This window comes from Stenotrophomonas sp. YJH_SMC_130 (assembly GCF_059369035.1).
The window spans coordinates 163,921-219,034 of the sequence record NZ_JCAFSH010000003.1; the positions used below are offsets into that span (position 1 = coordinate 163,921).

The following is a 55,114-nucleotide window of genomic DNA, read 5'->3' on the forward strand; positions in this document are numbered from 1 at the left end:
ACCGCCGCCGCAGCCAGCGTGCCGCGCGCGGGCTGCGCCAGGCGCTACCGATGCCGGCCAGCGATGCCGGCAACGCAGCGTGGCTGGTGGTGCATGCCAGCCAGAGCGGACTGGGCGAACAGCTGGCGTGGCGCGCGGCGGCACAGCTGCAGGCGGCCGGCCATGCGGTGCGGGTGCTGCCGCTGGCGCGCATCGATGCCGCGCTCCTGCTGCATGCATCGAGCGCGCTGTTCGTGCTGAGCACCTTCGGCGACGGCGAGCCGCCCGATGCCGCCCGGCGCGCAGCGCGGCAGTTGCTGGCACAAGCGCTGGACCTTTCGGGCCTGCAGTTCGGCCTGCTCGCGCTGGGTGACCGCCAGTACCCGCACTACTGCGGCTTCGGCCGCCGGGTCGATGGCTGGTTGATCGGAAACGGCGCGCGTGCACTGTTCGAGCGCGTCGACGTCGATGCCGCCTCGGTCCCGGCGCTGCGCCGGTGGCAGCAGGAGCTGGGTGCGCTCACCGGCATCGTCACCGATGACAGCGTGCTGCCTGCGGCTACGCAGATGCATGAGTGGCGCCTGCTCGGCCGCGACCGCCTCAACCCTGGCAGCGTCGGCGGAGCCATCTGGCGTATCCGTCTTGCCGCACCGGCCGACGTGCAGTGGCAGGCGGGTGACATCCTGCACATCGCGCCCCGCCACAATGCCCAGCACGCCGGTGCCGTGCTGAAGGCGCATGGGCTGGATCCGCTGCAGCCACTGCTGGTCGATGGCCATCCGCGCACGCTGCTGGCGCTGGCCAGTGAACGCGAGCTGCCCGAGGCCGATGCTGCGCTGGCGGTGCAGGATGCCTGCCTGTGGCTGGCCGGGCTGCCGCTGCTGCCCAGTCGCGAGTATTCGATCGCCTCCTGCACGGATGATGGCGTGGTGGAGCTGGTGGTGCGGCTGGTGCATGACGCCTCCGGTCGAGCCGGGTTGGGCTCGGGCTGGCTGTCGTTGCATGCGCCGATCGATGCCGGCATCGTCGCCCGCGTGCATCGCAATCCCGGTTTCCATCGCGTCATTGGCGCGCCGATGGTGCTGATCGGCAACGGCACCGGCATCGCCGGGCTGCGCAGCCTGTTGCGCGAAGCCGCCCGTGCAGGCGAACACGGGCACTGGCTGTTGTTCGGCGAACGCCAGCGTGCGCACGATTTCCTGTTCGCCGACGAGATCGAAGCGTGGCAGGCCGATGGCCATCTCGCCCGGTTGGACCTGGCGTTCTCGCGCGATGGCGACGGCGGTTATGTGCAGGATCGCCTGCAGGCGGCCACCGGAACGCTGCGCGACTGGATGCAGCGCGGTGCGGTGATCCATGTCTGCGGGTCGTTGCAGGGCATGGCCGAAGGCGTGGACCAGGTGCTGCGAACCGCGCTGGGAGATGAAGCGGTGGAAACGCTGCTGGAAAGCGGGCGCTACCGCCGCGACGTGTATTGATTCCTGCCGCCGAACGCTGGTGTGAGCCGAGCATGGGCTCGGCTCTACAGTGTTCCTGCAACCGATGTAGCGCCGAGCCTACGCTCGGCTGACCAGGCCGCCGCGGCGCGCGCCTGCGGCATCGACTGCAAACGGAATGCGCCCACCGCTTCGGCCAGGGCACGCACCTGGACCTGCATCTGCGCCGTGGAGGCACCGGCCTCTTCCACCAGGCTGGCGTTACGTTGGGTGCTGGCTTCCATCTGCACGATGGTCTGGTTCACCTGTGCGATGCCGGCATGCTGGTCGTGCGACGCACTGCGGATAGCCGCCAGCAGGTCGGCCAGCTGCTGCACGCTGCCGACGATTTCGCCCATCGTGGTGCCGGCCTGTTCGGCCTGCTGGTTGCCCTGTCCCACACGCGCCACCGAATCCTCGATCAGGCCCTTGATCTGCTTGGCCGCCTCTGCGCTGCGTTGTGCAAGCAGGCGCACTTCCGCGGCCACCACGGCGAAACTGCGGCCCTGCTCACCGGCACGCGCCGCTTCCACCGCCGCATTCAGCGCCAGGATGTTGGTCTGGAAGGCGATGCCGTCGATCAGCTGGGTAATGTCGCCGATCCGCCGCGATGCCTCGCTGATGCCCTGCATGGTCGCCACCACTTGGCCGACAGCCTCGCCGCCGCGCTGCGCCACCGCTGCCGCACCCTTGACCAGCGCGTCGGCACGGCCTGCGGCATCAGCATTGCGACCGACCGTATCGGTCAGTTCGTGCATGGAAGCGGCGGTCTCTTCCAGGTTGGCGGCCTGCTGCTCGGTGCGCTGTGACAGATCTTGATGACCGGCAACGATCTCGCCAACGCCGGTATCGAGACTGGAGGTGGCGTGCTGGATGCGGGTGACGATGCGGCCCAGCTGCGCGACCGTCGCGTTGGCATCATCGCGCATGCGCGCGAACACGCCCTGCAGCTCACCCTCCATGCGCACGCTGAGGTCACCACGAGCCAGCGCGGCCAACAATGCCTGCAGGTCGCCGAGGTTGGTTTCAAACGTCGCCAGCAGGCGGTTGATGCTGGTCGACAACGTGCGCACGAAGCCCTGCTTGCCCTCCAGCGCGATGCGACCGTGCAGGTCACCGTGTGCTGCAGCATCGACCAGCGCAGCGACCTCGGTTTCCAGCAGGGTCTCCAGCGCTCGACTGCGCCATTCCACCGCTACGCCGAGGAATTGCCCGTCATCGATGACGGGGTTGGCAATCAGCTGGTAACGCGTGCCGGCATGGCCGATCTCGCGCTCTTCGCGCTGGCGCACGCCGGCCAGGCTGGCCAACGCCGGATGCAGGCGTACCGCGTCGCTGCCCACCAGCGCCTCGTTCCGCAGGTCAAGCAGCTGCAGCAGTGCCGGGTTGGCGTAGGCGACCTGCCCTTCCGCATCGATCACCATCAAGCCGGTCTGCGCACTGTCCAATGCCTGGCGCACCCGGGTGTTGCCGCGCGCCACGGCACGCTCGGTCTCGATACGCGCGCGCAGGCGCTGCTGCATGTCGACCAGGCGCTGGGCCAGCTGGCCGATCTCGTCGTTGGCGTTGTAGACGCGCAGGGTGGTGTCCAGGCGGTCGTCGGCGATGTCGCTGGCGAAGTGCAGGGTGTCCTGGATCGGCTGGCGCACTGCACGCAGCACCAGCACGAGGCTGGTGATCAGCACACCGGCGACCAGCAGCACGGTCAATGCAAACAGCACGCTCATCGTGCGCGCACCAGCCTGCTGGCGGGCCTGGGCACGGGCCAGTGCCGCGGCCTGTGCCTGCTGGAATGCGGCCAGCGCAGGCGCTACGCCCGCAGCGGTATCCAGCAGCGACTGCGCTTCCACATCCAGGCCGACACGGGCAGCGGTATACCCCAGCAATGCGGCCTGATACGCCTCCATTCCGGTGCGCAGGGTGTCCTGCGCATCCGCGGGCAGGCCCGCCAGCGCGAGATCGAACGGCAGCTTTTCTTCGCTGGCGCGGTCGGCGTGGGTGGAATCACCGTCGAGCAGCAGCAGTGCCTCCTGCCGCCGCATCTTCTGCAGGGACAACGCCAGCGCATCCCGCTGCTGCGCATCCACCTGCCCCTGCAGCGTGTCTGCAGCCTGTTGCAGCTGCGCGGCGAGGCCGGCCTCACCACGGCCCATCTCGTCGACCCGTTCGAACAGGGCGGCCACACCCTGCGAGAACGCGCCTGCAGCTTCGGTCAACGCCTGCAGGGCCTTGCGCCGGCCTGCATCCATCGGCATCGTGCGCAGCGCCCGCAGATCGTCCTGCAGCGCCTTTTGCGTGGCCAGCAGCTGCGCGCGGTCGGCATCATCGAAACTGCGTGCATACTGGATCTGCAGGCGGCGCGCTTCGGCCACCCGCGTGGCCAGGCGCGCGGCGAGGTCACTGCCGCGCTGGTAGCTTGCCTGGCTGCGCGCAGCCTGCGTGCTGGCATGCCCGGTCCAGGCGTAGACGGCTGCGATTGCGACCAGTCCCAGGCCACAGACCCACAAGGTCGCCTTGAGCTTGTTGGCTACGCTCAGCCGATGCGGTTGCAGCCACAGCAGCAGGCCGGAGGACGCCGGGCGCAGCGCCGCAAGCCGCGTGCGCAGGGACCGGAGGTGGGAGACAACGGCCGACATGACAGACTCCAGGCAGAAGGACGCACCTGTATCGGCCGGATTCAAGGCAACTTTAGAACTTTCGTCGTCCTGGCCCAGCGGTGACGGGCGGACGCGGCCTTTGTACCGGGTGCAGGCGACGCTGGCGTGACACGACCAGCACCCTTGACCTCAACCCCGGTTGGGGGAGCACAGTGGACCTCCCCTCCCGCCCGGTGCCGCCATGACGACGCTCGATGTCCCTCGCTACCTGCAGCGCCTGCAGCTGGATGCGCCGCCACCGCGGACCCTGGCCGGCCTGACCCTGCTGCAGCAGCGCCACAACGCACTGCTGCCGTTCGAGACCCTCAGCTGCCTGCTGCGCGATGAGGTACCGATCGACCTGGACAGCGTGCAGCGCAAGCTGCTGGACGAGCGCCGTGGCGGCTACTGCTTCGAACTCAATGGCGGCCTGCTGGCGCTGCTGCAGGCGCTGGGCTTCGATGCGCAGCCATTGAGCGCGCGCGTGCTGCTGGCTGCCCATGACGGCGAACTGACCGCACGGACCCACCTGCTGCTGCGCGTGCAGGTGGACGGCGATGACTGGCTGGTGGATGCCGGTTTCGGCAGCCTGACCCCGACCGTGCCGCTGCGGCTGAATGATCCGCAGCCGCAGGCCACGCCTCACGAGCGGTACCTGCTGCAGCGCCTGCCCGGCGAGGGGGATTTCGTGCTGTACGCCGAATCCGGTGACGGCTGGCGGGCGATGTACCGTTTCGACCTGCACGTGCCCGCACCGATCGACAACGTGGTGGGCAACTGGTACGTGTGCACCCATCCCGACTCCAGCTTCCCCGGCCAGCTGCGCGCGTCGCTGACCGGGCCAGATTGGCGACGCACCATCGGCAGCGGCAACTACACCGAGTACCGCCCCGGCCAGGCACCGGACAAGCGTCCGCTGCACGATGTTGCCGACGTGCGCGACGTGCTGCAGCAACGCTTTGGCATGCAGTTGCCCGAAGACCCGCGGCTCGATCCGGCGATCAACGACTGGCTGCAGCGCTCACGCGCCGCGACCTTGTAGAGCCGAGCCCATGCCCGGCTGAGCTTGGGCGGCTGGGTCAACAGCAGCCGAGCATGGGCTCGGCTCTACGGAACCGCGCGCGCCTGCAACGCAATCCGGTTGCCTTCACTGTCGCAGATCCCGGCCACGTTCCAGGCTCACCTCCAAGTCCATGCCCACACCTGCGGCCTCGTCGGCAAACGGAAGGTAGGCCATCCTGCAGTCGTGCAGCATGACACCCCTTGCAGGGCAGTGCTGGCATGCTGGGTGCCCCTTTCCTCGCGGAGTCCTGCATGTCCCTGGCCGATCACCAAAGTGCGCTGGCACCGCAGGGCTTCCTGCGCGTGGCGATCAACCTGGGCAACCCGGTGCTGGCGCAGGGCGATGCGCACTCGCCGCGCGGACCGTCGGTGGAGCTGGCCGCGACATTGGCGCAGCGCCTGGGTGTGCAGGCACGCTTCACCTGTCACGATGCCGCAGCCTCGGTGGTCGCTGCGGCAGGCGAAGACGGCTGGGATCTGGCCTTCCTGGCCATCGATCCGGCACGCGCCGACCGCATCGCCTTCAGTGCTCCGTACGTGGAGATCGAAGGCACCTATCTGGTGCGCGAGGACAGTCCCGCGCAGCAGGTGACCGACCTCGACCGCGAGGGGCTGCGCATCGCGGTGGGCCGCGGTGCAGCCTACGATCTGTTTCTCAACCGCGAACTGCGCCACGCCACGATCGAACGGGCCGAGTCGTCGGCGGCTGCGATCACCCTGTTCGATCTGCAGCGCCTGGATGCCGCCGCCGGCGTGCGCCAGCCGCTGCAAGCATGGGCGCGGGCGCATCCCGGCCACCGCGTGCTGGCCGACCGTTTCACCGCGATCCAGCAGGCGGTGGCGGCGCCGGCATCCCGCCCCGCCGACGCGCTGCAGGCGCTGTTCGAGGAAGTGGAGGCGATCAAGGCCGGCTCGCTGCTGGAGGAGGCGTTCGCGCGCGCCGGGCAGGCGGTCACGCTGGTGCGATGAGTGTAGCGTCCGCCATGTGCCGCACGTGTTCGGCAGCCTGCGCGTGCAGCCAGTCGCGGAAGGCAAGAAAGCCGCGGTGGCGGGCCGAACGCTGCGGGTAGACCAGCCAATGCGGCCAGGCGGTTTTCAGGCGCAGGTTGGACAGCGCAACCAGTTGGCCGGAATCCAGCAACAAGCGCGCCCGCGTCACCCGCCCCAGCGCCACGCCCACCCCGTCCAGCGCCGCACGGTGGTGTGCCTCCGAATCATCCAGCACCGCTATGAAGCGCGACGGCGGGGTCTGCCCGCTCAACGCGAACCAGGCCCCCCACGCACCATCGGGGTCCCCCAGCAGTGGCCACTGGTTCAGTGGCACCCGGTCGATCCCTCCCATGCGTTCGATCAGCGCCGGGCTCGCCATCGGCAGCAGCCACTCGTCGAACAGCGGCTCAACCACCAGGCCCGGCCACTGCCCGCTGCCCAGCCGCAGCGCGGCGTCGAACTGGCGCTGCCGCTCGAAATCAATCAGGCGCTCACTCGACTGCAGGTTGATCTCGATCTGTGGGTGCTCAGCCACGAAATGACCCAGGCGCGGCACCAGCCACGCCGACGCCATCGACGGCACCGCACTGATCGTCAGCACGTGCTCGGCGCGGGCCGCATAGGGCTGGAAGGCTTCGTTGATCGCATCCAGATGCGGGCCGACCTGGTCGAGCAGGCGCTGCCCCTCCAGGGTGAGGGCGACGCCACGCGGTTGGCGGACCAGCAGTGGCTGCCCGAGCCGCTCTTCCAGCTGGCGCATCTGATGGCTGAGCGCACTGACGGTCAGATTCATCGACGCCGCTGCCCGTGACAGGTTGCCCAGCCGCGCGGCGGCCACGAAACCCTGCAGGGCATGAAGGGGCGGACGGGACATCAGGCTTGAATTCCTCTCAAGGCATGCTTGCGGAAATGTCGCTTTTTGCCCGCCCATGCTGCCCGTATCGTGCAATCCACTCAAGTGGAGGCACGCTCATGAACATCTTCGGCAGCCTGTTGTTCCTGCACGGCCATGTGGCCAACACCGAGCTGGCACGCCAGCTGGCCAGCCCGTCCACCGCCGCCCCTGCGTGCGCGGCGCAACCGGCCACGCCGGTTCAGCAGCCGGGGACCCGTTGAACGCGGCTCAACCTGTGTACCAGCGTTGGACGTATTCAGGCAGCCAGGGCATTGGATCGATATCCAGTGCCCGGCAACCGTCGAGCGTGTCACGCAACACGCCCTCACCGGGGCCACCGGGAATCCGCAGGCCTTCCTCTTCCGGAAGCTGCACCACGGCCCAGTCGTGCAGCCGGTCCATGCGCAGGCGCATCGCCGCCTGCAGCCATGCCTTCAGCGGATAACAGCGATAGCCTTGTTCAGCCAACGCAGCAATTGCGAGCGACAAGGCCTGGTTGGCACCACGTACCCATTCAGTACGACCCCCAGCCTTGTGCTGGATCGTCATCGGTGCCGGTGCGCGGTGCGCCTTGAACGGCGAACGCAGCTGCAGCTCCAGATCACGTGCATCACGCTCGCCCTCCGCTTCCACCAGCGCACCGGCATCGAGGTCGAAGAACTCGAACCAGCGCCGATGCAATGCGCTGATGCGTCCGAGCGGATCACGTGAAAAGCCGATCTTCGCGTAGTCCTCCCACGCACACGGGAAGACGTAGGTAAAGACACGACCGTCGATGCGGATATCCGATTGCATGTGCGCAGGCTGCCTCCACCTCAGCCCGGGCGCAACCGTGCACGCTGCAGCGCTCCGGCAGTGCGGCTTCGTGCAGCCGGCACGAACTATTCTTGCTGACTGTCGCTGCCATCTCCGCCCGCCATGCCGTCTGCTGCGCCCGCCCCCCTACCGATTTCGTCCATCACCCTGGAAGCGGCAACCTCTGCGGTGATCCACCAGCACAACGCTGAAACCGCGCGGCAACCGGCATCGCTGACCAAGCTGATGACCGCCTACGCCGCCTATGCGTGCGTCGAAGAGAACGGACGCTCGTGGGACGACCCGGTCACCATCGCCGCCGACGATGTGCATGCCGTGGCCGATGATGAAACGCACATGGGCCTGGTGCCCGGCGAGACAATCACCCTGGCGCGCCTGCTGGAAGGGTTGATGGTGGTGTCCGGCAATGACGCTGCATTGGCGATCGCGCGCCACCTGGACGGATCGCAGGCCGCATTCCTGGAACGCATGAACCGGCACGCACGCCAGCTCGGGCTGCGCAGCACCTGGTTTGCCAGCGTGTCCGGCATCACCACACCGCACCATGTCTCCAGCGCGCGCGACATGGCGGTGCTGGCCGCCCGCCTGTTGAACGATCATCCGCAGATCCTGGCGATCAGCGCGCAGCGCGCGTTCGCCCATGGCAGCTTCAACCGCAGCAACCAGAACGCCCTGCTCGGCGAAGACGGCGTGGACGGCTTGAAGACCGGCTACACCCAGGCCGCAGGCTTCTGCCTGGCCGCCACCGCGTGCCGGCCAGTACCCGGGCGGGACCAGCCGGTACGGCTGATCACCGTGGTGTTGGGCTCTGCAAGCCGCGACGCGCGCGACGCACTGGTGCGCGACCAGTTGGCCGCGGGATTCGCCGCCCTGGCCGGCGGCTGACCGCTCGTGCGGCTCAGCGCCGCTTGACCGTCGCCACGATCAGCCGCTGCAGCTCGGCCACGGCACCGGCCTTGTCCAGCGCGCCGGCAGCCACGCCCTCTGAAAGGGCTTCAGCCGCACCGAGAATGGCCCAGCGCCCGGCCAGCGACACCGTGCCGTCGGCGGCGAACGGGCCCAGCCAGACCTGGCAGTTGTCGATGAAATCCTGCTGGTAGCGCCGCCGCACCTCATGCAGTTCCGGCGCCCCCACCAGCGCGGCGAGGATGCCTTGCACTTCACTGCCCTGGCTGAGGACGCAGTCGATGTAGCCGGAGGCGATGGCCGCCGCCCGATCGACCAGTTGCGCCCGGGCGCGACCGATGCGCTCGTGGAAGACCACGGTCTGGCGTCCGTCATAGTCATCGTAGAGCGCCGCCAGCAAGCCATTGCGGGTCACGAAGTGATCATAGGCCACAGGCTTGGTCACGCCCGCCGCTTCGGCCAGCCGCCCCAGCGTCAACGCGCCGGTACCTTCTTCGCGGACCAGTGCCCAGGCCACATCCAGCAACTGGCGGGTGCGTTGCTCCCGGGTCATTCGGCGGCGCGTGGGGGTGGCGTTGGCGGGCATCGGCGGAGCACGGCGATCAGCGCATCGGAACACCGATTTTACGGCCGATCGTCAGCGCGGTCTGCAGATGCGCTTGAGCGGCACCGGTATCGGCGTCCAACAGCAGGTGGGACGACAGCACGCGTGCGCCGCAATAGTCGAAGATGCCCATGTCGATCTGCGTCCTCATTGCCGCGTCGTAGCCACGACGTTCGACCATGGCTGCGTCGGCGCCGCCCAAGCCGACCAGATGCACATTCAGGCGCTGCAGCTTCTTCACCAGCCTGCCCTGCGCATCCTGTGCGTAGGCCCAGTCGTTGGTGAACACACGGTCGATCCAGCCTTTCAGCAGCGCCGGGAACGACCACCAGTACAACGGGAACACCAGCACCAGCGTATCGGTGGCATCCAGCCGCGCGTGCTCGGCAGCGACATCGGCGGGTACCGCGCCGGTGCTGCGGAACAACGCCTGGTCCTGCGGGTTGAAGCGCGGATCGAAGCCTTCGGCCATCAGGTCGGCATAGGCCACGGTGTTGCCGGTGTCGGCCGCGGCAATGGCATCACCGATGCGACGCGCCATCGCGTGGGTCAGCGAACCGGGCTCAGGGTGGGCGATGACAATGAGGCTGTGCATGGGGATCTCCAGGAATCGTTACTTACCAATGGTAAGTAACGATTCCGGGGAAACCAGCGCCACCGGTGGGACGCTGTTTTCGCGTCCAACGTATAGTGCAGCGATGCCCTGTGGGACATCCGGACATGGATCGACGCCTGCCCCTGACGATACTGACGCTGCTGCTGTCGCTGTTGCTGCCATCCGCCTTCGCGGGTGAACTCAGTCCCAGTGACGCGAAGGCCCTGCGCGAAGATGTGCGCGCCCTGATGACTGCCTACGCCCGCGGGGATGCGGACTTCCTCATCGAGCGCACGCATCCCAGCCTCAAGCGGCTGGCCGGCGGCGATGAGGCCTTCCAGGCGATCACCCGCGATGCGTTGAAGAAGCAGCACAGCGGCGGCGTGGTGGTCATCAGCGAGGACGTCGGTGTGCCGACCCGGACCTATGCGGCCGGGGAGGAAGAAGTCTGCTTCGTGCCACGCCAATCCCTGGTGCGGGTGCGTGAAACCCCGATGCGCAGCACCACGTTCATGGTGGCCGTGCGCCGCATTGGCGGTTCCGGCTGGACGTATCTGGACGGCACGGGGCTGCAGGACAATCCGCGCCTGCTTCGCCAACTGCTGCCAGCGCTGGAACCCGGCGTGATCCTGCCCAAGCGGGAGATCGAGGCGTTGTAGTCGCCGGCCCTTCCCGCCATGCAGGGCGCGGGGCTACTGGAACAACGCGTTCAAGGCAGCCCCGGGCGCCGCCTGCTGCAGACCATCGAAGCGTCCGTCCTGCACGATCGGCTGGGTCGCCTGCATCAGTCCACCCCACGCGGCACGCGCCAGCGCACCGCCCAGGCTGACCCGGCGAACGCCAAGTGCGGCGATGTCCTGCAGGCTCAGTGCTGTGGGGCCAGCGACCAGCAGGTTCACCGGCTTGGAGCCCGCGGCGGCGACCACCGCACTGATCTGCTTGCGCGTACTGATGCCCGGTGCGTACAGCACATCGGCTCCGGCCTCGGCGTAGGCACGCAGGCGCCGCAGGGTATCCTGCAGATCCGGTACGCCCACGAAGAAGTTCTCCGCTCGCCCGACCAGCAGCACGTCGCCGCCCGCGCGGTCGATGGCCGCACGCGCCGCGCGCAGTCGCTCGACCGCCTGCTCGATGGGCCTCAGTGGTGCATCGGCCAGGCCGCTGGCGTCCTCGATCGACAACGCCGCAATGCCGGTATCGAGCGCCGCGGCCACCGCCTCCTCCACCGCCTGTGGCGTAGCGCCGAAACCATCACCGAAGTCGGCATTCAATGGCAACGGAGTCGCCGCCGCCATCAGTCGCAGGTGCTCCAGCGTGGCCTGCAGCGATACCGCGCCGTCCGGCCGCCCCTCACTCCAGGCGCAGCCGGCACTGGTCGTGGCCAAGGCCTGGAAGCCCTGCCGTTGCAGATAGCGCGCACTGCCGACGTCCCACGGATTGGGCAGCACGAAGCATCCCGCTGCATGCAACTGGCGGAAGCTGGCGCGCTTGCGCAGGGTGTCGGCATCAGGCGAGGCCATGGCGGGCTCCGGGGCGGCAGACCTGCACCCTAGCCCGCCGTTCGGTCGCGCTCAAGGCGACGAAGGCAGCCGTGCATGAAGTGATGCCGGCTGCTTATTGGACGCCACCGGCAGCCGTGCCCGAGCGTGAACGCCTGCCCCCACAATGCCGCCACGGAGCCCCTCATGCACCCGGACCCGCAGCCCCTCATCGACGCGGGCGACGATGACGCCCACTGGGCCGACCTGCTTTCGCCCGCCCGCCGGCGCCTGATCGCGTCGGCCGGCCTGGCAGCCGGCGGCCTGGCCAGCGCGTCCACCGCCACCGCCGCCGCGCGCGTCGGCAGCGCCGTGAACACCACCGAGCCCGGGCGACCCGGCTTCCGCGCCATCGTTCCGCCAGCGTCCAAGGGCCGCAGCCCCTGGGGCCAGGCCACGGCCAGCGAACCGACCCCGCGCCCGGTCAGCGTGCGCCCCGGCGAGGCCACGTTGCCCACCGCCCCGCGCGCCTACACCGACATCAAGAGCTACCACGCCCATATCTATTTCGATGAGGACAGCTTCGAGAAGGCAGCCCTGCTGCGGCGCTGGGCCGCCGAGCGCTTCCCGGTGGAGCTGGGCAACTGGAACCTGGAGCCGCGTGGCCCGCACGTCACCCCCTCTTTCTACTTCGGCTTCACCAACGACCTGCTGCCGGTGCTGGTGCCCTGGCTGCAGCTCAACAGCCTGGGCCTGACCATCCTGATCCACCCCAATACCGGCGATGGCCGCGCCGATCACCTGTACTACGCGTTGTGGGTGAACCGCGCGCAGCCGGTGAACGCCTACAACTGGCCGGCGCCGCAACCGGGGGAACAGGAGCCGTTGGAGGAGGTATTCCCGAACGTGGTGCCGACGGTATCGTTGGAGACCTGAGCGATCAGCAGAAAGGCAACTCCCAGGTAAGGGCACAGCGGCTGCGCCCTACGCCTCCTCATCCACACAGGTGTGGCTGTGCCGATGAGCGGCCCGGGCGTGATCGTCGGCCTACGTGCTCGCATCCACCGCAAGCACGCCGTTCAGCGCGCCTTGATCCAGCGCCCGCCGTACGGCGACAAGCCTTGCGGCGAATTTCAAACGTACGATTGAAACGCTGCAAACTTCGCCGAACTGGACAGCATCCGCCGGTTCCGCCAGACTGCCGCCCTTTCCCGTCTTCCGGATCCCATGGCGAAGCTGCTGGTCCTGCACGGCCCCAACCTCAACCTGCTCGGCACCCGCGAGCCGGAGGTGTACGGCCACACCACGCTGGCCGACATCGACCAGGCCCTGGCCGCGCAGGCATCCGCTGCCGGGCACGCCGTGGAGAGCCTGCAGTCCAACGCCGAGCATGTGCTGGTCGACCGCGTGCAGGCTGCGCGCAACGACGGAACCGCTTTCATCCTGATCAACCCCGCCGCCTTCACCCACACCTCGGTGGCCCTGCGCGATGCGCTGGCAGCGGTGGCGGTGCCGTTCATCGAGATCCACCTGTCCAACCCGCATACCCGCGAACCGTTCCGCCAGCACAGCTACTTCAGCGACAAGGCGGTGGGCGTGGTGTGCGGCTTCGGTGCCGACAGCTACCGCTACGCGATGGACGCGGCGCTGCTGCGCGTATCCGCCACCTGATTGTCGACCCGGGCGCCCACGGCGCTCTCCTCACCTAGATAGAAACCAAAGAGGCCCTCATGGATCTGCGCAAAATCAAGAAGCTGATCGACCTGCTGGAAGAGTCGAACCTGGCTGAAATCGAAATCAAGGAAGGCGAAGAGTCGGTGCGCCTGTCGCGCGCTCCGGTCGCTGGTTATGCCGCGCCGGTCGCAGCTCCGGTGTACGCCGCCCCGGCGGCGCCGGCGGCGCAGGCGATGCCGATGCAGTCGCCGACCGAAGCGTCCACCGGCGGCACCGCCAAGCCGGGCCCGGCGCTGCCGGAAGGCCATGTGCTGCGCTCGCCGATGGTCGGCACGTTCTATGCCTCGTCCGCCCCGGACAAGCCGGCCTTCGTCACCGTGGGCCAGCAGGTTAAGGAAGGCGAAACCCTGGCCATCATCGAAGCGATGAAGATGTTCAATCCGATCGAAGCCGACACGTCCGGCACCATCGTCGCCATCCTCGGCGAGAACGGCCAGCCGGTGGAGTTCGACCAGCCGCTGTTCGTGATCGGCTGAGGGGCGCGCCATGCTCGACAAAGTCGTCATCGCCAACCGAGGGGAGATCGCGCTGCGCATCCTGCGCGCGTGCCACACCCTCGGCATCCGCACGGTGGCCGTGCATTCCACGGTCGACCGCAACCTCAAGCACGTGGCCATGGCCGACGAGTCGGTCTGCATCGGTCCGGCGCCGTCGCCGCAGAGCTACCTCAACATCCCGGCACTGATCGCCGCCGCTGAAGTCACCGACGCCCAGGCCATCCACCCGGGCTACGGCTTCCTGTCGGAGAACGCCGACTTCGCCGAGCGCGTGGAAGAGTCGGGCTTCATCTTCATCGGCCCCAAGGCTGACACCATCCGCATGATGGGTGACAAGGTCGAAGCCATCCGCGCGATGAAGGCCGCCGGCGTGCCGTGCGTGCCCGGCTCGGGCGGCCCGCTGGGCGAGGACATCGTCGCCAACACCAAGATCGCCCGTGAGATCGGTTATCCGGTCATCATCAAGGCGGCCGGCGGTGGCGGTGGCCGTGGCATGCGCGTCGTGCACGCCGAAGCCTCGCTCAAGACCTCGATCGAAACCACCAAGAGCGAGGCCAAGGCCGCGTTCGGCAATGGCGAGGTCTACATGGAGAAGTTCCTGGAGAACCCGCGCCACGTGGAGATCCAGGTGCTGGCCGACGGCCAGGGCAACGCCATCCACCTCGGCGAACGCGACTGCTCGATGCAGCGCCGCCACCAGAAGGTGGTGGAAGAAGCACCGGCACCGGGCATCACCGCCGAACAGCGCGAGCAGATCGGCAAGGTATGCACCGAAGCCTGCATCCGCATCGGCTACCGTGGCGCGGGCACGTTCGAGTTCCTGTACGAGGACGGCCGCTTCTACTTCATCGAAATGAACACCCGCATCCAGGTGGAACATCCGGTCACCGAAATGGTCACCGGCATCGACCTGGTGGCCGAGCAGCTGAAGATCGCCGCTGGCCAGAAGCTGTCGATCAAGCAGAGTGACGTGGTACTGACCGGCCATGCCATCGAGTGCCGCATCAACGCCGAAGATGCTGAGACCTTCGTGCCGAGCCCGGGCACCATCACCGGCTTCCATCCGCCGGGCGGCCCCGGCGTGCGCGTGGATACCCACATCTACAGTGGCTATCGCGTGCCGTCCAACTACGACTCGATGATCGGCAAGCTGATCGTGCACGGCCCGGACCGCGAAACCGCCATCGCCCGCATGCGGGTGGCGCTGAGCGAGATGGTGGTCGATGGCATCAAGACCAACATCGCCCTGCAGCAGCGGATCATGCGCGACAAGGGCTTCCAGGCCGGTGGACAGAACATCCACTACCTGGAAAAGCGCCTTGCCGAGCGCAAGAACAAGCCGATCGCGCTGACCTGATCGTCACCCGATGCTGGACATGGAAAGGGCGGGGATATCCCCGCCCTTTTTTTGTTGCTGTAGAGCCGAGCCCATGCTCGGCTTGCTGGAAAGCTCAGCCGAGCGTGGGCTCGGCTCTACAGCCGGCGCATCAGCGCTTGTCGGCCACGTCGGCCGGAATCTGCGAATTGGCCAGCGGCCGCACGCCATTGGGCGAGGTCGGATCGACGATCACCATGGTCTCGGTCGAGCCATCCGGCCACACTACCTGGAAGGTGCTGCCAGCCGGCAGTGAAGCGAACGGCATGCCCGTCTGCGCGCGATAGACCGCAGCGACCTGGCTGGCGCCGGCGCGGCGCACGTCTTCCTGCGCCTTCACCGTGGTCAGTTCCACCTTCGACAGATGCCGGTACCGATCCTCGTAGGTATCGATCATCAGCAGGCCGACCGCACCGGCAGAGTAGGCCACGAACAGCACCACCCAGAACCAGAACTTGACCCCATGCAGGAATCGACGGTAATTCATCGCCCGTCCCTCTTTCCAATCAATCGCTTGATCCATTCCTTCATTTTCCCAGCACCTTGCCGCGATACCGCAGCGTCATACACGAAATCCCGGAAATCCTGCGCTCCATCCTGCGAACAGATCCCTCCGTTCGCACAAAAACTGTTGACCAGCACGCTGTCCGCTCCACACGGTAGACCGAGTTCGCAGGCCGCAAGCCGCCATGCAAGCTCACTGAGCTGTTCGCCCGCCACCAGGCCGTCGAGTGCGCTGTCACCGGCGGCACGCACGCCCATGCCCGGCGCGATCGCCATATAGGCCTCCGGGTCACGCGAAGTGCGCACGCGCTCGACCAGGTCGCGGCGGTACTCGGCACTGTCATGCAACGGCTCACCCTCGGCGAACAACGATGCTTCTGCGGCGAGGTTGCCCTGCGCGGCCGCCTTGCGGCGTTCGGCCAGCACCAGCGCAGCGCCCAGCTTGTCGCCCGGAACGAAGCCGCCACACCGCTGCGCCACGCGCTCGCGGGCCTCGATCATCGCCGGCGCCACGGTCAGGCCCAACCCGCTCAACACGTTGTTGTCCAAGCGGTAGCCACCCGGATCGAGTGCGTACTGCGCGCAATAGTCATACACGCGGCTGAGCATCCAGCGCGCTTCATGGTTACCTGTATCGGCCTGCACGCGCAGTCGCTGGGCGTAGGCGTACAGATCGCTGGCGTCTTCGATGTCGGCGCGGAGGTCCAGCGGCAGGCCCGACGGCAGCGTGTTGCCGCGCTCGACGGTGGCCAGCCGGCGCGCCAGGGCTTCCGGCACCACCGGCAACGCCGCTCCGCTGTCGCGGCTGGCCACGACGGTCGGCAGGTCCGGCGACGGTGGTGCCACGCCCGTCGCATGGCCGCTGGCCCGGTACCCGGCCACGCCCAGCACGGCCACCGCCGGCAGCACGAGCAACCAGGTTTTCAGGGTCGGGGCGAAAGCCATCGGCGGCGGTGAGCGTTCACGGCGCACAGGAAAGTGCCGAGTTTAGCAAGGCCCGGCAGGCCTGTCTGAACTGCCCCCGTTCATCTCATGGTGGCATCTCACGCGATACGGAGACGCTCCGATGGTCTAGCATGGCCCCCTTTCCCGTGATTGCCCCCACCGCCATGCCGTTCCTGGAACTGACCCTGCGCTGCACCGAAGCCACCCAGCCCCGCTATGAAAATGCACTGGAGGACGTCGGCGCACTGGCCGTGACCCTGCTCGATGCCGAAGCCGACACCAGCAACGAACAGGCCATCCTCGAACCCGGCGTGGGTGAAACGCCGCTGTGGGACACCCTGGTGCTGAGCGCACTGTTCCCCGCCGACAGCAATGCGCTTTTGCTGCTGGCCGCGCTGGAATCGTTCGATCCGGAACTGGACTGGAGCAACGGCAGTTTCCGCGCCGTCGAGGATGAAGACTGGGAACGCGCCTGGCTGGACCAGTTCCAGCCGATGGATTTCGGCAGCCGTACCTGGATCGTGCCGTGGAACCATGAACTGCCGGACGCCGCGCAGGCCGCCGATGCCGCCGTGGTGCGGCTGGACCCGGGCCTGGCCTTCGGCTCGGGCACCCACCCGACCACCGCCCTGTGCCTGCGCTGGCTGGACCAGCTGGCCGTGGACGGCCAGTTGCAGGGCCAGCGCGTGCTCGACTTCGGCTGCGGCTCGGGCATCCTCGCCCTGGCCGCGCTGAAGCTGGGTGCCGCCGAAGCGGTCGGCGTGGACAACGATCCACAGGCGCTGGTCGCCACCGCCGACAATGCCGAGCGCAACGGCGAGCAGGCGCGCATGCACGTGTACCTGCCGCAGGACGAACCGGTCGCCACCTACCCTATCGTGGTCGCCAACATCCTTGCCTCGGCACTGGACGCGTTGGCCGAGCTGCTGGCCGCGCGCGTCGCTGCCGGCGGCCGCATCGCCCTGTCCGGCATCCTGCATGGCCAGGAAGGCGAACTGCTGCAGCGCTACGCCGCGTGGTTCGACGACCTGCAGGCGACCCAGGATGGCGACTGGATGCGCATCACCGGCGTACGCCGCGCCTGATCGTGATTGAATGACCGCTGGATCCGAGCCCGCACCCTGAGCATGTCCGAGCCGAACCCGCCGCGCCGCCCCTTGGCCACCTTCCTGCGCCCCGCGTCGGAAGGCGAGGCTGCACCTGCGACCGATTCACGCACGCCCGACCCGGCGATGCAGGACATCCCGCCAGCCCAAGCCCGCGCCCCCCTCGAAGCGGCGCTGCCACCGATGGCGGAAACGCGACAGAGCGATGACATCGTCAACCTCGACGAAGCGGCCCTGATCGAACCCGTCCTTGCCGTTCCGGCCCCGCAGGCCGTGGCTGGGGATGCACCCAGTTTCCTGGGCACCTCGCGGCCACGCGCACTGCCGACGCCACGCTGGCACTGGGGGCTGGTCGCCGGACTGGCACTGCTGCTGGTCCTGCAGAGCGTGCTGGCCGATCGTGCGCGACTGGCCGCCGACGCCGGCAACCGCGCCTGGCTGGGCGCACTGTGCGGCGTATTGCGCTGCAGCCTGCCGGCCTGGCATGAACCCACCGCGTTCACCATGACCAGCCGCGAGATCCGCCCCCTGCCAGGCCAGGCCGGCGTACTGCAGGTGCAGGCCAGCATCCGCAACGATGCACGCTGGGCACAGGCCTGGCCGGATCTGCGCCTGTCGCTGTCCGATGCCGATGGCCGGGTGATCGGCAGCGGCGTGTTCGTACCGGCGCAGTACCTCGGCGAGAACCCCGGCGCGGCCGTGCTGGAACCGGGCCAGAGTGCACGCATTGCGTTCCGCGTGCAGGAACCCGCCGCATCCACCGTCGCATTCACCTTCGACTTCCTCTGAGCAGGATAGAGGCGACCAGCCGTGGCAGGTCGGGCACGCTCGCGCTAGACTGGCCGCCACCACCTCGTCCGGCCGCGCGCTCCGCGCGCACGGGCCAACCGAATCGGGAACCCCCTTGAACGCTGTCCTCTCTCGTCCTGACAACAGTCGTGGCGCTCCCCGGCCACCGCTGCGTGAACACGTCGCCCAGTCCGTGCGCCGCTACCTGCGTGACCTTGATGGCTGCGACGCGGACGATGTCTACGAGATCGTGCTGCGTGAGATGGAAATCCCGCTGTTCGTGGAAGTGCTCAACCACTGCGAAGGCAACCAGAGCCGCGCCGCAGCGATGCTGGGCATCCACCGCGCCACCCTGCGCAAGAAGCTGAAGGAATACGGCATCAGCGCGTAAGCGCGCGTGGGTAGTGCCGGCCGCTGGCCGGCAACCCCATGAACGATGGCAGGACCGGTAGATCCACGCCATGCGTGGATCGAAGCCCGGCAGAATCAGCCGCCTCCGCCCGCCTTCCAGTAGTACCTCACCACATGGAAGAACACGGGCGCGGCGAAGCACACCGAATCCAGCCGGTCGAGCATGCCGCCATGGCCCTCGATCATGTGGCCCCAGTCCTTGATGCCACGGTCGCGCTTGATCGCCGACATCACCAGGCCGCCCCAGAACCCCATCAGGTTGATCAGCAGCGACAGGCCGAACGCCTGCAGCGGCGTGAACGGGGTGATCCACCACAGCGCCGCTCCCAGCGCGCTGGCACTCAGCACGCCGCCCACGAAGCCCTCCACCGTCTTCGACGGCGACAGCTTCGGGGCGATCAGGTGCCGGCCCAGCAGCTTGCCCCAGATGTACTGCAGCACATCCGAGGACTGCACCACGATCACCAGGAAGGCAAACAGCAGCACGTTGCGCGCCGGGTCATGCCCGGGCACATGCAGGTTGAGCAGCAGCGGCACATGCGAGATGCAGAACACGCAGATCATCAGCCCCCACTGCACCTTCGCCGTCCGCTCCAGGTAGTGCGTGGTGTCACCACCGATGGTGGACAGGATCGGCAGGAACAGGAACGCATAGACCGGGATCAGCAGCGTGTACATGCCGTACCAGTCGATCCACACCAGGTAGTACTGCCACGGCAGCACGATGTAGAACGCGGCCAGCAGCGCGTAGTAGTCACCCGAGCGGGTCGGTGCCAGAGTGATGAACTCGCGCAGCGCGAACAGCGAGATGATCGCAAACAGTACGATCACCCCGGCGCGACCGAAGAACAGCGCCAGCCCGACCACGATCGCCATCACCCACCAGGCGCGGATGCGCGACACCAGGTTGGCGATCACCGCACTGGGCTGCCCACGCTGCCGCCAGCGCAGGGTCTCGGCCACCAGCGTGGCCAGCACCAGCACCGCGCCGACGCCGGCAAACAGCAGGCCGGTCTGCTGGCCCACGCTGCGCGCGGCCAGGTCACCGGACACGTCCATCAGATAGCTCATGCGCGCCCTCCATTCGGCGCCAGGTCCAGCAGCGCCTGCCGGCTGCGGGCCAGGAATGCGGCCTTGTCCTCGTCGGCCTGCAGCCGCAGCGGCGTGCCGAACGTAGCCGTGCACAGCAGCGGCAGCGGCAGGAACCGGCCCTTCGGCATCACCCGCTTCAGGTTGTCGATCCACACCGGCACGAACTCCAGCTCCGGCCGTTGCCGCGCCAGGTGGTAGATGCCGCTCTTGAACGGCAGCAGCGGCTCATCGCCCACATTGCGCGTGCCTTCCGGGAACAGGATCAGCGAGCACTCTTCGTCCACCGCATCGCGCAGCACCTGCAACGGGTCCTGCTGGCGATGCCCGGCCTCACGCTCTACCAGTACACCGTTCAACACCGCATCGATCAGGTAGCGGCGCAGGCCGTCGCGCTGCCAGTATTCGGCGGCGGCCACCGGGCGTACCTGTCGCCGCAGCGCGGGCGGCATCGACGACCAGATCAGCACGAAGTCACCATGGCTGGCGTGGTTGCCGTAGTACACGCGGCGCTCGCTGGACGGCGCACAGCCGATCCACAGCGCACGGGCGCCGGTCACCACGTGGATCGCGCCACTGCAGGCGCGTGCAATCAGTTCGGCGAACATCGGCCCCTCCCGTTCACGTCTGCGGCCACACTACGGCCAGCACCAGTAGTGCGGCCTGCACTGCTGTCAGCAGGTACTGGCGCAGCAGCAGCCGGCGCATGCCGGCCCAACGCACGTCCCAGCCGCGCAGCGGCGCATCGGCCGGTGTGCGGCGCAGGCCACTGTCCTGCAGCAGCTGGTCGGTACGGCGTGCAGCGGCTTCGCCGTCCAGGCCTTCATCGCGCAACAGCTGCAGCAGGCTCGCGTCCAGCCCGACCCGCCATGCATGGTAGGCCTGCATGAGCCCAGCGCCCACACTGAGCAGCAACAGCCCGGCGGCGATCATCGCCAGCCCCGGTTCGATGCCCAGCAGCAGCAGCGCCACCAGCAGCAGCCCCAGTGACAGCAGCGCGGGCCAGCGTCCCTGGCGCAGCAGCAGCTGCATGGTCGCCAGATCGGGAACGGCACTCATGCGCGTCCTCCAGCCGCTGCGGTGATGGCTTGCAGATGCTCCGGGCCCAGCACGATGCCGGGGCGTGCCGCACGCACGATGGCGACCGCCGCCTCGACTTCCGCGGCACGGCCCGTGCGCAGCAGCCACGTCGCCACGCTGGCGGCACTGCGTGAGTAACCCAATGCGCAGCACACCAGCAGCGGCCCCTGTACCCGCAGCCGTTCGATGGCCTCGGCCGCCTCGCGCAACTGGTGCGGCGTGGGCACCACCAGATCCAGCATCGGCACGCTGGCATACGCCGCGCCCGGCGCGCGGCAGGACAGCTCGGCGCAGGCATCGACCACGCCCACCAAAGGTGCCGGCAATACCGTGCAGGGAATCCGGCCCAGCCACACGCCGTCCAGCACCGGCACCGGCTGCGGCGCATGCCGTGTCCACAGCCGCGAGTTGATCCAGGCGGCGCCCAGGTACGGTGCCAGGAGCCAGCGTGCCGCCATGCTCAAGCGACCATCGGCGCGCTTCTGGAACACCGCCGTACCCAGACCGGCATAGGCCAGCGCCACCAGCAGCAGCGACACCACCGGCCACAGCAACCACAACGCCGTACCCCGCAGCAGGACCGCCGGCACCAGCAGCACAGCGGCCCCCAGCAGGTACAGCGCAGCCAATCGCCACCGCTTGGCATGCCGCGCGATGCGCCAGGCCCGCAGCGGTGGCGTGCCCTGCTCCGGCCACAACCACACGCACAGCCAGCCGGCCAGCAGGCCGGTCGGGATGTCGATGAAATGATGCTGGAACGTGGTCAGCACCGAGACACCGATCAGCAGCGCCCACACATGCAGGACCCAGCGCCAGGCACCGTGCAGGTACTGCGCGAACTTCACCCACAGCACGATCAGCAGCACGATGTGCAGCGATGGCGCCTGGTTGAACGGCTTGTCGAAACCCAGCAGCACATCGAACAGCCAGCCGAACACGCCGCCGATCTCCGGCCGCTCGAAACTGAAGCGCAGCGGCCACAGCAGGAAACAGGTCACCGCGATCAGCTGTGCACTGAACAGCCGCAATGCGTGCCGGTCCAGTTCGAGGCGCTGCCGGCACAGGAAGAACGAGATTGCGTAGAACAGGTCGATCGACCAGTACGGCACGATCGTCCATGGCACGAACGGAATCTGCGTTTCCCAGCCGAACGCCATCACCGGCAGTTCGGCGTGGCGGCCGGCCATCCAGTTGGCGAAGCCGTAGCTGGCAAAGAAGAACGGGCCCAGCAGGGCCAGCCACAGCAGCGCGCGCCGCCAGGGGCGCCCCGCCGTGGCAAGCGGAGTTGCAGCCAGCGTCGCCATCACGCGGTCCGGCGTGCCAGCGACACAGTGAAGATGCCGAAGTCATCGATGCGCTGCGCCACTTTCTCGAACCCGGCCAGGCGCACCAGTTCATCCATTTCCTGCTGGGTGCGGCGGCGCATCACCCACGCAGCGCCACCACGATGACTGGTCAGCGCGCGGGCGATGAACTCCAGCTGCGGGTGCCAGGGCTGGCCGGTGTAGGCCAGGTAGCCACCCACCGGCACCGTTGCGGCGATGCCCTGCAGCGAGCGCAGCACGGCGTCGTTGTCGGGGAACAGTTCGTACAGCCCCGATACCACCGCCAGTGTCGGCGCCGGGTCGACCTGCGCCAGCTGCACCGGATCGAACGCATCGCCCTGCTCGAAACGGGCGATGTCGGACGCACCGAGGCGCTCGATCAACGCCTGGCCCTGGGTCACGTTCAGACCGCTGAAGTCGCGCAGCACGATGCGCTCGGCGCGTTGCTCGCCCTGGCCCAGCGCTTCCAGTACATAACGGCCATGGCCAGCGGCCACGTCCAGCACGCGCACCGGCATGCCCTGCCCACGCAGGCGCTGGGCGGCATCGCGCAGCAGTTCCTGCAGGTGCCGACCGCGAATGCGGATGCCGCGCCAGCCGATCGCATCCAGGTAGTTGCGGTCGACCAGGCGACCCAACGGGCCTTTGCCACGTGCTTCGTCGCGATAGATGTAGTCCAGCGTGCTGCCCGAATCGAAACCGGTCTGCAGGCCCAGTGCAATGCCTTCGGACAGTCTGCCGCCAAAGCGCAGGCCACCGCGCACCACGCGCCAGCGAAGATCGGCCAGGCTGTTGCGCTCGGGCGGCCAGGCCAGGATTTCAGACTCTTCAAATGTCGGCCCATGGCGGTGCGCATCGCGGCGCGACAACTCGCGCAACGGCTCGGCGAATCGCGCCTGGATGAAGCTGCGGATGCGCGCCAGTGCCGGTGCCCGATCACGCTCGCCCAGCGTGTCGTGGAAGAAGCCCGGCAGATGCACGCGCTCCTTGATCGGGCTGGACAGGCGCTCGTAGAAGCGGTCCTGCGGGCCACGGTGCACGACGAAGTCCGAGCCGGACACCAGCAGCTGCACCGGCACGCTGATCGCCTGCGCATCGGCGACGATGCGATCGGCCGCCTCGTACAGGCCCAGCAGCACCCGCACCGAGATTGGCCGGGTGATCAGCGGATCGGTGCGGTAGCTTTCCACCCGCGCCGGATCGTGGGTCAGCCATTGCGGCTTGACGTAACTGTTGACGAAGAAGTTGCCGCGCAGCTTCTGCATCAAGGCCAGGCCCGGGCGTGCGAACGGCACGTACAGCTTCACCTTGAACGCCGGCGAGGCCATCACCAGCGCGCGCAGACGTGGCGCGTAGTCGTGCACCCAGGTGGCGGCGACCACGGCACCCACGCTCTGCGCGATCACCACGATGTCTTCCACCGCGATCCCATGCTCGGCGCCGATGTGGGCGATGAAGCTGTCCAGATCGCGCACCAGCGCCGGAAAGCCCGGTGCATCGCCACGCGCGCCCGGCGAACGGCCATTGCCGCGCGCATCCCAGGCGAAGAAGGCGGTGTCAGGCAGGTCCAGCTCATCGACCAGATGGGTAACACGCCCGGAGTGCTCGTGCCCGCGGTGCAGCAGCACGATGGCCCGGGTGGCCGGGGTGGCGGTGGTGCCGGCCCAGTACCGGTAGAACAGCGGTACCTGGTCGAAGCTGTGGAATTCCCGTTCCTGCGCCTGACGCATGCAATCTCCTGATTGTCTTTTTCTATCTGCTTGATTAATTTGGCGAAACTGCGGTTTCCCGCAGTCCGCGACGGACCCGGTTGATCATCGTCAGCACGCACAGCACCGCCATGGCCGCGGCCACGCCCGTGACCGTCAACGCGCCAACCCACTCAAACGCCAGCAGCAGGCCCAGCGCACCGATCACGAAGGCGCGGTCGCTCTTGCCCATCGGGCCGTCATAGCGGCGGCTGGCGCCGACCATCAGCCCCAGCACGCCGGCGTATTCGCTCAGCGCCGCGGTCCAGGCCAGCAGCCACAGCGGCTCCGGGCGCACGCCCGGCACGCTGAGCAGGCTCAGGTACAGCGCCGCATCGGCGATCACATCGCACAATTCGTTCAGATAGGCACCCAGCCGCGACTGCTGGCCGAATTCGCGGGCCAGCATGCCGTCCACGGCGTTGAGCGCCATGCGCAGCAGCATCCACAGCGGCAGCAGCAGGTACAGCCATGGCTGGGCCGGTGCGCAGCACCAGACGGCGCCGGCCACCAGCAGCGAGACCACGGCAGCGGCCACGGTCACCGCATTGGCGGTGATCCCCATGCGGTACAGGCCGCGTACGGCCGGACGCAGGAGGTCCTGAAAACGTCCTTTCAATGCATAGATCGACACGATCCGAACCCGCTGATCCTTGGCAGTTCCCGCACAGCCTACCCGATTGGGGCCGCGCGCCCCATCGAATTGATTGCGGCCCCCCCGGCCAGACGGTGCTGAAGGCGGCCACAGGCCATCGGTGCGGGTTGATTACCACCACCAGCGCCCGCCACCGGCCCCCACCGCCTACAATATCGGCCCCGCTCCGCTGCCGATTCCGTCCCATGACTGCTGATCTGTTGCCCGTCCGCCGGGCCCTCCTCTCCGTTTCCGACAAGACCGGTCTGGTCGAGCTGGCCACCGCGCTGGCGGCACGCGGCGTGGAGCTGCTGTCCACCGGCGGCACCGCCAAGGCGATCCGCGAGGCGGGCCTGGCCGTGAAGGACGTGGCCGAGGTCACCGGTTTCCCGGAAATGATGGACGGCCGGGTCAAGACCCTGCACCCGATGGTGCACGGCGGCCTGCTGGGCCGCTCCGGCCTGGATGACGCGGTGATGGCCGAGCACGGCATCGGCGCCATCGACCTGCTGGTGCTGAACCTGTACCCGTTCGAATCGGTCACCGCCAAGGCCGACTGCACCCTGGCCGACGCGGTCGAGAACATCGACATCGGCGGCCCGGCCATGCTGCGTTCGGCGGCCAAGAACTTCGCCCGCGTGGCAGTGGCCACCGACCCGTCGCAGTACCCCGAGCTGCTGGCCTCGCTGGAGGCCAACAACGGCCAGCTGACGGCTGCCACCCGCTTCGCGTTCTCGGTGGCCGCGTTCAACCGCGTCGCCCAGTACGATGCGGCGATCAGCAACTACCTGTCGGCGGTCACCGCCACCGACGCCGCCGTGCCGGCCCGTGCCGAATACCCGGCGCAGATGAACTCCACCTTCGTGAAGGTGATGGACCTGCGCTACGGCGAGAACCCGCACCAGAGCGGCGCGTTCTACCGCGACCTGTACCCGGTCCCGGGCACGCTGGCCACCTTCCAGCAGCTGCAGGGCAAGGAGCTGAGCTACAACAACCTGGCCGATGCCGATGCGGCGTGGGAATGCGTGCGCCAGTTCGATGCGCCGGCCTGCGTCATCGTCAAGCACGCCAACCCGTGCGGCGTGGCCGTCGGTGCCGGCAACGGCGACGCCTACGAGCTGGCCTACGCCACCGACCCGACCAGCGCCTTCGGCGGCATCATCGCCTTCAACACGCCGCTGGACGCCGCCACCGCCAAGGTGATCCTGGACCGCCAGTTCGTGGAAGTGCTGATTGCCCCGGACTACGAGCCGGCCGCGCTGGAGTACGCGCAGAAGAAGGCCAACGTACGCGTGCTGCGCATCCCGCATGGCGACGGCCTGAACAACTTCGACAGCAAGCGCGTCGGCTCGGGCCTGCTGCTGCAGTCGTCGGACAACCGCGGCATGACCCGCGACGAGCTGAAGGTGGTCAGCAAGCTGGCGCCGACCGACAAGCAGTTCAGCGACCTGCTGTTTGCCTGGAAGGTGGCCAAGTTCGTGAAGTCCAACGCGATCGTCTATGCCAAGGACAACCGCACCATCGGTGTCGGCGCCGGCCAGATGAGCCGCGTGTACTCGGCCCGCATCGCCGGCATCAAGGCCGCCGACGCGAACCTGGTGGTCGAGGGTTCGGTGATGGCCTCCGATGCGTTCTTCCCGTTCCGCGACGGCATCGATGCCGCCGCTGCCGCCGGCATCAAGGCGGTCATCCAGCCGGGCGGTTCGATGCGCGATGCCGAAGTGATCGCCGCCGCCGACGAACATGGCCTGGCCATGGTGTTCACCGGCGTGCGCCACTTCCGCCACTGATCCGCATCACCAAGCCGGGCCCTGCCCGGCTTTTCTTTTCCGTATCCGAGAACCCTGTCCCATGAAGATCCTCGTCATCGGCTCCGGCGGCCGCGAACACGCCCTGGCATGGAAGCTGGCCCAGTCCTCCCGTGTCACCGACGTGATCGTGGCGCCCGGCAACGCCGGTACCGCCAGCGAAGACAAGTGCCGCAACGTGGCGGTGAAGGTGACCGATATCGACGGCCTGCTGGCGCTGGCCCAGGCCGAAGGCGTGGCGTTGACCGTGGTCGGCCCGGAAGTACCGCTGGTGGCCGGCGTGGTCGACCGCTTCCGCGCCGCCGGCCTGCGCATCTTCGGGCCGACCGCCGCCGCCGCGCAGCTGGAAGGCAGCAAGGCCTACGCCAAGGATTTCCTGGCCCGCCACAACATCCCCACCGCGTTCTATGCCGTGCACACCGACGTGGACGCTGCCCTGGCCTACATCCGCGAGAAGGGCGCACCGATCGTGGTCAAGGCCGATGGCCTGGCCGCCGGCAAGGGCGTGATCGTCGCAATGACGTTGGCCGAGGCCGAAGACGCGGTGCGTGACATGCTCTCCGGCAACGCGTTCGGCGATGCCGGCGCCCGCGTGGTGATCGAGGAATTCCTCGATGGCGAGGAAGCCAGCTTCATTTCGATGGTGGACGGCGTGCATGCGCTGCCGATGGCCACCTCGCAGGACCACAAGCGCGTCGGCGACGGCGACACCGGCCCCAACACGGGTGGCATGGGCGCGTACTCGCCGGCGCCGGTAGTGACGCCGGAGGTGCATGCACGCGTGATGCGCGAAGTGGTGAACCCGACCGTGCAGGGCATGATCGCCGACGGCATCCCGTTCACCGGTTTCCTCTACGCGGGCCTGATGATCGACGCCAGCGGCGCGCCGAAGGTGATCGAATTCAACGTGCGCTTCGGCGACCCGGAAACCCAGCCGGTGATGTTGCGCCTGCAGTCGGATCTGGTCGAGCTGGTGGAAGCCGCCATCGATGGCCGCCTGGAGCAGGTGCAGGCGCAGTGGGACGCACGCCCGTCGCTGGGCGTGGTGCTGGCCGCGAAGCCCTACCCGGAAGCGCCGATCACCGGTGACGTGATTTCCGGCCTGGACGACGTGCCGGCCAGTGCCAAGGTGTTCCATGCGGGGACTGCATTGGACGCGCAGGGCCAGGTGGTCAGCGCCGGCGGCCGCGTGCTGTGCGTGGCGGCGCTGGGTGACAGCGTGCGCGACGCGCAGGCCAACGCCTATGCCGGCGTGGCCAAGGTGACCTGGGCCAACGAATTCCACCGCAACGACATTGGTTGGCGCGCGATCGCACGCGAGGGGTGAGGCTCCCCCGCTCCCATGCATGGCGCGGATTGAATACCACGGTAAAGCAAAGGCCCGGCATTGCCGGGCCTTTGCTCTACAGGACTGCTTCGAGACCCTTCCGATCAATCAGGTTAAGCAACTTCAGTGACGGTCCGCTGGGTTTCTTTTCGCCCTGCTCCCAGCTGCGTACGGTGGAAACGCTGGTATTGAGAACCCCCGCAAAGACCGGCTGACTGAGCTGCAGTGACGTACGCAGGGCACGGATCTGGGCACTGCTGTACTCAGGGACCGGCTCAAGGCAAAGTGCTTCGTAGCTGCTCAACCGACGTTTATCGATGAAGCCATGCGCGTGCAGACTCACAGCAGCATCATGCACCGCTTCAAGAAGCGCACTTTTCGCGCGCCGTCGCTCAGGGGTCTTCGTCATGGCCGATCTCCTGTAGATCCCCGTACTCCACGGCGCGATTCAGCTGCGCCGTACTCATTCTCAGGAACTCCGATGCGTACAACTGCAGCGCATCCCGTTCCGCATTCGTGATCGCAGCACGTTCATTCTTCTCGTAGCCGAAAAGGAAGAACCAATGCCCGCCTCGCTGTGTGGCGACGATGATTCGAACGCTCCCACGCTTTCCTCGCCCCGGCAACGGAACGCGCTTCTTGAAGATTCCGCCGCCAAGATCAGCATCCACCAGACCCGCTTCCATTTCACGTACCGACCGGTAAAGCGCAGCGTCGGACAGGGTGGTCCTACGCATACTGCGATTGAAACTTCGTGTGCGGAAGACGCGTGGCATGATCATACCGTGCCACTGCGTGGTACGGCGTGAACATCAGCATCCAGCACATGGCCCGGTCGGCACAATCACCGCTCTGGCGTCAGAGTAGAGCCACGCCATGCGTGGCTAAGCCCCACAAACGAAAAAGGCCCGGCAGTGCCGGGCCTTTTCATTGCTTCAACGCCATCCCGCCTTACGCGGTGAACAGCGCCTTCATCTTCTTCAGCGCGTTCGCCTCGACCTGGCGGATGCGCTCGGCGGACACGCCATACTCGTCGGCCAGCTCCTGCAGCGTCACCTTGCTGTCGGCATCCAGCCAGCGACGACGGATGATGTCGCGCGAACGCGCATCCAGTTCGGCCAGGCCTTCGCGCAGCAGCTGCATCTGGTTGTCTTCGCTGTCCTCGCGCTCGTAGGCCATCGACGGGTCTTCGTCATCGGCGACCAGGAACGCAGCCGGCGACGGCGGAGCGTGCTCGTTGTCCTCGTCGGTCGGCGCATCGAAACCGATATCGCGACCGGACAGGCGCGACTCCATTTCCATGACCTCGCGCTCGGACACGTTCAGGTCCTTGGCCACCGCGCTCACTTCCGCCGCGTTCATCCAGCCCAGGCGCGTCTTCGACTTGCGCAGGTTGAAGAACAGCTTGCGCTGCGCCTTGGTGGTGGCGACCTTCACGATGCGCCAGTTCTTCAGGATGAACTCGTGCATTTCGGCACGGATCCAGTGCACGGCGAAGGAGACCAGGCGCACGCCCATGTCCGGGTCGAAGCGCTTGACCGCCTTCATCAGGCCGATATTGCCTTCCTGGATCAGGTCGCCCAGCGCGAGGCCGTAGCCGTTGTAGCCGCGGGCCACGTGCACCACGAAGCGCAGGTGCGAATGCACCAGCTCGCGGGCGGCGTCCAGATCGTTGCCGTCGCGGAAGCGACGGGCCAGGTCCTGTTCGTCATCGACCGACAGCACCGGGATCTGGTGCACGGCACCGATATAGGCGTCCAGCGAACCGAGCGCACTGGGAATCGGGAGATTGTTTGCCACAAGGGCAGTAGAGGTGTTCTGGCTCATAGGCACCCATCTTAGCAGTCCGGGATTTGGACTGCTAAAGGAGGAAAAAGTTCCAGCATCCTATTGATGCAACACTGGTCCCAAACAGAGCCCTACCGTAGCGCGATTTGATGACAGTGGCGAGCACGCTTTTCGGGATTCACAATCCCTTGGAATTCAAGCAATTACCCGGCGGAAACCGGCCGATTTCAGTCAAGCGGAGCTGAACGGGCCGTTCTGAAGGCCCATTCAGCGCCGAAGACGTTGCCCGGTGTTCAGGCCCGGCAGCCCGCCGGTGCTCAAAGCGCCGAACGCGGCGGCAGCGACCAGTCGATCGGGGCCTGGGCGCGACGCTGCAGGTACTCGTTGGCCATCGAGAAATGCCGGCAGCCGAGGAAGCCACGATGGGCCGACAGCGGCGACGGGTGCGGCGACTTCAGCACGCGATGGCGTCGGGTGTCGATGACCTTGCCCTTCTGCTGCGCATAGGCGCCCCACAGCATGAACACCAGGCCTTCGCGTTCGCGGTTGAGCACGTCCACCACGTGATCGGTGAAGCCCTCCCAGCCACGTCCCTGGTGGGCACCAGCCTTGCCCTCTTCCACCGTCAGCACGGCATTGAGCAGCAGCACCCCACGTTGCGCCCACGGAATCAGGCAGCCGTGGTCCGGGCGCGGGATGCCGAGATCGCTCTCGATCTCCTTGTAGATGTTCAGCAGCGACGGCGGCACCGGCACGCCCGGCGGCACCGAGAAACTCAGGCCATGCGCCTGGCCGCGGCCGTGGTACGGGTCCTGCCCGAGGATCACCACCTTCACCTGCTCGAACGGCGTGGCGTCGAACGCGGCGAAGATCTGCGGGCCGGGCGGGAACACCGCCGCGCCACTGGCCTTGCGCTGGCGCAGGAAGCTGGACAGCTCGCGCATCTGCGGCTGCAGCAGGTAATCGCCGACATGCTGCTTCCAGCTCGGTTCCAGCTGGATCGTCGGGGTGTCGGCTACTTCATCCATCATCGGATCAGGGGTCCATCGTTCAATCGGGCCAGGCGCAGCTGGAACAGCACCTTGGTGACCAGCAGCCGCTCTTCGATCGGCTTGAGCACCAGGTCGTTGGCACCGGACTGCAGCAGCCCGGTCTGGTTGTGCGGGTTGCCGTCACCGGTCATCACCAGCACCGGCAGGCGGCGCTTGCCGTAACCGAAGTCCACGCGCACGCGCTGCACCACGTCGCGCCCGCTCAGTTCACCCTTCAGGGTGACATCGGTCAGCACCAGGTCGATGCGGTGGCGGCTGCGGCCCAGCGACTCGGCAGTGAGCAGGGTGAATGCCTCTTCGGCGCTGACCACGTGCAGTACGTTCAACTGCTGCCGCTCAAGCATGCGCTTGGTGGCCTCGGCCACCACCCGGCTGTCCTCGATGTAGAGGATGGTGGCACCGGGGATGGTCTGCGGCTGCACATAGCCACGGATGAAGGTCGCCAGTGCCTCATGGCCCAGCGCCTTGTCGAAATAGTCGGTGACGTACTCGGTGAAGCGACGCTGCTCCAGGTGCTGCTGGGCATCGCCGGACACAACGATCACCGGCACATAGGCCTGGCCGGCGGCTTCGCGCACCATCCGCGCCAGCGCCAGGCCGTCGCCATCGCGCAGGGTCAGCGAGGTCGTCACCAAGTCCACCGGGCCCTGCGCCAGCGCCTGCTGCGCATCCTCGATGCTGTCGCAGCCGATCACCTCCACGCCCGGCAGGTCACGCTGCAGGACATCGGCGATCAGCTTGCGGACCAGCTTCGAACCATCGACCACCATCACCCGCGTCGCGGGCCCTTCAAGGTGCTTCAGCGCTTGCGGTTGCATGCCGGTCTCAGGTGTCGGTCGGACGGGTCTGGCGGAGGAAGTGGCCGGTCACCAGCCAGGCGCCCAGCCAGCCCAGCAGCAGCGTGCCGACCAGGACCAGGCCGCCGTGCAGCAGGTCCAGGCCATGCAGCACGAACGGGCTGCCGTAGCTGCGCGAGAGTTCGGCCAGCGGCACGCGCAGGGCGGCACCGGCGGCGCCGATCAGGGCCAGCGCTACCGCGCCGGCGCCCAGCCCGTACCACGCGCCCAGGTACAGGAACGGGCGGCGGATGAAGCCATCGCTCGCGCCGAGCAGCTGCAGCACGCCGATCTCTTCGCGACGGGCCTGGATATCAAGGCGCACGGTGTTGCCGACCACCAGCGCGGCAGCCACGCCGAGCAGCACCGACAGCACCTGCACCAGGCGTGCACCGAACGCCAGCCAGGCGTCCAGGCGCTGGCGCCACAGCGCATCGTGCTGCACCAGATCGGCCTCGGGCAGGCTTTCCAGCGCGCGTGCCAGGCGTGCGTCATCCTTGCCCTGGCCCGGGGTGATCACCAGCAGCGAGGGCAACGGATTGTCGTTGAGCGCATCGATCGCCTCACCGAGGCCGGCATCGCGCAGTTCCTGCAGGCCCTGCTCGGGTGTGCGCACATTCACCTCGGCCACGTCATCGCGGTCGCGCAGCTGGCCGGCCAGGCGAAGCGCACCGGGACCATCGACGTTGCCCTTCAGGAACACGTTGATGTCGCGCGACTGCTGCACGCTGCCGGCGAACTGCTTGAGGTTGTCCAGCGCGATCGACAGCCCCAGCGGCAACGCCAGCGCCAGCGCCATGACCATCACGGTCAGCAGGGTCGCCCACGGCTTGCGGCAGGCGCGGCCCAGGCTGAACACCACGCTGTGCACGTGGTGCTGGAACCAGACGCCCACGCGCGACGGGGCGGCGGCTTCGCTGTTTTCGTTCTTCGCCATCGGTTACTCCGCCAGGTCCTGCGGCGAGATGTCATCCACCAGCCGGCCGTGGTCGAGGATCAATACGCGCTTGCGCATGCGGCGCAGCAGCGGCAGGTCGTGGCTGACCACCAGCACGCTGGTGCCGCGCGAGGGCAGCTCGGCGAACAGGGCCATGATCTCCGCTGCCAGGGTCGGGTCGAGGTTGCCGGTCGGCTCATCGGCCACCAGCAGCTTGGGCTCGCCGACGATGGCGCGGGCGATGCCGACGCGCTGCTGCTCGCCGGCCGACAACTGCGAGGGCAGTGCCTTCTCACGATGGCCCAGGCCCATGCGTTCGAGCACTGAACGCACGCGCTTGTTGATGTCGCCACGGCGGGTACCACGCAGGATCAGCGGCAGCGCCACGTTCTCGGCAATCGAGCGGTCCATCAGCAGGCGGTGGTCCTGGTAGACCGCCCCCACTGCGCGCCGATGGCGCGGCACATCGCCGCCGCGCACCTTCAGCAGGTTGCGCTCGTCGAACACCACCGCGCCGCGGCTTGGCCGCTCGTCGAGGTGGATCAACTTGAGCAGCGTACTTTTACCCGCACCGGAATGGCCGGTGACGAACAGCATCTCGCCCGGCGCGACCTCGAAGCTGACATCGGTCAGTGCCTCGTGGCCACCGGCGTACTGTTTGCTGACATTGTCGAAGCGCAGGACACTCATGCCCCGATTATGCAGGACCGGCGCGACGGATCGGTAGCGCCGGGCCATGCCCGGCGGAATCTTCGATCCGCCGCTACGTCCGCCCGACCTGCGCTGGCGCTACCCCTCCCTGCGGGCGTGCAGTACCACCAGCGCGTTGTTGTCCCGGTATTCATCCCAGAAGCCGGGAGGCCGGCCCCGGCACTCCGCCGCTGTCGGCGCCGGCACCCGCCACTGCAGCCCGGGCAGCCCCGCGCGGGCTGCCGCCTGCTCATGCTGGTCCGCACGCCATTGATGGTCGGTGACGCGTGCCACGGCTGCATCGGCGAACTCCACCTCTACCAGGTGATGGTCATTCCGGGCCTGCTGCCGGACGATGCGCGCGCCGTAACGCGAAAAGTCACCGTTGGCCAGCCGGAAGGCAGGATGGGTGACGATGCCCAGCAGCCGACCGCCCGGTTTGAGCACGCTCGCTGCTGCCCGGTACATGCGCTCCAGTTCCTGCAGCGTATCGGCATGGTTGAACAGCCAGACCGCCACGGCAATATCAAAACGGGCTGGCAGGTCCAGCCGGGTCGCATCGCCGTGCAGGAACTGCATGGCGTCACCACCCTGCGCCGAAAGCTGGCGCGCCTGTTCGATCATCGCTGCGGACAGATCGACGCCGAGGGCGCTTCGTGCACCGTGAAGCAGAAGGTGACGGCCGAAGTCACCGGAGCCGCAGGCCAGGTCGATGACATCCCGCCCCTGCAATGGACCGGCCAGCTCCAGCAGCGTCCGGCGTTCCAGCGGACGGGACGCAGAGGCCGCCACGTGCTGTGCGTAGTGCAGATCGAATGTGTCGTAACAGGGTACGGATGCCATCGCGTGACTCCTCCGGATGCAGGAGGAGTCAGCTTGGCTGCAGGCCGGCAGGCGCGGCCAGAGTCAGACGCGACAGGGTTTCCTGGCCGGCGACTGCGCTGCATGCCGGCCAGCGGCCGGCACTACCCTTCAAAGCCACCCGACCAACGGCCGGGTGCTACCGGATCAGCTGCCCGACAGCATCCGGCGGATCTTGCGGCCGATGCGGGTCAGGAACGAATCACCGGTATCAGCGGCGGTACGCACCGGCTTGGCCACCACCTGCACCGGGGTCACCGGGCTCGCGCCGTTGCCGGCGTGGGCCTGCACGCCCTCGGCACCCTCGACCGGACGGCCGTGGCGACGACGACGGCGCTTGCGCGGCTTGTGCTCGCCATCCACCGCACCTTCCGGCGCACCTTCGGCACGCGGCGGGCGCGGCGGGCGCGGAGCCTGGGCGACAGCGGCTTCAGCACCTTCCACCGGGGCAGTTGCGGCCTGCTCGCCTTCCACGCGCGGCTTGCGCGGGCCGCGCGAACGGCGTTCGCCGCTGCGCTCGCCGTCACGGCCACCACGACCACCACCACTGCCGGAACGACCGCCACTGCGGCCACCGCCCCGACGCTCTTCCTCGGCGGCGCGGGCTTCGCGCGCTTCACGGAAGATCTGGCCGACGCTTTCGTTGTCCTCGCCTTCCTCGCCTGCAGCCGGGGCCGGGCGTTCCGGGCGCGGCAGCGGGGTCAGCAGTTCCTTGGTGACCGGCTCGGAGGGAATCTTCTGCTCGATGTAGGCCTCGATGTCCGGCAGGCCCATCGCGTAGCGTTCGCAGGCGAAGCTGATCGCATCACCCTCTTCGCCCAGGCGCGCGGTACGGCCGATGCGGTGCACGTAGTCTTCGGCATCGAACGGCAGGTCGTAGTTGTAGACGTACTTGATGCCGTCGATGTGCAGGCCGCGCGCGGCGACGTCGGTGGCCACCAGGATTTCCAGCTGGCCCTTCTGGAAGCGGTTGAGCAGGCTCTCGCGCTTCTTCTGCGGCACGTCGCCGGACAGCACGCCGACGCGATAGCCGGCCTTTTCCAGCGAGCGGGCAACGCGCTCGACGAACACCTTGGTGTTGACGAACACCATGGTCCGCGCGCCTTCGCTGCGCGACAGCAGGCCCAGCAGCAGCGGGATCTTCTCGTCGTCGGCCGGGAAGTAGATGCGCTGGCGCACGCGGGCAGCGGTGATGGTCTCGGCTTCGACCACCAGCTTCTGCGGCTCGTTCATGTGCTCGTAGGCCAGCTCCAGCACGCGATGGCTGAGGGTGGCGCTGAACAGCAGGGTCTGGCGGATGGTGCGTTCCGGCATGCGGCGCAGCAGGAAGCGGATGTCCTTGATGAAGCCCAGATCGAACATGCGGTCGGCTTCGTCCAGCACGCAGATCTCGCAGGCATGCAGCGAAACCACCTTGTGCTGCTTGACGTAGTCGATCAGGCGGCCCGGGGTGGCGATGATCACGTCCACGCCCTGCTGCAGCAGCTCGCGCTGCTTGTCGTAATCCACGCCACCGTAGACCAGCGCGAAACGCAGGCCCAGGTCGGAACCGAACTTCACCGCATCCTTGTGGATCTGGATGGCCAGTTCGCGGGTCGGGGCGAGGATCAGGGCGCGGGGGTCTTCCGGCTTGCGGTCGGCCAGCGCCGGACGGGTCAGCAGGCGGTTCACGACAGCGACCAGGAAGGCCAGGGTCTTGCCGGTACCGGTCTGGGCCTGGCCGGCAACATCACCACCGGGCAGCGCGACCGGCAGGGTCAGCGCCTGGATCGGGGTGCAGCGGGTGAATCCGGCTCCTTCAAGGCCGGCCTGCAGGGCCGGGTGCAGCTCGAAGGAGGAGAAGGTCAAATCGGTCAGCGGTTTGTCGCTCATGAGTCCGTCTTGGTATGGCCGCCGGCCCTTGGGGCGGCTGGCACTTCAGCGTCTAGGGGAACCGTCGCAAACTGCGGCCCCTGCGGCGGGTTGGCAGGCCGGGACCCCTCGGTCCGTGCGCCGCACAATGTCCCAGTTTACCGCACTCGGGCAGGCAAACCGGAATGCCGCGTCTCACGGCATCCAGAGACGCCACCTTCACCCAGCCACACCGGACTTGAACGGCCTGCACGGGGGCGCTGGTGTCGCCCACTGCCAGCCCCATCTTCAGGAAGACAGTGAAATCCGACACATACCGGCCATCGAAGCGATCACGATACGCTGGGTTCCAGACGGCGCCTGTCCCTGCCCCGCGATAGGGGTACACTGCCGGCCGTGAGCGTCCAGGCATCCCGCCGAACGCACCGCGGCAGTGCGCCGCGAGGCAACGACGAGGGTCGCGCCACCGGGCAAGGCCCAGTTCACCCACCTCCGGCATGGCCGGGTGCAATCCAAGACGAGAAACCAAGATGAGCGACAAGGTTGTACATGTCGGCGACGCCGACTTTGATAGCGCAGTGCTGAATTCCAAGGAACCGGTGCTGGTCGATTTCTGGGCCGAGTGGTGTGGCCCCTGCAAGATGATCGCCCCGGCGCTGGACGAGCTGGCCGATGCCTACCAGGGCCGCGCCAAGATCGCCAAGGTCAACGTTGACCACAACCGTGCGCTGGCCGCGAAGTACCACGTGCGTTCGATTCCGTACCTGGTCGTGTTCAAGGATGGCGAGAAGGTCGGCGAGCAGATCGGTGCGGTGGGCAAGGCCCAGCTGGCCGGCCTGCTGGACAAGGCCCTGGCCTGATCCTGCCGGTCTCCGGCAGCCGCCGAGCGCGGCTGCCGGCGGGCGCACCACGCCCATGATGAATGCTGTTCCCGGCGACCCTTGCATGGCGCCGCAGGCCGATGATAGTGTCGGCATATCCGGCCGCGTTCGCGTGCCGCACCCTCTGGACGCAGTTTCTTCCAGACCCATTCCCAACGTTCGCCGCCCCAGCCGGGCGCTCGCACCGTCAAGCGAGGAATAACGCTCTTGTCCGATAACACTTCCGAAACCGGCAGCGCTGATGCGCCCGCCGAAAAGCGCGTGCGCAAGCCCCGCGTGAGCAAGGCCGCCGCCCCGGCAGCCGCAGAAACCAGCGCCGCTCCGGCGCAGCCGACCCTGCCGCTGGCCGCCGCGCCCGAAGCACCGGCGCCGGCCGCAGCACCTGCGCCGAGCGCGCCCGCCGCCGAGGCCCCCGCCAGCAGTGGCGGTGGCGAGGGTGGCGAGGGCCGCGAATCCGGCCAGCCGCGGCAGCAGAATCACCAGGGGGGGGGCCAGAACCAGGGCCAGAACCCGTACAACCAGAGCGGCCAGCAGGGCCAGGGGCAAGGTCAGGGCAACCGCCGCGACCGCTTCCGCAACCGCCGCGACCGTGACCGCAACAACCGCTTCCGCGACGATGGCATGTCCAATGACGGCGGCGAACAGCAGCCGTTCGTGCCGCGCCCGCACGCCAACGTGCCCGAGGGCTTCCCGGTCTACTCGCTGAGCGACCTCAAGCGCATGCCGGCACAGAAGCTGCTGGAAATCGCCGAACAGCTGCAGATCTCCGAAGGCGTGGCCCGTGCCCGCAAGCAGGACGTGATCTTCGCCCTGCTGAAGGTGCTGACCCGCCACGGTGACGGCGTCGCCGCCGATGGTGTGCTGGAAATCCTGCCGGATGGCTTCGGTTTCCTGCGCGCGGCCGAAGCCAGCTACCTGGCCGGCCCGGACGACACCTACATCTCGCCCAGCCAGATCCGCCGCTTCAACCTGCGCACCGGCGACCACATCTCCGGCCGCATCCGCTTCCCGAAGGACGGCGAGCGCTACTTCGCGCTGAACATCGTCGACACCATCAACGGCGAGCCGATCGAAGCGTCGAAGAACAAGGTGCTGTTCGAGAACCTGACCGCCCTGTTCCCGCGCCGCCGCTTCACCCTGGAGCGTGGCAACGGTTCGTCGGAAGACATCACCGGCCGCATCCTCGACCTGATGGCGCCGCAGGGCAAGGGCCAGCGCTCGCTCATCGTGTCGCAGCCCAAGGCCGGCAAGACGATGATGATGCAGCAGGTCGCCACCGCCATCACCACCAACCATCCGGACGTGCACCTGATCGTGCTGCTGATCGACGAGCGCCCGGAAGAAGTGACCGAAATGCAGCGCACCGTGCGCGGCGAGGTCATCAGCTCGACCTTCGACGAGCCGGCCGCGCGCCACGTGCAGGTGGCCGAAATGGTCATCGAGCGCGCCAAGCGCCTGGTCGAGCACAAGAAGGATGTGGTGATCCTGCTCGACTCGATCACCCGCCTGGCCCGCGCCTACAACAACGTGGTGCCGAGCTCGGGCAAGGTGCTGACCGGTGGTGTGGACGCCAACGCCCTGCACCGCCCGAAGCGCTTCTTCGGTGCCGCGCGCAACGTGGAAGAAGGCGGCAGCCTGACCATCATCGCCACCGCGCTGGTCGACACCGGCTCGAAGATGGACGAGGTGATCTACGAAGAGTTCAAGGGCACCGGCAACAGCGAAGTGCACCTGAGCCGTCGCATCGCTGAAAAGCGCGTGTTCCCGGCCATCGACATCAACCGTTCCGGTACCCGCCGCGAAGACCTGCTGATCGAACCGGAACTGCTGCAGAAGATCTGGATCCTGCGCAAGCTGCTGCATCCGATGGATGAAATGGCCGCGATGGAATTCCTGCTGGACAAGATGAAGAACACCAAGTCCAACGACGAGTTCTTCGGTTCGATGAAGCGCTGATCCGCGCCATTGCATCGAAAAGAACCTGCCGCCCGCTGCGGCAGGTTTTTTTTTGCCTGCAGGGCGACCCACTTCACTTTGCCGCCGCCGACTTTTGGCGATAATCCGCCCGATACCCTGCCCGGCCCTGCGGGCGTGGCCACCGATTCCGCTGTCGCCCCTTCCGGAGAACCGGTCGGGTCCAGCCTCCTGCCGGATCCGTCGACGCATGCGAACGCTGTCTCCCCGCCTCAACCTGGGCAAGCTGATCCTCGCCCTGGCCCTGCTCAGCGCCATCATCGCCCTGGCCAATACCCTGCTGGCCAGTTACCGCGTGCAGCGCGACCAGCTGGTTGGCAACACCCTGGAGGCCAACCGCGTCTATGCCACCAAGCTGGCCGAGACCACCCAGAACTTCCTGCTGGCCGCGCAGCAGGAGCTGGCCTACGCCGCCACCCGGCTCGGCCAGAGCAACCTCGATCCGGCACAGGCGCAGGATGAGGCCAGCCGCCTGCAGCTGCAGACCAACAGCTTCAACTCCTCGCTGGTGGTGGATGCCGACGGCCTGGTGATCGCCACCTCGCCGCAGACCCTGCAGCTGCAGGGCGAGATCCTGCACAGCGCCGGCAACAACGCCGCACTGGCCGCGCGCCAGCCGATGATCAGCGATCCCTACCAGTCGACCACCGGCAAGCTGCTGGTCTCGCTGTCGCACCCGATCTTCGATCGCCAGGGCCGCTATCGCGGCTACGTCAGCGGCACCCTGTACCTGCGCCAGCGCAGTGCGCTGCACACGCTGCTGGGCAAGCACTACTACCGCGACGGCTCGTACCTGTACGTGGTGGACCGCAATGGCCGCCTGCTGTACCACGCCGATGGCAAGCGGGTCGGCGACTACGTGGTCGGCAACCCGGCGGTGAAGGCAGTCGTGCGCGGTGAACGCGGTGCGCAGCAGGTCCGCAACAACCTGGGCGTGTCGATGCTGGCCGGCTATGCGCCGGTACCGGCCACCGGCTGGGGCATCATCGCCCAGCGGCCGACCGAGGCCACGCTGCAGCCATTGTCGCGGTTGATGACCGCGGTGATCTGGAATGCGATCCCGCTCGGCCTGCTGTCACTGCTGGTCACCTGGTGGTTCGCCCGTCGCATCTCGATGCCGCTGTGGCAGCTGGCGCGGAACGTGCAGGGTGGCGAGGACACCGGCAACGCGATCAGCCACGTCAGCGGCATCCGCGCGTGGTACTTCGAGGTGGCCCAGCTCAAGCAGGCGGTGCTGCACAGCTTCAACGCGCTGCAGGACCGCATCGGCACGCTCAGCCGCGCCAACCGTACCGATCCGCTGACCGGCCTGCTCAATCGCCGCGGCCTGCAGCAGGCGCTGGATGCATTGCAGGTGCAGGGCATTCCGTTCGCGATCCTGGCGCTGGACATCGATCGCTTCAAATCGATCAACGACAGCCACGGCCACGACGTCGGCGACGCCGCCATCGTCCATATCGCCGACCAGATGCGCCGCTACTCGCGCGACAGCGACATCCTCTGCCGTGCCGGTGGCGAGGAATTCCTGCTGCTGTTGCCGGGCATCAGCACCGACTCTGCGCGCCAGGCCGGCGAGCGCCTGCGCCAGCACATCGCCGATCATCCGTTCGAGCCGGTCGGCACCATCACCGTGTCACTGGGCGTGGCCCACTTCCCCAGCTTCCATGTCGATGCCGAGCAGGCGCTGCGGCTGGCCGACAAGGCCCTGTACATGGCCAAGGAACAGGGCCGCAACCGGGTGGTGGTCTACCCGTACGCGGACTGAAAAGCGGCCGGCCTGGCCGACCGCTTCACCGCGCCGGGCTCAGCGCTGCGCCAACGGTGTCAGCAGGCGCAGGCCGCGCTGGGTGCCATCGACCATGTACACGCCCCCGGCCGGCAGCAGATCACTGCCCGCCTGTTCGACGGCATCCGGCTTGCGCCACGGTGCGGCCTGGCACGGGCCGGGGATGAAGGCACGCCAGCGGCCATAGCGTTCCGGTTGGGCATTGCCGTTGCTGCCGGTGTCGCTGTTCAGGGCGAAGTTCACCAACACGCGCACGGTCCAGAAGTCGCGCGTGCTGTTCTCGCCGGTGGTCGGCGGGACGAAGGTCCACTTGCGCGCGCCGCTGATGCTGGCCTTGGCGAGCAGGTCGCGCATCTTGGCCAGGGTCCGCTCCGGCGCGACCACGGTCATGTTCACCTGTTCGGCAATGACGTCGGCCACGGTCCCATCGCGGGCTACCTTGACCAGCAACAGCACATCACCCTGCCCACCACTGCGGAAGACATCCTCGGGGTAGCGCGGTGGCGGCATGCTCTTCCGGGTCACCGAATCGGTAGCCTTCGGGTCATACTCACTGAAGTCGACACTGGTCATGCTGACCTGGTAGCTGCCGTCCTCCTGCTGCTTGCCACGCAGGCGCACCCGCAGTGGTGCGTGGACCGCCACCGGCTTGCCATCGCGCAGCGTCGGCTCGAACTGCCAGCCACGGATGGTGCCCTCCACGAATGAGGCGATACCCGGTGCGAGCATCGCCTGCTGGTCCAGGACCAGCGCGCTGACCGAACCATCGGCCGCCACGTCGATACTGCCCGACAGCGCCATGCTCATCTCGGCGGTGGCACGCACGGCGCGCGCGTTCTGGGCGACGGCATCGGCTGGCAGCAGGGGGGCACCGGCGGAGAACGCCAGGGCCAGGGCAAGGAACAGGGGGGAACGCATCATTGCCGGATCCGTGGTGATGAAGTGAGCACCGAGCGTACCGCAGTCCAGACCGGACCGGCACGCGCTTCACGCCACGCCGTTCAGGCCAGGCGATGGGCCGCCGCGTAGGGCGGCGTATCCGGATAATCACCTGCGGCGAAGCGCACCTGCAGGCCCTGCCACCACGCAGGATCGAACAGGTGCCGGTAGTGTTCCCGCACTGCCGCCAGTTCGCTGGCGGGCAGGCCCATGAACGGGCCGAAGCGCTCGGGAAACACGTCGCGTGGACCGACATGGAACCAGGGTTCATCGGCCATGGCTTCCTCCGGCGTACGCGGCTGCGGCCAGGCGCGGAACACGCAGTCGCTGACCAGGCACAGCTCGTCGTAGTCGTAGAAGACTGCCCGGCCATGCCGCGATACGCCGAAGTTCTTCGGCAGCATGTCGCCGGGGAAGATGTTGTTGCGCGCCATGTCGGTGATCGCCTGCGCATAGTCGAGTACCGCTGCGCGCACCGCCTCGCCCCCCTGCTCGCGCAGGTACAGGTTCAATGGACGGAAACGACGCTGTACGTAGCACAGTGCGACTTCCACATGGTCGCCATCGACCCGCACGGTCTGCGCGCATTGCTGCAGCAGCTCCTCCAGCAAGGCCGGTGCGAAGCGGTCGCGCGGGAAGCGCAGGTGGCGATACGGCTGCGCATCGAGCAGGCGGCCGACGCGGTCGAGGTTGAACACCAGCGCGTACTTCTCTTCCACCTGCTGCCGCGACATCGCCTTGGGCCAGGCGAAGCGGTCGCGGATCAGCTTGAACACCAGCGGATAGCTGGGCAGGGTGAACACTGCCATGACCATGCCAGGTGTGCCTTCGGCGGGCACCAGCCGCTCCTGCGGATGTTCGTTGAAGTGGCGGAAGAAGGTCCGGTAGCGCTCGGTCTTGCCTTGCTTGGCACGGCCCAGAACGGTGTAGATCTCATCGATGGGCTTGCCTGGCAGCAGGCTGCGCAGGAACACCACCGCATCGCCCACCGTGGCAAGGTCGGCCTGGAAATAGCTGCGCGACACGCCGAACAGGTGGGCGACGTCGCGGCGCCGGGTGAGCACCGCGTCGGCACGTAGTCCACGCTCATCGTTGACCAGCGCGATCACGCAGGGTGAGAAGCGGTGCTCGCCGAACACGCGGCCCACCAGGTAGGCACGGCGCTCGCGATAGAACACGGTGTCCAGCAGCTCGATGCTGCGCACCGGCGTATCGCCCCAGTGGGCCAGATCATCCTGCAGGCGCACGGCGATGGCCGCCGCGCAGCGCAACTGGTGCGCATACGGAATGTCGAAGCGGTAATCGGCCAACACGCGCTGCAGGGCCTCCACCGGCCGCGTCGGTGAAACCGCGTAGGTATGCCGCGCGACCGGATGGGTGATCGCATCGGACGGCTCGACGTCAAAGGCGATGAACTCCAGCGCCGGGTCCACGCCACGGGTGGAGAACAAGCGCCGCGACAGGGTGTTGTAGAACGTCTTGTACAGTTCGGCGTCGATCAGCCCCCGCAGCAATGCGCTGTAGCGTGCATGCACCTGCAGCCACAGTGCGCGCTCCCCGATTGCTTCGCCGGCAAGGCGCCGCAGTGCATCCATCTGTTCGGCAATGCACAGGTCGTACAGCGCGATGCGCTCGACTGCATCCCGGCGCGCGCCCGCCCAGTCGCGCTGCTCGAAACGCTGCCGCGCGCGGGCGGTGATCGCCGCAAAGCGGGCGTGGTACTGCTCGAAGCCAGCGTGGATGGCACCAGCGATGCGCGACGCCAGCTCGGCATCGATATCAGGCTCGGACATGCAGGACTCAGCCGGGAGGACCGGCTTCACCATACGCTGGCGTGGGGTGGCTTGTGTAGGGCCGAGCCCATGCTCGGCTTGGTTCACCGCAATCTGCCCGAAGAACAGCCAAGCGTCGGCTTGGCTCTACAGGAACAGCGTCGCTACGCGCCGCAACAAACGCAACGATTCCTACAGACCCGGTGCCCTTCTGCTGCCTACCCTTTCAGGCCCAACCACGGCACGAGGTGACGCATGCAGCAAATGACCTTTATCCCACGCGTGGAGGAAGGCAACGTGATCCCGCAGCGTGCCCGCGATGGCTACATCAGCGCAACCGCCCTCTGCCAGTCCGTCAACAAGCGCTGGTCCGATTACCGGGCGCTGAAATCGACGGAGGAGTTCCTGCAGGAGCTTACCGTCCAGACCGGTTTGGCCGAGCATGAACTGATCCACGTGGTCTCCGGCGGGAATCCGACCATGCAGGGCACCTGGATCCATCCCTATCTGGCCATCAACCTCGGCCAGTGGCTGTCGCGCAAGTTCGCAGTGAAGGTCTCGCAGTGGGTGGTGGAATGGCAGCAGGGTCGCGCCAATGCGTTGCTCCCCGTACACATCGATCGCTACATGCAGAACCGTGCGAAGGTGCCGTATACCCATTTTTCGATGCTCAACGAGCTGACATTGAACCTGATCGCACCGCTGGAGCAGGCAGGCTATACGCTCCCGCAGGCGCTGGTGCCGGACATCTCCGAAGGCCGCCTGTTCTGCAAATGGCTGAGGGATCATCGCGGCGTCAACACCAACGCACTGCCCACGTATGACCACGCCTACCCGGACGGCCGGACGGTGCAGGCCAAGCTGTATCCCAACGAGTTCTACGAGGATTTCCGCCGCCATTTCAACGAAGTGTGGCTGCCCCAGAAGGCGCACACGTACTTCGCCAAGCGCGACAGCGAAGCGCTTTCGTTCGTGACCACGCTGCTGCTTCCACCGCAGTGAAAGCAGCGCCGAACGCACTCGGCTGCTTCGGCTGAAAGCAGCCGAGCATGGCTCGACTCTACCGAAGCCAATGGCTCAGATCGCCAGTTCGGCCTCTACGTCCTGCACCTTGCGTCGGGCCAGTGCAAGGTTGGACTTGGTCCGGTCCAGCACGATGTAGAAGAACAGTCCCTTTTTCTTCGCGACCGGTCGCATGATGTGGTACGCCTTGCCCAGCGAGATCAGGATATCCTCGATGCTGTCATTGAGGTTCAACGAGGCAGCGGTCTTCATCTTGGCCCGGATCACTTCGGTGTTGCCGGCGGCGGCCACTTCCATGTCCATGCCGGCACCGGCTTCGCCCAGCAGCATGCCGCTTTCGTAGTCGACCAGCGCCACTGCCTGCGCGCCGTCGATGCCCATCAGTGCGTTCAACGATTCATTCAATCCAGCCACGTCGCACCCCTTGTCGATGTTGGTTCGAGCCCCTCGTTCCCCTGCGGCCGGGCTCACGATCCGCCGAGTTCGGCCAGGATCGCCTGGCCACATTCCCTGCTCTGCCACAGCACCTGCCCGATTACGCTGCGCTGGTCGCAGGCCGCCATCAGCAGCAGCGGCGCACGCCCTTCGGCCTGGATTGCCAGCATCAGCACCTTCCCGCCCATCGCTTCCAGCATCAGCGTCTGCAGATCGCCCAGCACCAGTTCGCGCCCCACCGCTGCGGCCAACGCCAGCATCGCGCTGGTCATCGCCGCCAGCCGTTCGCCACGCCCTTCGGCACCGGCGCTGACCAAGGCAAAGCCATCGACGCTGGCCAGCACCACCGTGCGCACGCCTTCCACCCGCTGCTGCAGGTCCTGCAGCAGCGGCTGCAGGCGCTCACGCTGGCCCGCATCGGGCAGTACCGCCATCTGCCCGTCACCCATACGCGGCCACCAGTGCGTGCGCTTCCATTTCGCTCATCAGTACATCCATCAGCAGCAGTCCCTGTTCGCGGTCACGGGCATCGACGGCCAGCAACGGCAGCGGCTGGTCGTCGAGGCAGGCGTGCGTGGCCCAGTCATCCAGCGCCGCCTGTGGTGCCTGGTCCAGGTGGGTGACGGCCACGACCAGTGCCAGGGATGATGCGAACGGCTGCAGCACCTGCAGGTAGTCCTGCAGCTCGCTGGCAATGCCGGCGCGACGTGCGTCCAGCAGCAGCACCGCGCCCCGTGCCCCCTGCAGCAGGATCGGCCACAGGAAATCGAAACGCTGCTGGCCGGGCGTTCCGTACAGACGCAGGCGTTCTCCGTTGGGCAGGTCGATGTCTGCATAGTCCAGCGCGACGGTGGTGGAGGCCTTGTCGGCACCGAGGCGATCACTGTTGGCCACATCGGTGTCGACTACCGCGCCGGCCGCGATGCTGCGTACCAGCGTCGACTTGCCGCTGCCCATGCCGCCCAGCACCACCACCTTGTGCTCACGCATTGCGCTCACTCCCGCGCAGGTGCCGCCACAGGCGGGCAAGCAGTCCGTTGTCGGTGCGGGTGCCACCGGTCGCCATCATCGGCGCCGCCGGGGCGGCCTGCAGCTGCGCGTAGCCACACAGGTAGGCCGCGTGGATGAAATCGCGAACGGCCGCCGCCGGCAGCTCAAGCAGCATCGCGCATTCTTCAACCGTGCACGCGCGCTTGAGCAGCAACGAGCACAGGCGGAATCCATCGTGGTCGTGTCCCAGTACGCGGAAATCCGGCCAGCGCAGCAGCTTCACCGAAGCCCCGCGCAGGCGTTCGTCCAGTGCCTGCCAGTGGCGGCTGCGTTGCGCCCATTGCCACAACAGCGGCCGCAGCGGCTGGCGTGGTCGCTCACCAGCCAGCGCCTGCAGGCGCATTGGCGTCAGTGCATCCAGCTGCAGGCGTTCGAAAGCATCGGCCAGGCGCTCCACCACTGCGCTCGCAGGTTCCTGCAACAGCACGGCCTGGTCGTGCTCCAGATCCATCAATAGCAAAGGTTCGCCCGCATCACTCAACAGTGCCTGGCCATGGCGCAGCGGCAACCGCTCGCGCAGCAGGCGGGTAATGGCGTGTGCGCCATCGGCCAGACGTATCAGCGCGGGTGCGGGCATGGCCAGGGGCTCCGGTGCCAACTGCATGCGACGCAGCGCGCGGCCGATGGCACCGTCGTCGAGCACATCCTGGTGTCCGTCGCCGTCGCGCAGTTGGCCGCCGTTGTCCTCGATCCAGCATTGCAGGCGCGGTCGCTGCTGGCGCATGCGCTGGGCCGCGTTGCGCAGTGCCGGGGTATCGCGGATGACCAGCAGGTCGCAGTCGTCCAGGTCCTGGCTGCGCCGGACGTGGCCGTCCGGCAGTGCCGACGCCAGGCGCAGCCGTTGCAGCAGGGCCTGCTCGCCCTGGATATCGGTTCCCACCACCAGCACGCGTGCCATCCGTGTTCCCCGGGCGACCACCTCCCCGGTGGTCTCGCGTCGCCAAGGCTAGGATATTGCCGACGAAGACCGTCGTGATCGACTGCTCAGATTGAAGGCGCTTGCACACCCCCTTCTGCCGGTTCTGCGACAGCCATCGCGGGCAAGTTTCATGCCCCGTTGACGGCAGTCCGACAGCTGACGGATGTCACGGTTTTCATCGCCAGGGGTCGGATCCCTTTTGCCATGCAAAAGGGATCTGACCCCGGAGCCAAAAAAGAAACCCGCGCCGAAGCGCGGGTTCCAGTGTCACCACCGAACGGCGCAGGATCAGCCGCGCAGCTGCTCCAGCGCGGCGTTGAAGGTCGCGCTCGGGCGCATCGCCTTGCTGGCCTTGGCCAGGTCCGGGCGGTAGTAGCCACCGATGTCCACGGCCTTGCCCTGCACCGCGATCAGCTCGTCGACGATCTTCTGCTCGTTGTCGGTCAGCGCCTTGGCCAGCGGTGCGAAGCGTGCCTTCAGCGCGGCATCCTCGTCCTGCGCGGCCAGGGCCTGCGCCCAGTACAGGGCGATGTAGAAGTGGCTGCCACGGTTGTCGATGCCACCCAGCTTGCGCGACGGCGACTTGTCGTTGTCCAGGAACTGGCCGTTGGCTTCGTCCAGCGCCTTGGCCAGCACGCGGGCGGCGGCGTTGTCATAGCGGTTGCCCAGGTGTTCCAGCGACGCGGCCAGGGCCAGGAACTCACCCAGCGAATCCCAGCGCAGGTAGTCCTCTTCGACGAACTGCTGCACGTGCTTCGGGGCCGAACCACCGGCGCCGGTCTCGAACAGGCCACCACCGGCCATCAGCGGCACGATCGACAGCATCTTGGCGCTGGTGCCCAGCTCCATGATCGGGAACAGGTCGGTCAGGTAGTCGCGCAGCACGTTGCCGGTCACCGAGATGGTGTCCTCGCCCTTGCGGATGCGGTCCAGCGAGAACGCGGTCGCTTCCACCGGCGGCAGGATGCGGATGTCCAGGCCGTTGGTGTCGTGGTCCTTCAGATACTGCTCGACCTTGGCGATGACCTGCGCGTCGTGGGCGCGGGCGGCATCCAGCCAGAACACGGCCGGGGTGCTGCTTAGGCGGGCACGCTCGACGGCCAGCTTGACCCAGTCCTGGATCGGCGCGTCCTTGGTCTGGCACATGCGCCAGATGTCACCGGCTTCCACGGCGTGCTCGAACACCACGGTGCCGGCATCGTCGGTGACCTTGACCACGCCATCGGCAGCGATCTGGAAGGTCTTGTCGTGCGAGCCGTACTCCTCGGCCTTCTGTGCCATCAGGCCGACGTTGGGCACCGAACCCATGGTGGCCGGGTCGAAGGCGCCGTGCGCCTTGCAGTCGTCGATGACGGCCTGGTACACGCCGGCGTAGCAGCGGTCCGGAATGACGGCCTTGGTGTCCTGCAGCTTGCCTTCGGCGTTCCACATCTTGCCGGAGTCGCGGATCATCGCCGGCATCGAGGCGTCGACGATGACGTCGCTCGGCACGTGCAGGTTGGTGATGCCCTTGTCCGAGTTGACCATGGCCACGCCCGGGCGCTGTGCGTACTCGGCAGCCAGGTCGGCTTCGATCGCAGCACGGGTGGCTTCCGGCAGCGACGGCAGGCGCGCAGCCAGGTCACCGATGCCGTTGTTGGCGTCGAAACCGGCCTGCTTGAGCACGTCGGCGTGCTTGGCCAGCACGTCCTTGTAGAACTCATTGACCGCCACGCCGAACATGATCGGGTCGGAGACCTTCATCATGGTCGCCTTCAGGTGCAGCGAGAACAGCACGCCCTGAGCCTTGGCATCGGCAATCTGCTCGCCGATGAACGCGGCCAGTGCCTTGCGGCTCATCACGGCGGCGTCGACGATCTCGCCGGCCTTGACCGCGGTCTTTTCCTTCAGCACGACGGCGCTGCCGTCCTTGCCGTGGAAGGTGATCTTCAGCGAACCGGCGTTGACCAGGGTGGCCGACTTTTCGCTGCCGTAGAAATCGCCGGCGGCCATGTGCGCCACGTGCGACTTCGAATCGGCCGACCAGGCGCCCATGCGGTGCGGGTGCTTGCGCGCGTAGTTCTTCACCGACAGCGGTGCACGGCGGTCGGAGTTGCCTTCGCGCAGCACCGGGTTCACCGCGCTGCCCTTGACCTTGTCGTAGCGCGCCTTGTAGTCGCGCTGCTGGTCGTCGGCCGGGGTTTCCGGGTAATCCGGCAGCGGGTAGCCCTGGTCCTGCAGTTCCTTGATGGCCGCCTTCAGCTGCGGCACCGAGGCGGAAATGTTCGGCAGCTTGATGATGTTGGCGTCCGGGGTGGTCGCCAGCTGGCCCAGCTCGGCCAGGTCGTCGCTGACCTTCTGCGCGTCGGACAGCAGTTCCGGGAACTGCGACAGGATGCGGCCGGACAGCGAGATGTCACGGGTTTCCACCACGATGCCGGCCGTGGCGGTGTAGGCGTCAACGATCGGCAGCAGCGACTGGGTGGCCAGGAACGGTGCTTCGTCGGTCAGCGTGTAGAGGATCTTGGACATGGGGGACTTGGACTCTGTAGCAATGCTCAGGGGAAGGCCGGCGCCAGCGCCGGGCCACGTGCAACCGTGTCGCGCGCGAGGCGGGGCCCCACGCTTTCCCCCGTCGCCGTCAGGGTGGGCGCGCGGCGGGGAAAACCCCTGCATTGTCGCGTTTTCAGTCGCGCGGGGCAAAGCCACGCCATACGCGGCGGTACTGGACCGCTGTGTTTCGTCGTTGGCTCGCTTCCGGTCTGGAAGCTGAGGCTTGATGGCTAATTCGACTTCCCGCTCGTTGAGGCACGCATGACCCACTCCGACAATCCCTGCCCCCACTCGGCACGCCTTGGACAGATCAATGTCTGCGAGCGCTTGCTTTGCTGGAAGTTGCAGATTCGGAATCCCCCAACGACGGCGGCCAGGCTGGCGAGTTCATCTGCTGTCGCTGCAGAGCCTCGGATGTGCAGCGAGCCGGCGCCAGATGATCCGGGTCGAACGTAGACGTCGTACCGGGTGGAAGGTCCTTCCGCCCTTGCATACCCCGACACGACATATCCGCCATCCGTGAAGCGCAGATCCGGCGTGCTTCCTGGCACAGGCTTTTCGGGGGCATCGCCCTCGTAGATCAAGGCGACTTCCCTACCATCACGCCTGATGCGGTGCAGACCAAAGTCAACAGGTGCCTCGTAGGTCACGGACATGCCTGTCGGCACCCGCACACAGGCGCCGTATAAGAAGTGGTCGCAACTGTAGCTCAAGAGATTCGCGGGTCCCATTGCGAGCGTGAGCGCAATCCAGCTGAGCATCCTATCCCCTACCTGGCCGTGTTCCGTTCAGCGTATACCGGCAGCCCCCTCCCCAAGCGGGCATCGCCAATAAAAAAGGACGCAGCCTCGCGGCTGCGTCCATCGTGAGCCCTGCCGGGAGAGAGTCGGCTGGACTTACTTGACCTCGAACTCCTGCGGCGTTCCGGCCGCCTTGCCATCGACGGTGACTTCGGCGCGGTACTTGCCGGCCGGCCAGCCCTTTGCATTCTTGAAGGTGACGTTGGTGGTTTCCGCACCGCTGGTGTTCAGCGTGGCATTCTGTTCGCCGGCCACCTGGCCGTCCTGGTAGGTCAGCTTCGCGCCAACGGTGACGTTGTTGGCAGCACCGTCGGTCTTGACCGAGACGATGATGTCGTCCTTCGGCGCGAACAAAGCCGTCGTCGCAACCGTCTTGTCGGCGGCGGCGGTCTTGCCGACCGTGACCGACGAGACGCTGACAGCAGCGGCTTCGGCCATCGGCGGCGGCGCGCCGGTCATCGGGGCCGGTGCTGCCGGTTCGGCCGGAGCAGTCGCTGCCGGAGCGGCATTGTTGTCGGTCGACTCTTCTTTCTTCTTGCAACCGACCAGGGCGACGCTGCCCAGCAGGGCGGCGATCAGGGCGGTCTGGAGCGGGGTGGTCTTGATCATTCGGGGTTCCTCCCAGGGATTGTTGGACGGCACTCTGGCCGGCTTACTTCGGCGGCAGTTTCAGGGTCTGGCCCGGGAAGATCTTGTCCGGGTCATCAAGCACATCGCGGTTGGCTTCGAAGATCTTCTTCCAGGCATTGGCGTCGCCCAGATGCTGCTTGGCGATCTTCGACAGCGAGTCACCCTTCTGCACGGTATAGGTGCCGCCGCTGACAACGTCTGCGGTGCTGTCCACCGAAGCGCTGACGCCGGAGAAGTCCGCCTTCGGTGCCTGTTCGGCGGTACTGTCGACGCTGCTGCTGACGCCGGAGAAATCGGCTTTCTTCTCGGTACTCATCCACAACTCCCGTCTGCATGACTACGTGGTTCGCACGGTGCCATGGAGGTTGTTAAATGGGGATGGTGCAGATGTGAAGCCGCCCCCGGGGGCGGCTGAACAATCGGGAGAGAAGGTGTCCGGTCGTGCCGGCCGCTGGCCGGCTTGCCCTGGACACCGGTTCCACGTGGTTGCCGGCCAGCGGCCGGCACGACCGGTAACCGCCTGCTCGGTTACTGCCGCAGCTCGCGGTAGGTCGCAGCCGGGGCGGCGATGCCGGGGCTGGCACGCCAAGGGTTGATGTCCAGGCCACCACGGCGGGTGTAGCGGGCCTCAACCTCGAGCCAGTGCGGCTGGCAGCGCGCGGACACCTCGCTGAAGATCCGCTCGACGCACTGCTCGTGGAACTCGGCGTGCTCGCGATAGCTGACCAGATAGCGCAGCAGGCCGGCGCGGTCGATCTTCGGCCCACGGTAACGCAGGCTGACCGTGGCCCAGTCCGGCTGGCCGGTGACCGGGCAGTTGGACTTCAGCAACGCCGAAACCAGGGTCTCCTCCACCACCTCGCCCGCATCGGCGGCAAGGAAGTCGGCCTGCGGCGGGCCGTAGCAATCGATCTCCACGTCCAGCCCGTCGATGGATTCGCCGAGCGGCGTCTCGCGCAGACCCGGCAGGCCGAACTCGACCTGGACCGGCGCACCGGCGCAGGCCGACAGATCCGCCACCAGGCGCTCGCGCAGTGCCTCGGCGCTGTCGATGCGGGTGCTGTTGAGGGAGTTGAGGTACAGCTTGAACGACTTCGATTCGATCAACCGCGGCGAGGTGCATGGCACCTGCACGGTGGCGACGGCGACCTGCGGCTTGCCACGCGGGTCGAGCCAGCTCAGCTCGAAGGCGTGCCAGCGGTCGTGGCCGACAAACGGCAGCGCGGCGTCATCGAGGCCGATCTCGGCGCGGGCGCCGCTGCGCGGGATCGGAAACAGCAGGCCGGGATCGTACTGCGACGGGTAACTGACCTCGCGACCGAGGCTGGAATCCTGTGGGGTGTTCATGGGACGCATTGTATCGCGCGGAGGGCGGGCCTTCGGCCTGGCCGGCCAACGGCGGAGCCCCTCCGTGGTGGGGTGTTGGGGCGTCGAAAGCCTGGATTCCCGGGAGTGGGCCGGGCGGATGGGGCTGGCGGGGACGCCGTGAATCCGTCCCTGGAGGCTTAGCCGCGCCATCCATGGCGCGGATACCCCGCCAGCCCCACCCGCCCGGCCCCCCGACACATTTCTGCCGCCGATCCACCACGGGAAAGATCAGAAAGTCAAAATCCGATCCTTCGGACATTTTCGATGTCTGCCATCCACGCATGGCGTGGATCTACCGGCAAGCCACGGGATCGGGTCTGGAGGAAAGCCCCCTGAGTCAGGGGGCGGCCGCGAAGCGGCAGGGGTCTGGAAGCTGGTAAGGGGGGCCCACTGTTCGCGCAGCGAACTGTGGGAGCGACAGCGCGCATGCGATGTCGCGTACCCAGGGCTGCAAGCCCTGCCGGCAACCCTCACCCCGCAGGCGAGCCGGCACCGTGCAGGTAATCCAGGCTCACCTGCAGCAACGCGCGCAATCCCACATCCAGCGCCTTCTCATCCAGCAGGAACTTCGGCGAATGGTTGGCCGGCGCCGTCGCCGGATCGATGCCCACGCTGGTGGACCCGACGAAGAAGAACATGCCCGGCACTTCCTTCGCGTACAGCGAGAAATCCTCCGCGCCCATCTGCAGCGGCGGCTCGTACACGTTGTCCTTGCCCACGACCGCCTGCAGGCTCGGCAGCATCTTCGCGGTCAGCGCCGGGTCGTTCACCGTGGCCGGGTTGCCCTCCGATTCGTAGATGTCGGTCACCGCCTTCGCACCGTGCGCGGCGGCCGTGTGCTCGGCCACATTGCGCAGGTCGGCAAAGATCTGCTGGCGCATGCCTTCGTCGAAGGTGCGGATGGTGCCGACCATCTCCACTTCATCGGGAATGATGTTGTAGCGGATGCCGCCGTTGATTGCGCCGAAGGTCAGCACCGCCGGTTGCTTGGACAGGTTGGCGCGGCGGCTGACGATGGTCTGCGCGGTGCCGACCAGATCGGCGGTGGCGACGATCGGGTCAACACCGTTCCACGGTGCCGAGCCATGCGTCTGGCGACCGATCACCTTGATCCCGAAGCGATCAGAGGCAGCCATCAATGGGCCGCCGCGCACCGCGATCTGGCCGGCCTGCACGCTGGAGAACACATGCAGGCCGAACACTGCCTCCGGCTTGAAGTCGGCAAACAGCCCTTCCTTCAGCATCAGTGCGGCACCGCCCTCTTCCGGCGGCGGCGCGCCTTCCTCGGCCGGCTGGAAGATCAGCATCACCTGGCCCGGCAGGTCCTTCTTCATTGATACCAGCGCTTCGGCCACGCCCAGCAGCGTCGCGGTGTGCGCGTCGTGGCCACAGGCATGCATCACGCCCACGGTCTGCCCGCGGTACTGGTCGGTGGCCTTGGAGGCGAACGGCAGGCCGGTCTGCTCGGTCACCGGCAACGCGTCCATGTCTGCACGCAACGCGATCTTCGGACCCGGCTTGCCGCCTTCGATGATCGCCACCACGCCGTGGTGGGCGATGCCGGTCTTCGGCTTCAGGCCCATCGCCCGCAGGCGCTTGGCGACCTCGGCCGAGGTGCGCGCCTCGCGATTGGACAGCTCCGGATGTTGGTGGAAGTCACGACGCCATTCGACCACCCGGGCCTGCAGCCGCTGCGCGGCGGCGGTCACTTCCGGGCGTTGCCCGTCCTGGGCATGGGCAAGCGCCGGCAGGGCCAGCAGCAGGGCGGACAGCAGCAGCGAACGGCGCATCGCAATCTCCACAGCAAGAGGGTTCCAGCTGAATGTAGGGCAACACCGGCGCCACGGGAACCTCCGGCGCCGCATCCGGTCTTAGCGCCCGTCCCATCCGTCATGCAGGAAACGTGATGTGGCACAGGTATGCTTTGCGCATTGTCCCGGCGTCCCGTCCGGTCCAGCCCTCTCGGAGTCCTCGTAATGTCACGTGTTTGGAAGATCGTGCTGCTGGTCGTGGCGATCCTGGTGCTGGCCGTGGTCGGCCTGCGCGTCATCGGCGGGGGCAAGGACAAGGCTGGAAAACCTGTTGCGGGCGCGCGCCAGGGCGGCGAAGATCCGAGTGCCGGTCCAGTGCCGGTGACCGTGGTGGAGGCCACGCGCCAGGACGTGCCGGTGTATGCCAGCGCGCTGGGTACGGTGACCGCGATGAACACCGTCACCGTCAGCCCGCAGGTCGGCGGCCAGCTGATGAGCCTGAATTTCCGTGAAGGCCAGGAAGTGAAGCAGGGTGATGTGCTGGCGGTGATCGATCCGCGCACCGCCCAGGCCAGCTACGACCAGGCCGCGGCAGCCAAGCGCCAGAACGAGGCCCTGCTGGCCACCGCGCGCTCCAACTACCAGCGCTCGAACGCGCCGGAGTATCGCCAGTACGTCGCCAAGACCGATCTGGATACACAGCGAAACCAAGTGGCACAGTACGAAAGCGCCGTGGCCGCCAACGAGGCCAGCATGCGCTCGGCGCAGGTGCAGCTGCAGTACACCCGGGTCACCGCACCGATCTCCGGCATCGCCGGCATCCGTGCGGTCGATGCCGGCAACGTGGTCAACGCCGGTACCGCGCTGGTCACGTTGACCCAGATCCATCCGATCCACGTGCTGTTCAACCTGCCCGAGCGCCAGCTCGGCGATGTGCGCCAGGCGCAGGCCGCCGGCACGGTGCCGGTGGCGGCGCTGGACCGCGCCGATTCGCACGTGCTGTCCGGCGACGGCAAGCTCGATGTGGTCGACAACCTGATCAGTGCGGACAGCGGCACGTTCAAGGCGCGCGCCGTCTTCGACAACACCGACAACAGCCTGTGGCCGGGCCAGTTCGTCAACGTGCGCATGCAGCTGCGCACCATCGGCGGCGGCGTGGTCATTCCGACCCAGGCGGTGCTGCGTGGCCCGGACGGCGAGTACGTCTATGTCGTGCAGGGCGACAACACGGTGAAGATGCAGACCGTGCGCAGCGGCGTGGAAGTGGGCGACAGCCAGGTGCAGATCGCCGAAGGCCTCAAGGGCGGCGAGCGGGTGGTCAGCGAAGGCCAGTTCCGCCTGAAGCCGGGCAGCAAGGTCACCGCGCTGAAGCCGGGCGAGACCCCGGCCGCGCCGACCGAGGCCGAACTGAAGGCGGCCGAACAGAAGAAC

Annotated in this window: 54 protein-coding genes (2 of these 54 running past the window's edge); 20 read left to right on the forward strand and 34 right to left on the reverse strand. The window is 67.3% G+C overall.

Features of this window, described 5'->3' with window-relative positions; all coding sequences use genetic code 11:
- On the forward strand, positions 1-1,457 hold the 3' portion of the coding sequence (locus AC5P5V_RS07105; RefSeq protein ID WP_231352345.1) for a PepSY domain-containing protein. The gene continues 1,066 nt to the left of window position 1, outside the view; the window shows 1,457 of its 2,523 coding nt (coding positions 1,067-2,523); its start codon lies off the left edge, out of view; its stop codon occupies positions 1,455-1,457.
- 44 nt (positions 1,458-1,501) lie between these two features.
- On the opposite strand, the gene AC5P5V_RS07110 is transcribed toward AC5P5V_RS07105, so the two are convergent.
- Complete coding sequence (locus tag AC5P5V_RS07110) at positions 1,502-4,090, reverse strand: methyl-accepting chemotaxis protein (protein WP_134969336.1); 2,589 nt, start codon at positions 4,088-4,090, stop codon at positions 1,502-1,504.
- A 202-nt stretch (positions 4,091-4,292) separates the two neighbouring features.
- Here AC5P5V_RS07110 and AC5P5V_RS07115 point away from each other — a divergent pair, with 202 nt between their 5' ends.
- Entirely contained in the window at positions 4,293-5,132 is an 840-nt protein-coding gene (locus tag AC5P5V_RS07115; RefSeq protein WP_134969337.1) for an arylamine N-acetyltransferase family protein, read from the forward strand.
- Positions 5,133-5,404: 272 nt separating this feature from the next.
- Positions 5,405-6,121, forward strand: a complete 717-nt coding sequence (locus tag AC5P5V_RS07120) for an ABC transporter substrate-binding protein (protein WP_231352346.1) — start codon at positions 5,405-5,407, stop codon at positions 6,119-6,121.
- Here the strand turns inward: AC5P5V_RS07120 and AC5P5V_RS07125 are convergent.
- The gene (locus tag AC5P5V_RS07125; RefSeq protein WP_134969488.1) at positions 6,105-7,016 is read right to left on the reverse strand and encodes a LysR substrate-binding domain-containing protein; all 912 of its coding nucleotides are present in this window, start codon (positions 7,014-7,016) and stop codon (positions 6,105-6,107) included. The two genes, AC5P5V_RS07120 and AC5P5V_RS07125, sit on opposite strands and share 17 nt — an antisense overlap.
- Before the next feature lie 98 nt (positions 7,017-7,114).
- Here AC5P5V_RS07125 and AC5P5V_RS07130 point away from each other — a divergent pair, with 98 nt between their 5' ends.
- Complete coding sequence (locus tag AC5P5V_RS07130) at positions 7,115-7,258, forward strand: hypothetical protein (protein WP_181357937.1); 144 nt, start codon at positions 7,115-7,117, stop codon at positions 7,256-7,258.
- 7 nt (positions 7,259-7,265) lie between these two features.
- On the opposite strand, the gene AC5P5V_RS07135 is transcribed toward AC5P5V_RS07130, so the two are convergent.
- Positions 7,266-7,832, reverse strand: a complete 567-nt coding sequence (locus tag AC5P5V_RS07135; RefSeq protein WP_061478157.1) for a GIY-YIG nuclease family protein — start codon at positions 7,830-7,832, stop codon at positions 7,266-7,268.
- Between the two features lie 123 nt (positions 7,833-7,955).
- Here AC5P5V_RS07135 and AC5P5V_RS07140 point away from each other — a divergent pair, with 123 nt between their 5' ends.
- Positions 7,956-8,738, forward strand: a complete 783-nt coding sequence (locus AC5P5V_RS07140) for a D-alanyl-D-alanine carboxypeptidase family protein (RefSeq protein ID WP_061478158.1) — start codon at positions 7,956-7,958, stop codon at positions 8,736-8,738.
- Between the two features lie 13 nt (positions 8,739-8,751).
- Here AC5P5V_RS07140 and AC5P5V_RS07145 read toward each other — a convergent pair whose 3' ends face one another.
- Both AC5P5V_RS07145 and AC5P5V_RS07150 read right to left on the reverse strand, forming a co-directional pair.
- Positions 8,752-9,345 carry a TetR/AcrR family transcriptional regulator gene (locus AC5P5V_RS07145; protein WP_065178823.1) on the reverse strand — a complete coding sequence of 198 codons (594 nt, stop codon included), beginning with the start codon at positions 9,343-9,345 and terminating at the stop codon, positions 8,752-8,754.
- A gap of 16 nt (positions 9,346-9,361) precedes the next feature.
- Positions 9,362-9,958 (reverse strand): NAD(P)H-dependent oxidoreductase, encoded by a 597-nt coding sequence (locus tag AC5P5V_RS07150; RefSeq protein ID WP_134969474.1) that lies wholly within the window; start codon positions 9,956-9,958, stop codon positions 9,362-9,364.
- A 125-nt stretch (positions 9,959-10,083) separates the two neighbouring features.
- On the opposite strand from AC5P5V_RS07150, the gene AC5P5V_RS07155 reads away from it, so the two are divergent.
- Positions 10,084-10,617, forward strand: a complete 534-nt coding sequence (locus AC5P5V_RS07155; RefSeq protein WP_005419691.1) for a hypothetical protein — start codon at positions 10,084-10,086, stop codon at positions 10,615-10,617.
- 33 nt (positions 10,618-10,650) lie between these two features.
- Here AC5P5V_RS07155 and AC5P5V_RS07160 read toward each other — a convergent pair whose 3' ends face one another.
- Positions 10,651-11,478, reverse strand: a complete 828-nt coding sequence (locus AC5P5V_RS07160) for an isocitrate lyase/PEP mutase family protein (protein WP_231352347.1) — start codon at positions 11,476-11,478, stop codon at positions 10,651-10,653.
- Between the two features lie 165 nt (positions 11,479-11,643).
- Here AC5P5V_RS07160 and AC5P5V_RS07165 point away from each other — a divergent pair, with 165 nt between their 5' ends.
- The 4 genes from AC5P5V_RS07165 to accC all read left to right on the forward strand — a co-directional run bounded on the left by AC5P5V_RS07165 (position 11,644) and on the right by accC (position 15,024).
- A complete protein-coding gene (locus tag AC5P5V_RS07165; RefSeq protein WP_231352348.1) occupies positions 11,644-12,372 on the forward strand; it encodes a DOPA 4,5-dioxygenase family protein in 729 nt (242 codons plus the stop codon).
- Positions 12,373-12,663: 291 nt separating this feature from the next.
- Positions 12,664-13,107 carry a type II 3-dehydroquinate dehydratase gene (gene aroQ / locus AC5P5V_RS07170; RefSeq protein WP_065186305.1) on the forward strand — a complete coding sequence of 148 codons (444 nt, stop codon included), beginning with the start codon at positions 12,664-12,666 and terminating at the stop codon, positions 13,105-13,107.
- Positions 13,108-13,166: 59 nt separating this feature from the next.
- Entirely contained in the window at positions 13,167-13,646 is a 480-nt protein-coding gene (gene accB / locus AC5P5V_RS07175; RefSeq protein WP_019660824.1) for an acetyl-CoA carboxylase biotin carboxyl carrier protein, read from the forward strand.
- A gap of 10 nt (positions 13,647-13,656) precedes the next feature.
- Entirely contained in the window at positions 13,657-15,024 is a 1,368-nt protein-coding gene (gene accC / locus AC5P5V_RS07180; protein ID WP_049412937.1) for an acetyl-CoA carboxylase biotin carboxylase subunit, read from the forward strand.
- Positions 15,025-15,154: 130 nt separating this feature from the next.
- Here the strand turns inward: accC and AC5P5V_RS07185 are convergent, their stop codons facing one another.
- Both AC5P5V_RS07185 and AC5P5V_RS07190 read right to left on the reverse strand, forming a co-directional pair.
- On the reverse strand, positions 15,155-15,529 hold the full coding sequence (locus tag AC5P5V_RS07185) for a hypothetical protein (RefSeq protein WP_134969409.1): 375 nt from the start codon (positions 15,527-15,529) through the stop codon (positions 15,155-15,157).
- Positions 15,526-16,491: a hypothetical protein gene (locus AC5P5V_RS07190; RefSeq protein ID WP_231352349.1), complete on the reverse strand. Its 966-nt coding sequence runs from the start codon at positions 16,489-16,491 to the stop codon at positions 15,526-15,528. The genes AC5P5V_RS07185 and AC5P5V_RS07190 overlap by 4 nt, the downstream gene beginning before the upstream one ends.
- Positions 16,492-16,655: 164 nt before the next feature.
- Here AC5P5V_RS07190 and prmA point away from each other — a divergent pair, with 164 nt between their 5' ends.
- From prmA to fis, 3 genes are all read left to right on the forward strand, one after another.
- Positions 16,656-17,576, forward strand: a complete 921-nt coding sequence (prmA, locus tag AC5P5V_RS07195; protein ID WP_061478211.1) for a 50S ribosomal protein L11 methyltransferase — start codon at positions 16,656-16,658, stop codon at positions 17,574-17,576.
- A 42-nt stretch (positions 17,577-17,618) separates the two neighbouring features.
- Positions 17,619-18,386, forward strand: a complete 768-nt coding sequence (locus AC5P5V_RS07200) for a DUF3426 domain-containing protein (RefSeq protein ID WP_134968895.1) — start codon at positions 17,619-17,621, stop codon at positions 18,384-18,386.
- A gap of 115 nt (positions 18,387-18,501) precedes the next feature.
- Entirely contained in the window at positions 18,502-18,777 is a 276-nt protein-coding gene (gene fis / locus AC5P5V_RS07205; protein WP_005419706.1) for a DNA-binding transcriptional regulator Fis, read from the forward strand.
- Positions 18,778-18,872: 95 nt separating this feature from the next.
- Here fis and AC5P5V_RS07210 read toward each other — a convergent pair whose 3' ends face one another.
- From AC5P5V_RS07210 to AC5P5V_RS07235, 6 genes are read right to left on the reverse strand one after another with little or no spacing between them, the layout of a single operon-like run.
- Positions 18,873-19,868, reverse strand: coding sequence for a phosphatidate cytidylyltransferase (locus AC5P5V_RS07210; protein ID WP_061478167.1), 996 nt, complete (start codon positions 19,866-19,868; stop codon positions 18,873-18,875).
- Positions 19,865-20,494, reverse strand: coding sequence for a lysophospholipid acyltransferase family protein (locus AC5P5V_RS07215; RefSeq protein WP_134968894.1), 630 nt, complete (start codon positions 20,492-20,494; stop codon positions 19,865-19,867). Before AC5P5V_RS07215 ends, AC5P5V_RS07210 begins: the two co-directional genes overlap by 4 nt.
- 13 nt (positions 20,495-20,507) lie before the next feature.
- Positions 20,508-20,945, reverse strand: a complete 438-nt coding sequence (locus AC5P5V_RS07220; protein ID WP_095378195.1) for a hypothetical protein — start codon at positions 20,943-20,945, stop codon at positions 20,508-20,510.
- On the reverse strand, positions 20,942-22,270 hold the full coding sequence (locus AC5P5V_RS07225; protein ID WP_134968893.1) for a phosphatase PAP2/dual specificity phosphatase family protein: 1,329 nt from the start codon (positions 22,268-22,270) through the stop codon (positions 20,942-20,944). The genes AC5P5V_RS07220 and AC5P5V_RS07225 overlap by 4 nt, the downstream gene beginning before the upstream one ends.
- The gene (locus AC5P5V_RS07230; protein ID WP_134968892.1) at positions 22,270-24,021 is read right to left on the reverse strand and encodes a bifunctional alpha/beta hydrolase/class I SAM-dependent methyltransferase; all 1,752 of its coding nucleotides are present in this window, start codon (positions 24,019-24,021) and stop codon (positions 22,270-22,272) included. Before AC5P5V_RS07230 ends, AC5P5V_RS07225 begins: the two co-directional genes overlap by 1 nt.
- 34 nt (positions 24,022-24,055) lie before the next feature.
- Positions 24,056-24,673 carry a CDP-alcohol phosphatidyltransferase family protein gene (locus AC5P5V_RS07235; RefSeq protein ID WP_065178833.1) on the reverse strand — a complete coding sequence of 206 codons (618 nt, stop codon included), beginning with the start codon at positions 24,671-24,673 and terminating at the stop codon, positions 24,056-24,058.
- A gap of 206 nt (positions 24,674-24,879) precedes the next feature.
- On the opposite strand from AC5P5V_RS07235, the gene purH reads away from it, so the two are divergent.
- The gene (gene purH / locus AC5P5V_RS07240; protein WP_134968891.1) at positions 24,880-26,463 is read left to right on the forward strand and encodes a bifunctional phosphoribosylaminoimidazolecarboxamide formyltransferase/IMP cyclohydrolase; all 1,584 of its coding nucleotides are present in this window, start codon (positions 24,880-24,882) and stop codon (positions 26,461-26,463) included.
- Positions 26,464-26,524: 61 nt separating this feature from the next.
- A complete protein-coding gene (gene purD, locus AC5P5V_RS07245) occupies positions 26,525-27,808 on the forward strand; it encodes a phosphoribosylamine--glycine ligase (protein ID WP_134968890.1) in 1,284 nt (427 codons plus the stop codon).
- 76 nt (positions 27,809-27,884) lie between these two features.
- Here purD and AC5P5V_RS07250 read toward each other — a convergent pair whose 3' ends face one another.
- The 9 genes from AC5P5V_RS07250 to rhlB form a co-directional block, all read right to left on the reverse strand.
- Positions 27,885-28,217 carry a helix-turn-helix domain-containing protein gene (locus AC5P5V_RS07250; protein ID WP_019338970.1) on the reverse strand — a complete coding sequence of 111 codons (333 nt, stop codon included), beginning with the start codon at positions 28,215-28,217 and terminating at the stop codon, positions 27,885-27,887.
- The gene (locus AC5P5V_RS07255; RefSeq protein WP_100064745.1) at positions 28,201-28,590 is read right to left on the reverse strand and encodes a type II toxin-antitoxin system RelE/ParE family toxin; all 390 of its coding nucleotides are present in this window, start codon (positions 28,588-28,590) and stop codon (positions 28,201-28,203) included. Before AC5P5V_RS07255 ends, AC5P5V_RS07250 begins: the two co-directional genes overlap by 17 nt.
- Before the next feature lie 169 nt (positions 28,591-28,759).
- Positions 28,760-29,635: an RNA polymerase sigma factor RpoH gene (rpoH, locus tag AC5P5V_RS07260; RefSeq protein WP_005411269.1), complete on the reverse strand. Its 876-nt coding sequence runs from the start codon at positions 29,633-29,635 to the stop codon at positions 28,760-28,762.
- 278 nt (positions 29,636-29,913) lie between these two features.
- Complete coding sequence (gene ung, locus AC5P5V_RS07265; protein WP_134968889.1) at positions 29,914-30,627, reverse strand: uracil-DNA glycosylase; 714 nt, start codon at positions 30,625-30,627, stop codon at positions 29,914-29,916.
- Positions 30,624-31,466 carry a response regulator gene (locus AC5P5V_RS07270; protein WP_005411271.1) on the reverse strand — a complete coding sequence of 281 codons (843 nt, stop codon included), beginning with the start codon at positions 31,464-31,466 and terminating at the stop codon, positions 30,624-30,626. The genes ung and AC5P5V_RS07270 overlap by 4 nt, the downstream gene beginning before the upstream one ends.
- 7 nt (positions 31,467-31,473) lie before the next feature.
- Positions 31,474-32,421 carry a permease-like cell division protein FtsX gene (gene ftsX, locus AC5P5V_RS07275; RefSeq protein ID WP_231352350.1) on the reverse strand — a complete coding sequence of 316 codons (948 nt, stop codon included), beginning with the start codon at positions 32,419-32,421 and terminating at the stop codon, positions 31,474-31,476.
- 3 nt (positions 32,422-32,424) lie between these two features.
- The gene (gene ftsE, locus AC5P5V_RS07280; RefSeq protein WP_005419728.1) at positions 32,425-33,111 is read right to left on the reverse strand and encodes a cell division ATP-binding protein FtsE; all 687 of its coding nucleotides are present in this window, start codon (positions 33,109-33,111) and stop codon (positions 32,425-32,427) included.
- A 99-nt stretch (positions 33,112-33,210) separates the two neighbouring features.
- Positions 33,211-33,954 (reverse strand): class I SAM-dependent methyltransferase, encoded by a 744-nt coding sequence (locus AC5P5V_RS07285; RefSeq protein ID WP_231352351.1) that lies wholly within the window; start codon positions 33,952-33,954, stop codon positions 33,211-33,213.
- A gap of 165 nt (positions 33,955-34,119) precedes the next feature.
- Entirely contained in the window at positions 34,120-35,844 is a 1,725-nt protein-coding gene (rhlB, locus tag AC5P5V_RS07290; protein ID WP_231352352.1) for an ATP-dependent RNA helicase RhlB, read from the reverse strand.
- Positions 35,845-36,353: 509 nt separating this feature from the next.
- On the opposite strand from rhlB, the gene trxA reads away from it, so the two are divergent.
- The 3 genes from trxA to AC5P5V_RS07305 all read left to right on the forward strand — a co-directional run bounded on the left by trxA (position 36,354) and on the right by AC5P5V_RS07305 (position 40,443).
- Positions 36,354-36,683 (forward strand): thioredoxin, encoded by a 330-nt coding sequence (gene trxA / locus AC5P5V_RS07295; RefSeq protein ID WP_005411275.1) that lies wholly within the window; start codon positions 36,354-36,356, stop codon positions 36,681-36,683.
- 228 nt (positions 36,684-36,911) lie between these two features.
- Positions 36,912-38,660, forward strand: a complete 1,749-nt coding sequence (gene rho / locus AC5P5V_RS07300) for a transcription termination factor Rho (RefSeq protein WP_180868798.1) — start codon at positions 36,912-36,914, stop codon at positions 38,658-38,660.
- Positions 38,661-38,868: 208 nt separating this feature from the next.
- A complete protein-coding gene (locus tag AC5P5V_RS07305) occupies positions 38,869-40,443 on the forward strand; it encodes a sensor domain-containing diguanylate cyclase (protein WP_111178176.1) in 1,575 nt (524 codons plus the stop codon).
- 39 nt (positions 40,444-40,482) lie between these two features.
- Here the strand turns inward: AC5P5V_RS07305 and AC5P5V_RS07310 are convergent, their stop codons facing one another.
- Positions 40,483-41,385 carry an energy transducer TonB gene (locus tag AC5P5V_RS07310; RefSeq protein ID WP_134968348.1) on the reverse strand — a complete coding sequence of 301 codons (903 nt, stop codon included), beginning with the start codon at positions 41,383-41,385 and terminating at the stop codon, positions 40,483-40,485.
- Positions 41,386-41,465: 80 nt separating this feature from the next.
- Entirely contained in the window at positions 41,466-43,196 is a 1,731-nt protein-coding gene (gene aceK, locus AC5P5V_RS07315; RefSeq protein WP_061478180.1) for a bifunctional isocitrate dehydrogenase kinase/phosphatase, read from the reverse strand.
- 243 nt (positions 43,197-43,439) lie between these two features.
- Between aceK and AC5P5V_RS07320 the strand changes: the two genes are divergently transcribed.
- On the forward strand, positions 43,440-44,177 hold the full coding sequence (locus tag AC5P5V_RS07320; protein WP_231352353.1) for a KilA-N domain-containing protein: 738 nt from the start codon (positions 43,440-43,442) through the stop codon (positions 44,175-44,177).
- Between the two features lie 75 nt (positions 44,178-44,252).
- Here AC5P5V_RS07320 and AC5P5V_RS07325 read toward each other — a convergent pair whose 3' ends face one another.
- The 9 genes from AC5P5V_RS07325 to AC5P5V_RS07365 form a co-directional block, all read right to left on the reverse strand.
- Positions 44,253-44,612 (reverse strand): hypothetical protein, encoded by a 360-nt coding sequence (locus tag AC5P5V_RS07325; RefSeq protein WP_005419760.1) that lies wholly within the window; start codon positions 44,610-44,612, stop codon positions 44,253-44,255.
- 53 nt (positions 44,613-44,665) lie between these two features.
- Positions 44,666-45,082, reverse strand: coding sequence for a roadblock/LC7 domain-containing protein (locus AC5P5V_RS07330; RefSeq protein WP_005419762.1), 417 nt, complete (start codon positions 45,080-45,082; stop codon positions 44,666-44,668).
- On the reverse strand, positions 45,075-45,623 hold the full coding sequence (locus AC5P5V_RS07335) for a GTP-binding protein (protein ID WP_005419763.1): 549 nt from the start codon (positions 45,621-45,623) through the stop codon (positions 45,075-45,077). The genes AC5P5V_RS07330 and AC5P5V_RS07335 overlap by 8 nt, the downstream gene beginning before the upstream one ends.
- On the reverse strand, positions 45,616-46,581 hold the full coding sequence (locus AC5P5V_RS07340; protein WP_061478182.1) for a hypothetical protein: 966 nt from the start codon (positions 46,579-46,581) through the stop codon (positions 45,616-45,618). The genes AC5P5V_RS07335 and AC5P5V_RS07340 overlap by 8 nt, the downstream gene beginning before the upstream one ends.
- 309 nt (positions 46,582-46,890) lie before the next feature.
- Positions 46,891-49,113, reverse strand: coding sequence for an NADP-dependent isocitrate dehydrogenase (locus AC5P5V_RS07345; RefSeq protein ID WP_154351514.1), 2,223 nt, complete (start codon positions 49,111-49,113; stop codon positions 46,891-46,893).
- 917 nt (positions 49,114-50,030) lie between these two features.
- On the reverse strand, positions 50,031-50,543 hold the full coding sequence (locus AC5P5V_RS07350; protein WP_134968345.1) for a hypothetical protein: 513 nt from the start codon (positions 50,541-50,543) through the stop codon (positions 50,031-50,033).
- Positions 50,544-50,586: 43 nt separating this feature from the next.
- On the reverse strand, positions 50,587-50,880 hold the full coding sequence (locus AC5P5V_RS07355) for a LysM peptidoglycan-binding domain-containing protein (protein ID WP_049410686.1): 294 nt from the start codon (positions 50,878-50,880) through the stop codon (positions 50,587-50,589).
- A gap of 212 nt (positions 50,881-51,092) precedes the next feature.
- Positions 51,093-51,911 carry an NADPH-dependent 7-cyano-7-deazaguanine reductase QueF gene (gene queF, locus AC5P5V_RS07360; protein WP_134968344.1) on the reverse strand — a complete coding sequence of 273 codons (819 nt, stop codon included), beginning with the start codon at positions 51,909-51,911 and terminating at the stop codon, positions 51,093-51,095.
- Between the two features lie 491 nt (positions 51,912-52,402).
- Positions 52,403-53,722 (reverse strand): M20 family metallopeptidase, encoded by a 1,320-nt coding sequence (locus AC5P5V_RS07365; protein WP_088496586.1) that lies wholly within the window; start codon positions 53,720-53,722, stop codon positions 52,403-52,405.
- 186 nt (positions 53,723-53,908) lie between these two features.
- Here AC5P5V_RS07365 and AC5P5V_RS07370 point away from each other — a divergent pair, with 186 nt between their 5' ends.
- Positions 53,909-55,114, forward strand: partial view of an efflux RND transporter periplasmic adaptor subunit gene (locus AC5P5V_RS07370; protein WP_134968343.1) — the 5' portion only. 39 nt of this gene lie beyond the right edge of the window; the window shows 1,206 of its 1,245 coding nt (coding positions 1-1,206); it begins with the start codon at positions 53,909-53,911; its stop codon lies beyond the right edge, outside the window.

Coding starts and splice junctions, on each gene's coding strand:
- rhlB (WP_231352352.1), bottom strand. CDS start 35,844: ATGAGCGACAAACCGCTGACCGATTTGACCTTCTCCTCCTTCGAGCTG.
- AC5P5V_RS07255 (WP_100064745.1), bottom strand. CDS start 28,590: ATGATCATGCCACGCGTCTTCCGCACACGAAGTTTCAATCGCAGTATG.
- AC5P5V_RS07150 (WP_134969474.1), bottom strand. CDS start 9,958: ATGCACAGCCTCATTGTCATCGCCCACCCTGAGCCCGGTTCGCTGACC.
- AC5P5V_RS07165 (WP_231352348.1), top strand. CDS start 11,644: ATGCACCCGGACCCGCAGCCCCTCATCGACGCGGGCGACGATGACGCC.
- AC5P5V_RS07250 (WP_019338970.1), bottom strand. CDS start 28,217: ATGACGAAGACCCCTGAGCGACGGCGCGCGAAAAGTGCGCTTCTTGAA.
- AC5P5V_RS07200 (WP_134968895.1), top strand. CDS start 17,619: ATGTCCGAGCCGAACCCGCCGCGCCGCCCCTTGGCCACCTTCCTGCGC.
- AC5P5V_RS07135 (WP_061478157.1), bottom strand. CDS start 7,832: ATGCAATCGGATATCCGCATCGACGGTCGTGTCTTTACCTACGTCTTC.
- prmA (WP_061478211.1), top strand. CDS start 16,656: ATGCCGTTCCTGGAACTGACCCTGCGCTGCACCGAAGCCACCCAGCCC.
- AC5P5V_RS07365 (WP_088496586.1), bottom strand. CDS start 53,722: ATGCGCCGTTCGCTGCTGCTGTCCGCCCTGCTGCTGGCCCTGCCGGCG.
- AC5P5V_RS07190 (WP_231352349.1), bottom strand. CDS start 16,491: ATGGCTTTCGCCCCGACCCTGAAAACCTGGTTGCTCGTGCTGCCGGCG.
- queF (WP_134968344.1), bottom strand. CDS start 51,911: ATGAACACCCCACAGGATTCCAGCCTCGGTCGCGAGGTCAGTTACCCG.
- AC5P5V_RS07345 (WP_154351514.1), bottom strand. CDS start 49,113: ATGTCCAAGATCCTCTACACGCTGACCGACGAAGCACCGTTCCTGGCC.
- AC5P5V_RS07210 (WP_061478167.1), bottom strand. CDS start 19,868: ATGAGCTATCTGATGGACGTGTCCGGTGACCTGGCCGCGCGCAGCGTG.
- AC5P5V_RS07225 (WP_134968893.1), bottom strand. CDS start 22,270: ATGGCGACGCTGGCTGCAACTCCGCTTGCCACGGCGGGGCGCCCCTGG.
- aroQ (WP_065186305.1), top strand. CDS start 12,664: ATGGCGAAGCTGCTGGTCCTGCACGGCCCCAACCTCAACCTGCTCGGC.
- AC5P5V_RS07310 (WP_134968348.1), bottom strand. CDS start 41,385: ATGATGCGTTCCCCCCTGTTCCTTGCCCTGGCCCTGGCGTTCTCCGCC.
- AC5P5V_RS07125 (WP_134969488.1), bottom strand. CDS start 7,016: ATGTCCCGTCCGCCCCTTCATGCCCTGCAGGGTTTCGTGGCCGCCGCG.
- accC (WP_049412937.1), top strand. CDS start 13,657: ATGCTCGACAAAGTCGTCATCGCCAACCGAGGGGAGATCGCGCTGCGC.
- AC5P5V_RS07110 (WP_134969336.1), bottom strand. CDS start 4,090: ATGTCGGCCGTTGTCTCCCACCTCCGGTCCCTGCGCACGCGGCTTGCG.
- AC5P5V_RS07335 (WP_005419763.1), bottom strand. CDS start 45,623: ATGCGTGAGCACAAGGTGGTGGTGCTGGGCGGCATGGGCAGCGGCAAG.
- ung (WP_134968889.1), bottom strand. CDS start 30,627: ATGATGGATGAAGTAGCCGACACCCCGACGATCCAGCTGGAACCGAGC.
- AC5P5V_RS07145 (WP_065178823.1), bottom strand. CDS start 9,345: ATGCCCGCCAACGCCACCCCCACGCGCCGCCGAATGACCCGGGAGCAA.
- accB (WP_019660824.1), top strand. CDS start 13,167: ATGGATCTGCGCAAAATCAAGAAGCTGATCGACCTGCTGGAAGAGTCG.
- AC5P5V_RS07155 (WP_005419691.1), top strand. CDS start 10,084: ATGGATCGACGCCTGCCCCTGACGATACTGACGCTGCTGCTGTCGCTG.
- AC5P5V_RS07120 (WP_231352346.1), top strand. CDS start 5,405: ATGTCCCTGGCCGATCACCAAAGTGCGCTGGCACCGCAGGGCTTCCTG.
- AC5P5V_RS07115 (WP_134969337.1), top strand. CDS start 4,293: ATGACGACGCTCGATGTCCCTCGCTACCTGCAGCGCCTGCAGCTGGAT.
- AC5P5V_RS07270 (WP_005411271.1), bottom strand. CDS start 31,466: ATGCAACCGCAAGCGCTGAAGCACCTTGAAGGGCCCGCGACGCGGGTG.
- AC5P5V_RS07185 (WP_134969409.1), bottom strand. CDS start 15,529: ATGAATTACCGTCGATTCCTGCATGGGGTCAAGTTCTGGTTCTGGGTG.
- AC5P5V_RS07350 (WP_134968345.1), bottom strand. CDS start 50,543: ATGATCAAGACCACCCCGCTCCAGACCGCCCTGATCGCCGCCCTGCTG.
- rpoH (WP_005411269.1), bottom strand. CDS start 29,635: ATGAGCCAGAACACCTCTACTGCCCTTGTGGCAAACAATCTCCCGATT.
- AC5P5V_RS07140 (WP_061478158.1), top strand. CDS start 7,956: ATGCCGTCTGCTGCGCCCGCCCCCCTACCGATTTCGTCCATCACCCTG.
- AC5P5V_RS07330 (WP_005419762.1), bottom strand. CDS start 45,082: ATGGGTGACGGGCAGATGGCGGTACTGCCCGATGCGGGCCAGCGTGAG.
- purD (WP_134968890.1), top strand. CDS start 26,525: ATGAAGATCCTCGTCATCGGCTCCGGCGGCCGCGAACACGCCCTGGCA.
- AC5P5V_RS07215 (WP_134968894.1), bottom strand. CDS start 20,494: ATGTTCGCCGAACTGATTGCACGCGCCTGCAGTGGCGCGATCCACGTG.
- ftsE (WP_005419728.1), bottom strand. CDS start 33,111: ATGAGTGTCCTGCGCTTCGACAATGTCAGCAAACAGTACGCCGGTGGC.
- AC5P5V_RS07160 (WP_231352347.1), bottom strand. CDS start 11,478: ATGGCCTCGCCTGATGCCGACACCCTGCGCAAGCGCGCCAGCTTCCGC.
- AC5P5V_RS07355 (WP_049410686.1), bottom strand. CDS start 50,880: ATGAGTACCGAGAAGAAAGCCGATTTCTCCGGCGTCAGCAGCAGCGTC.
- AC5P5V_RS07130 (WP_181357937.1), top strand. CDS start 7,115: ATGAACATCTTCGGCAGCCTGTTGTTCCTGCACGGCCATGTGGCCAAC.
- ftsX (WP_231352350.1), bottom strand. CDS start 32,421: ATGGCGAAGAACGAAAACAGCGAAGCCGCCGCCCCGTCGCGCGTGGGC.
- AC5P5V_RS07340 (WP_061478182.1), bottom strand. CDS start 46,581: ATGGCACGCGTGCTGGTGGTGGGAACCGATATCCAGGGCGAGCAGGCC.
- purH (WP_134968891.1), top strand. CDS start 24,880: ATGACTGCTGATCTGTTGCCCGTCCGCCGGGCCCTCCTCTCCGTTTCC.
- AC5P5V_RS07305 (WP_111178176.1), top strand. CDS start 38,869: ATGCGAACGCTGTCTCCCCGCCTCAACCTGGGCAAGCTGATCCTCGCC.
- AC5P5V_RS07320 (WP_231352353.1), top strand. CDS start 43,440: ATGACCTTTATCCCACGCGTGGAGGAAGGCAACGTGATCCCGCAGCGT.
- aceK (WP_061478180.1), bottom strand. CDS start 43,196: ATGTCCGAGCCTGATATCGATGCCGAGCTGGCGTCGCGCATCGCTGGT.
- AC5P5V_RS07230 (WP_134968892.1), bottom strand. CDS start 24,021: ATGCGTCAGGCGCAGGAACGGGAATTCCACAGCTTCGACCAGGTACCG.
- AC5P5V_RS07220 (WP_095378195.1), bottom strand. CDS start 20,945: ATGAGTGCCGTTCCCGATCTGGCGACCATGCAGCTGCTGCTGCGCCAG.
- trxA (WP_005411275.1), top strand. CDS start 36,354: ATGAGCGACAAGGTTGTACATGTCGGCGACGCCGACTTTGATAGCGCA.
- AC5P5V_RS07285 (WP_231352351.1), bottom strand. CDS start 33,954: ATGGCATCCGTACCCTGTTACGACACATTCGATCTGCACTACGCACAG.